The sequence below is a fragment of the Glycomyces sp. NPDC046736 genome, from assembly GCF_040645615.1.
Classification (GTDB): domain Bacteria; phylum Actinomycetota; class Actinomycetes; order Mycobacteriales; family Micromonosporaceae; genus Glycomyces.
Genome location: NZ_JBEYYO010000017.1, coordinates 1 through 56,252 on the forward strand (window position 1 = coordinate 1; position 56,252 = coordinate 56,252).

At 71.0% G+C, this 56,252-nt stretch carries 52 protein-coding genes (1 of these 52 running past the window's edge); 32 read left to right on the forward strand and 20 right to left on the reverse strand.

Going from position 1 to position 56,252, the window contains the following annotated elements; translation table 11 throughout:
• From AB0B28_RS16745 to AB0B28_RS16775, 7 genes are all read right to left on the reverse strand, one after another.
• The coding region (locus AB0B28_RS16745; RefSeq protein ID WP_360121723.1) for an LLM class flavin-dependent oxidoreductase at positions 1-1,440 on the reverse strand (1,440 nt) is incomplete at its 3' end.
• The gene (locus AB0B28_RS16750) at positions 1,437-2,195 is read right to left on the reverse strand and encodes an ABC transporter ATP-binding protein (RefSeq protein WP_360121725.1); all 759 of its coding nucleotides are present in this window, start codon (positions 2,193-2,195) and stop codon (positions 1,437-1,439) included. The genes AB0B28_RS16745 and AB0B28_RS16750, both read right to left, overlap by 4 nt.
• Positions 2,171-3,034 (reverse strand): ABC transporter permease, encoded by an 864-nt coding sequence (locus tag AB0B28_RS16755; RefSeq protein ID WP_360121727.1) that lies wholly within the window; start codon positions 3,032-3,034, stop codon positions 2,171-2,173. Before AB0B28_RS16755 ends, AB0B28_RS16750 begins: the two co-directional genes overlap by 25 nt.
• Entirely contained in the window at positions 3,031-4,098 is a 1,068-nt protein-coding gene (locus AB0B28_RS16760) for an ABC transporter substrate-binding protein (protein WP_360121729.1), read from the reverse strand. The genes AB0B28_RS16755 and AB0B28_RS16760 overlap by 4 nt, the downstream gene beginning before the upstream one ends.
• Positions 4,099-4,127: 29 nt before the next feature.
• Positions 4,128-4,637 carry a flavin reductase family protein gene (locus tag AB0B28_RS16765; RefSeq protein ID WP_360121731.1) on the reverse strand — a complete coding sequence of 170 codons (510 nt, stop codon included), beginning with the start codon at positions 4,635-4,637 and terminating at the stop codon, positions 4,128-4,130.
• Complete coding sequence (locus tag AB0B28_RS16770) at positions 4,634-5,173, reverse strand: NAD(P)H-dependent oxidoreductase (protein ID WP_360121733.1); 540 nt, start codon at positions 5,171-5,173, stop codon at positions 4,634-4,636. The genes AB0B28_RS16765 and AB0B28_RS16770 overlap by 4 nt, the downstream gene beginning before the upstream one ends.
• A gap of 309 nt (positions 5,174-5,482) precedes the next feature.
• Entirely contained in the window at positions 5,483-6,043 is a 561-nt protein-coding gene (locus tag AB0B28_RS16775; RefSeq protein ID WP_360121735.1) for a winged helix-turn-helix domain-containing protein, read from the reverse strand.
• A gap of 276 nt (positions 6,044-6,319) precedes the next feature.
• Between AB0B28_RS16775 and AB0B28_RS16780 the strand changes: the two genes are divergently transcribed.
• Together AB0B28_RS16780 and AB0B28_RS16785 are read left to right on the forward strand one after the other, a co-directional pair.
• Entirely contained in the window at positions 6,320-6,775 is a 456-nt protein-coding gene (locus AB0B28_RS16780; RefSeq protein WP_360121737.1) for an Rrf2 family transcriptional regulator, read from the forward strand.
• 79 nt (positions 6,776-6,854) lie between these two features.
• Positions 6,855-8,045, forward strand: coding sequence for a glutamate-cysteine ligase family protein (locus AB0B28_RS16785; protein ID WP_360121739.1), 1,191 nt, complete (start codon positions 6,855-6,857; stop codon positions 8,043-8,045).
• A gap of 148 nt (positions 8,046-8,193) precedes the next feature.
• Here AB0B28_RS16785 and AB0B28_RS16790 read toward each other — a convergent pair whose 3' ends face one another.
• The gene (locus AB0B28_RS16790; RefSeq protein ID WP_360121741.1) at positions 8,194-9,381 is read right to left on the reverse strand and encodes an ROK family transcriptional regulator; all 1,188 of its coding nucleotides are present in this window, start codon (positions 9,379-9,381) and stop codon (positions 8,194-8,196) included.
• A 281-nt stretch (positions 9,382-9,662) separates the two neighbouring features.
• Here AB0B28_RS16790 and AB0B28_RS16795 point away from each other — a divergent pair, with 281 nt between their 5' ends.
• From AB0B28_RS16795 to AB0B28_RS16820, 6 genes are all read left to right on the forward strand, one after another.
• Positions 9,663-11,072: an extracellular solute-binding protein gene (locus tag AB0B28_RS16795; RefSeq protein ID WP_360121743.1), complete on the forward strand. Its 1,410-nt coding sequence runs from the start codon at positions 9,663-9,665 to the stop codon at positions 11,070-11,072.
• 118 nt (positions 11,073-11,190) lie between these two features.
• Positions 11,191-12,174: a sugar ABC transporter permease gene (locus AB0B28_RS16800; RefSeq protein ID WP_360121745.1), complete on the forward strand. Its 984-nt coding sequence runs from the start codon at positions 11,191-11,193 to the stop codon at positions 12,172-12,174.
• A complete protein-coding gene (locus tag AB0B28_RS16805) occupies positions 12,171-13,256 on the forward strand; it encodes a carbohydrate ABC transporter permease (protein WP_360121747.1) in 1,086 nt (361 codons plus the stop codon). The genes AB0B28_RS16800 and AB0B28_RS16805 overlap by 4 nt, the downstream gene beginning before the upstream one ends.
• Positions 13,257-13,328: 72 nt before the next feature.
• Complete coding sequence (locus AB0B28_RS16810; RefSeq protein WP_360121749.1) at positions 13,329-14,678, forward strand: GH1 family beta-glucosidase; 1,350 nt, start codon at positions 13,329-13,331, stop codon at positions 14,676-14,678.
• A gap of 237 nt (positions 14,679-14,915) precedes the next feature.
• Positions 14,916-16,034 (forward strand): SPFH domain-containing protein, encoded by a 1,119-nt coding sequence (locus AB0B28_RS16815; protein ID WP_360121751.1) that lies wholly within the window; start codon positions 14,916-14,918, stop codon positions 16,032-16,034.
• Positions 16,035-16,059: 25 nt separating this feature from the next.
• Positions 16,060-17,121: a hypothetical protein gene (locus AB0B28_RS16820; protein ID WP_360121753.1), complete on the forward strand. Its 1,062-nt coding sequence runs from the start codon at positions 16,060-16,062 to the stop codon at positions 17,119-17,121.
• Positions 17,122-17,143: 22 nt separating this feature from the next.
• Here the strand turns inward: AB0B28_RS16820 and AB0B28_RS16825 are convergent, their stop codons facing one another.
• Positions 17,144-18,169 carry a LacI family DNA-binding transcriptional regulator gene (locus tag AB0B28_RS16825; protein ID WP_360121755.1) on the reverse strand — a complete coding sequence of 342 codons (1,026 nt, stop codon included), beginning with the start codon at positions 18,167-18,169 and terminating at the stop codon, positions 17,144-17,146.
• Between the two features lie 199 nt (positions 18,170-18,368).
• Here AB0B28_RS16825 and AB0B28_RS16830 point away from each other — a divergent pair, with 199 nt between their 5' ends.
• The 8 genes from AB0B28_RS16830 (at position 18,369) to AB0B28_RS16865 (ending at position 28,283) form a co-directional block, all read left to right on the forward strand.
• Positions 18,369-20,012 carry a glycoside hydrolase family 13 protein gene (locus AB0B28_RS16830; protein ID WP_360121960.1) on the forward strand — a complete coding sequence of 548 codons (1,644 nt, stop codon included), beginning with the start codon at positions 18,369-18,371 and terminating at the stop codon, positions 20,010-20,012.
• A gap of 47 nt (positions 20,013-20,059) precedes the next feature.
• Positions 20,060-21,409, forward strand: a complete 1,350-nt coding sequence (locus AB0B28_RS16835; RefSeq protein WP_360121757.1) for an extracellular solute-binding protein — start codon at positions 20,060-20,062, stop codon at positions 21,407-21,409.
• A gap of 148 nt (positions 21,410-21,557) precedes the next feature.
• Entirely contained in the window at positions 21,558-22,388 is an 831-nt protein-coding gene (locus AB0B28_RS16840) for a sugar ABC transporter permease (RefSeq protein ID WP_360121963.1), read from the forward strand.
• Positions 22,388-23,278 (forward strand): carbohydrate ABC transporter permease, encoded by an 891-nt coding sequence (locus AB0B28_RS16845; RefSeq protein ID WP_360121759.1) that lies wholly within the window; start codon positions 22,388-22,390, stop codon positions 23,276-23,278. Before AB0B28_RS16840 ends, AB0B28_RS16845 begins: the two co-directional genes overlap by 1 nt.
• Before the next feature lie 170 nt (positions 23,279-23,448).
• On the forward strand, positions 23,449-24,726 hold the full coding sequence (locus AB0B28_RS16850) for a family 16 glycosylhydrolase (RefSeq protein WP_360121761.1): 1,278 nt from the start codon (positions 23,449-23,451) through the stop codon (positions 24,724-24,726).
• Between the two features lie 106 nt (positions 24,727-24,832).
• The gene (locus AB0B28_RS16855) at positions 24,833-26,020 is read left to right on the forward strand and encodes a glycosyltransferase (RefSeq protein ID WP_360121763.1); all 1,188 of its coding nucleotides are present in this window, start codon (positions 24,833-24,835) and stop codon (positions 26,018-26,020) included.
• Positions 26,017-27,009, forward strand: a complete 993-nt coding sequence (locus tag AB0B28_RS16860) for a glycosyltransferase (RefSeq protein WP_360121765.1) — start codon at positions 26,017-26,019, stop codon at positions 27,007-27,009. Before AB0B28_RS16855 ends, AB0B28_RS16860 begins: the two co-directional genes overlap by 4 nt.
• 440 nt (positions 27,010-27,449) lie before the next feature.
• Positions 27,450-28,283 (forward strand): undecaprenyl-diphosphate phosphatase, encoded by an 834-nt coding sequence (locus tag AB0B28_RS16865; protein ID WP_360121965.1) that lies wholly within the window; start codon positions 27,450-27,452, stop codon positions 28,281-28,283.
• 42 nt (positions 28,284-28,325) lie between these two features.
• On the opposite strand, the gene AB0B28_RS16870 is transcribed toward AB0B28_RS16865, so the two are convergent.
• Positions 28,326-28,874 (reverse strand): N-acetyltransferase, encoded by a 549-nt coding sequence (locus tag AB0B28_RS16870; RefSeq protein ID WP_360121767.1) that lies wholly within the window; start codon positions 28,872-28,874, stop codon positions 28,326-28,328.
• Positions 28,875-28,980: 106 nt separating this feature from the next.
• On the opposite strand from AB0B28_RS16870, the gene AB0B28_RS16875 reads away from it, so the two are divergent.
• Positions 28,981-29,835, forward strand: coding sequence for an ATP-grasp domain-containing protein (locus AB0B28_RS16875; RefSeq protein WP_360121769.1), 855 nt, complete (start codon positions 28,981-28,983; stop codon positions 29,833-29,835).
• 78 nt (positions 29,836-29,913) lie between these two features.
• Positions 29,914-30,603 carry an alpha/beta hydrolase gene (locus AB0B28_RS16880; RefSeq protein ID WP_360121771.1) on the forward strand — a complete coding sequence of 230 codons (690 nt, stop codon included), beginning with the start codon at positions 29,914-29,916 and terminating at the stop codon, positions 30,601-30,603.
• Positions 30,604-30,732: 129 nt separating this feature from the next.
• Here the strand turns inward: AB0B28_RS16880 and AB0B28_RS16885 are convergent, their stop codons facing one another.
• Positions 30,733-31,713, reverse strand: coding sequence for an EamA family transporter (locus AB0B28_RS16885; RefSeq protein ID WP_360121773.1), 981 nt, complete (start codon positions 31,711-31,713; stop codon positions 30,733-30,735).
• A 137-nt stretch (positions 31,714-31,850) separates the two neighbouring features.
• A complete protein-coding gene (locus AB0B28_RS16890) occupies positions 31,851-32,999 on the reverse strand; it encodes an aminotransferase class I/II-fold pyridoxal phosphate-dependent enzyme (protein ID WP_360121775.1) in 1,149 nt (382 codons plus the stop codon).
• 134 nt (positions 33,000-33,133) lie between these two features.
• On the opposite strand from AB0B28_RS16890, the gene AB0B28_RS16895 reads away from it, so the two are divergent.
• Positions 33,134-33,979, forward strand: a complete 846-nt coding sequence (locus AB0B28_RS16895) for an NmrA family NAD(P)-binding protein (protein WP_360121777.1) — start codon at positions 33,134-33,136, stop codon at positions 33,977-33,979.
• 38 nt (positions 33,980-34,017) lie between these two features.
• On the opposite strand, the gene AB0B28_RS16900 is transcribed toward AB0B28_RS16895, so the two are convergent.
• On the reverse strand, positions 34,018-34,413 hold the full coding sequence (locus tag AB0B28_RS16900; protein ID WP_360121779.1) for a VOC family protein: 396 nt from the start codon (positions 34,411-34,413) through the stop codon (positions 34,018-34,020).
• An 83-nt stretch (positions 34,414-34,496) separates the two neighbouring features.
• On the opposite strand from AB0B28_RS16900, the gene AB0B28_RS16905 reads away from it, so the two are divergent.
• Positions 34,497-35,459, forward strand: a complete 963-nt coding sequence (locus AB0B28_RS16905) for a transcriptional regulator (protein ID WP_360121781.1) — start codon at positions 34,497-34,499, stop codon at positions 35,457-35,459.
• 273 nt (positions 35,460-35,732) lie between these two features.
• Here the strand turns inward: AB0B28_RS16905 and AB0B28_RS16910 are convergent, their stop codons facing one another.
• Positions 35,733-37,223, reverse strand: coding sequence for a DUF222 domain-containing protein (locus AB0B28_RS16910; RefSeq protein ID WP_360121783.1), 1,491 nt, complete (start codon positions 37,221-37,223; stop codon positions 35,733-35,735).
• 374 nt (positions 37,224-37,597) lie between these two features.
• Complete coding sequence (locus AB0B28_RS16915; protein ID WP_360121785.1) at positions 37,598-40,732, reverse strand: BTAD domain-containing putative transcriptional regulator; 3,135 nt, start codon at positions 40,730-40,732, stop codon at positions 37,598-37,600.
• A gap of 108 nt (positions 40,733-40,840) precedes the next feature.
• Between AB0B28_RS16915 and AB0B28_RS16920 the strand changes: the two genes are divergently transcribed.
• Entirely contained in the window at positions 40,841-42,364 is a 1,524-nt protein-coding gene (locus AB0B28_RS16920) for an MFS transporter (protein ID WP_360121787.1), read from the forward strand.
• Between the two features lie 3 nt (positions 42,365-42,367).
• Here AB0B28_RS16920 and AB0B28_RS16925 read toward each other — a convergent pair whose 3' ends face one another.
• Positions 42,368-42,856 (reverse strand): MarR family transcriptional regulator, encoded by a 489-nt coding sequence (locus tag AB0B28_RS16925; protein ID WP_360121789.1) that lies wholly within the window; start codon positions 42,854-42,856, stop codon positions 42,368-42,370.
• A gap of 30 nt (positions 42,857-42,886) precedes the next feature.
• Here AB0B28_RS16925 and AB0B28_RS16930 point away from each other — a divergent pair, with 30 nt between their 5' ends.
• From AB0B28_RS16930 to AB0B28_RS16940, 3 genes are all read left to right on the forward strand, one after another.
• Positions 42,887-43,504, forward strand: a complete 618-nt coding sequence (locus tag AB0B28_RS16930) for a DsbA family protein (RefSeq protein WP_360121791.1) — start codon at positions 42,887-42,889, stop codon at positions 43,502-43,504.
• Positions 43,488-44,912 carry an MFS transporter gene (locus AB0B28_RS16935; protein ID WP_360121793.1) on the forward strand — a complete coding sequence of 475 codons (1,425 nt, stop codon included), beginning with the start codon at positions 43,488-43,490 and terminating at the stop codon, positions 44,910-44,912. The genes AB0B28_RS16930 and AB0B28_RS16935 overlap by 17 nt, the downstream gene beginning before the upstream one ends.
• 65 nt (positions 44,913-44,977) lie before the next feature.
• Positions 44,978-47,413 carry a S8 family serine peptidase gene (locus tag AB0B28_RS16940; RefSeq protein WP_360121795.1) on the forward strand — a complete coding sequence of 812 codons (2,436 nt, stop codon included), beginning with the start codon at positions 44,978-44,980 and terminating at the stop codon, positions 47,411-47,413.
• A gap of 23 nt (positions 47,414-47,436) precedes the next feature.
• Here AB0B28_RS16940 and AB0B28_RS16945 read toward each other — a convergent pair whose 3' ends face one another.
• Positions 47,437-47,760, reverse strand: a complete 324-nt coding sequence (locus AB0B28_RS16945) for a hypothetical protein (protein ID WP_360121797.1) — start codon at positions 47,758-47,760, stop codon at positions 47,437-47,439.
• Between the two features lie 152 nt (positions 47,761-47,912).
• On the opposite strand from AB0B28_RS16945, the gene AB0B28_RS16950 reads away from it, so the two are divergent.
• Both AB0B28_RS16950 and AB0B28_RS16955 read left to right on the forward strand, forming a co-directional pair.
• Positions 47,913-48,386, forward strand: a complete 474-nt coding sequence (locus tag AB0B28_RS16950; protein WP_360121799.1) for a hypothetical protein — start codon at positions 47,913-47,915, stop codon at positions 48,384-48,386.
• A complete protein-coding gene (locus AB0B28_RS16955) occupies positions 48,383-49,234 on the forward strand; it encodes a serine hydrolase (protein ID WP_360121801.1) in 852 nt (283 codons plus the stop codon). Before AB0B28_RS16950 ends, AB0B28_RS16955 begins: the two co-directional genes overlap by 4 nt.
• Here the strand turns inward: AB0B28_RS16955 and AB0B28_RS16960 are convergent.
• The gene (locus AB0B28_RS16960) at positions 49,228-49,527 is read right to left on the reverse strand and encodes a LysR family transcriptional regulator (RefSeq protein ID WP_360121968.1); all 300 of its coding nucleotides are present in this window, start codon (positions 49,525-49,527) and stop codon (positions 49,228-49,230) included. The two genes, AB0B28_RS16955 and AB0B28_RS16960, sit on opposite strands and share 7 nt — an antisense overlap.
• Positions 49,528-49,619: 92 nt before the next feature.
• Between AB0B28_RS16960 and AB0B28_RS16965 the strand changes: the two genes are divergently transcribed.
• Together AB0B28_RS16965 and AB0B28_RS16970 are read left to right on the forward strand one after the other, a co-directional pair.
• Entirely contained in the window at positions 49,620-50,564 is a 945-nt protein-coding gene (locus tag AB0B28_RS16965) for an MBL fold metallo-hydrolase (RefSeq protein WP_360121803.1), read from the forward strand.
• Entirely contained in the window at positions 50,554-51,387 is an 834-nt protein-coding gene (locus AB0B28_RS16970) for an MBL fold metallo-hydrolase (protein ID WP_360121805.1), read from the forward strand. The genes AB0B28_RS16965 and AB0B28_RS16970 overlap by 11 nt, the downstream gene beginning before the upstream one ends.
• A 1-nt stretch (position 51,388) precedes the next feature.
• On the opposite strand, the gene AB0B28_RS16975 is transcribed toward AB0B28_RS16970, so the two are convergent.
• Complete coding sequence (locus AB0B28_RS16975) at positions 51,389-51,994, reverse strand: response regulator transcription factor (RefSeq protein WP_360121807.1); 606 nt, start codon at positions 51,992-51,994, stop codon at positions 51,389-51,391.
• The gene (locus AB0B28_RS16980; RefSeq protein ID WP_360121808.1) at positions 51,991-53,202 is read right to left on the reverse strand and encodes a histidine kinase; all 1,212 of its coding nucleotides are present in this window, start codon (positions 53,200-53,202) and stop codon (positions 51,991-51,993) included. The genes AB0B28_RS16975 and AB0B28_RS16980 overlap by 4 nt, the downstream gene beginning before the upstream one ends.
• 122 nt (positions 53,203-53,324) lie before the next feature.
• Here AB0B28_RS16980 and AB0B28_RS16985 point away from each other — a divergent pair, with 122 nt between their 5' ends.
• The 4 genes from AB0B28_RS16985 to AB0B28_RS17000 form a co-directional block, all read left to right on the forward strand.
• Entirely contained in the window at positions 53,325-54,239 is a 915-nt protein-coding gene (locus AB0B28_RS16985) for an ABC transporter ATP-binding protein (protein WP_360121810.1), read from the forward strand.
• On the forward strand, positions 54,236-54,964 hold the full coding sequence (locus tag AB0B28_RS16990; protein WP_360121812.1) for an ABC transporter permease: 729 nt from the start codon (positions 54,236-54,238) through the stop codon (positions 54,962-54,964). The genes AB0B28_RS16985 and AB0B28_RS16990 overlap by 4 nt, the downstream gene beginning before the upstream one ends.
• A gap of 243 nt (positions 54,965-55,207) precedes the next feature.
• Positions 55,208-55,756, forward strand: coding sequence for a DinB family protein (locus AB0B28_RS16995; protein WP_360121814.1), 549 nt, complete (start codon positions 55,208-55,210; stop codon positions 55,754-55,756).
• Between the two features lie 198 nt (positions 55,757-55,954).
• Positions 55,955-56,252, forward strand: partial view of a sulfotransferase gene (locus AB0B28_RS17000; RefSeq protein ID WP_360121816.1) — the 5' end (the start) only. It continues 926 nt past the right edge of the window; the window shows 298 of its 1,224 coding nt (coding positions 1-298); the start codon lies at positions 55,955-55,957; its stop codon lies beyond the right edge, outside the window.

Genomic DNA, 56,252 nt, shown 5'->3' on the forward strand with positions numbered 1-56,252 from the left:
CTCAGCGCACCCGCCGGGAGTAGAAGTTCTGGGCACTGACCATGGCCTCGTAGTCGGCGAACGCGCGGTGCACCATGTCGTCGTCGAGGCCGTAGTCACCGCTGCCTGCACCGCTTCGGCTCGCCTCGGGTTCTCGGGGCGGGAGAGGCCGTAGTGGTCCCTGAGCGTGGTGCCGGTGTACTCGGTGCGGAATCTGCCCCGGTCCTGGAGGATCGGGACCACTCGGTCCACGAAGGACTCCAGGCCCGCCGGGAGCACCGGAGGCATGATGTTGAAGCCGTCCGCAGCGCCGTCGTCGAACCAGTCGAGGATCGCGTCCGCCACCTGCTCGGGCGTGCCGGTGAAGGTCCGGTGGCCTCGGCCGCCGCCGAGACGGCCGATGAGTTGGCGCACCGTCAGGCGCTCGCGCCGGGCCAGGTCCACGATCAGCGTGTAGCGGCTCTTCGCGCCCTCGATCTCGTCCTCGCCCGGCAGGTGCTCGGGCAGCTCGCGATCCAGATGCAGCTCAGAGGGATCGAGCTTGAGCTGCTTCGCGATGTTGTTGAGCGCGTACTCGGGCACGATGAGTCGGTCGAGTTCGGCCTCCAGTTCCCGCGCCTCGGCCTCGGTGTCGCCGAGCACCGGGACGATGCCCGGCAGCACCAGCACCGCCTCCGGGTCGCGCCCGGCCGCCTTCGCGCGGGCCTTGATGTCGGCGTAGAACGCCTGCGCCTCTTCCAAGGTCTGCTGCGCGGTGAAGATCGCCTCCGCGTGGTTGGCCGCGAACGCCCGCCCGTCCTCAGAGGACCCCGCCTGCACGAGCAGCGGGTGCCCCTGCGGCGAGCGGGGCACGTTCAGCGCCCCGGCGACCTGGAAGTGCTCGCCCTCGTGTCCGGCCGGGTACAGCAGCCGGTCGTCGCCCCACAGCCCGGACTCCTTGTCCGCCAGGACGGCCGAGTCGTCCCACGAGTCCCACAGCTTCTTCGCGACTTGGAGGAACTCCTCGGCCCGCGCGTATCGCGACGCGTGCGAAGGCAGTTCGTCCAGGTTGAAGTTCCGTGCCGCGTCCAATGTGGCCGTAGTGACGATGTTCCACCCGGCCCGGCCGCCCGAGAGGTGGTCGACCGACGCGAAGCGCCGCGCCAGGTTGTACGGCTCGTTGTACGTGGTCGAGGCCGTGGCGATGAGCCCGATCCGCTCGGTCTGCGCCGCGATCGCCGCGAGCACCACCGTCGGCTCCAGCGACCCCGAAGGCCTGCGGCCGATCGTGCCCCACAGCGAGGGCGAGTCGGCGAAGAAGATCGAGTCGAGCTTCCCGCGCTCGGCGATCTGCGCGAGCCGCGTGTAGTGGCGGATCGAGGTCGACGAGTACGGGTCCGATTCGGGCAGCCGCCACGAGGCCTCGTGGTGGCCGGTGCTCATCAGGAACGCGTTGAGGTGCAACTGCCTCTGATCGCTCATGCTTCCTCCTGTGTGATCTCGGCCCCGCCGGAGAGGCCGAGCGCTTGCAGCAGTTCGGTGCGGATCTGCGCGAACCGCGGATCGGACGGGTCGCGCTGCCCGTCGAGGTCGATGCGCACCTCGGTGCGCACATGGCCCTCGTCGAGCACCAGCACCCGGTCGGCGAGGACGATCGCCTCGTCCACGTCGTGGGTCACCAGCAGCACCGCGGGCCGGTGCCGCTCGTACAGCGCCCGCAGCAGGCCGTGCATCTTGATGCGAGTGAGCGCGTCCAGGGCCCCGAACGGCTCGTCGGCCAAGAGCAGTTCGGGTTCGCGCACGAGCGACCTCGCCAGCGCCACGCGCTGCTGCTCGCCCCCGGACAGCTCGCGGGGCCAGGCCCGCTCCCTTCCGGCCAGGCCGACCTCGGCCAGCGCGACCTTGCCGCGGGCCTTCGCTCCCGGCCCGCCCAGGCCCAGGACCACGTTCCCCAGCACCCGCTGCCACGGCAGCAGCCGCGAGTCCTGGAACACCACCGAGACCTGTTCGGGCACGACCACGTCGCCGGTCCCCGACGCGTCCTGGTCGAGCCCGGCGAGGGCCCGCAGGAGCGTCGACTTGCCCGAGCCCGAGCGCCCCAGGAGCGCCACGAACTCGCCGGACTCGATCGTCAGGTCGAGCCCCGAGAGCACCGGCCGGTCGTCGGTGAAGGAGCGGTGCAGGTCGCGGATCTGGACCGCCGCGGTGGCGGTCAGTCCTCCAGCGTGCGTCGCCATGACAGGACCCTCCTTTGGATGACGCGGACGATGGTGTCGGAGACGAGGCCGAGCAGCGCGTAGAGCACCAGCCCGACGATGATGATGTCGGTCTGACCGTAGGTCCCGGCCAGCAGCATCATGTAGCCGATGCCGCTGGTGGCGTTGACCTGTTCGACCACGACCAGCGACAGCCACGACGAGGTCACCGCGAAGCGCATGCCCAGGAAGAACCCCGGGAGCGCGCCGGGCAGGACCACGCGGCCCAGGAACGCCGAGTGCCGCAGCCGCAGCGTCTCCGACAGCTCGGCGTACCGGCCGTCGATCGAGCGCAGCCCGTTGTGGGTGTGGATGTAGATCGGGATGAGCACCCCGAGCGCGATCGTGATGATCTTCATCCGCTCGTCGATGCCGAACCACAACAGCAGCAGTGGCAGCAGCGCGAGGTTGGGGATGGACCGCTTGATCTGCACCGGCCCGTCCACGACCGCCTCGCCCCACCGGCTCAGCCCCGACACGATCGCCAGCACGAGCCCGGCGAGCACCCCGAAGGCCAGGCCGAGCGCGAAGCGCCGGGCCGAGACGAGCAGGTCGGGGCCGAGCCGCCCCGACTCCCACAGGTCCCACCCGGTCTCCACGACAGTCCAAGGGGCCGTGAGGATCCGCGGGTCGATCCAGCCCTGCGCCGAACCCCACAGCCACACCCCGAGCAGGAGCAGCGGACCGATGAGGTACCCGAGCGGAATCGGCTTGCCCGGCCCCAGGCGCCGCTTCCCGCGCGGCTTCGAGGCCCGCCCGCTGGCGGCCTCGTCATGCGGCGGCGCGCTTTCGCGCACCGGTTTGGCCTCTACGGCGGTCATGACGCGCCTCCGTCGCCGTACTCGGCGATGCCCTCGTTGACCAGCTGCTCGAACCGGCGGTCGTAGATGTCCTCGGCGTCCAGCACCGGGTTCCCGGTGCCCTCGGCCACGACCTCGATGGTCTCCTGGTGGCGCTGGATGGTCTCGTCCCAGTTCTCGGGGAAGTCCGGCTCGCCCTCGCGGTCGAACAGGTACTCGCCGTCCTCGAAGGGCAGGCCCTCGTGGTCGACGTACCAGGCCTGGATCCACTCGTCGCGGTTGGCGCGGGTCCACAGCTTCGCCGCGCCCCACAACCTGACGTACTGCGCGATCGCGGCGGCCTTGTCGGCGTCCTCGAGGACCTCGACGGGCGCGTACAGCGTCCACGGGTCGTCGCGCAGGCCGTGCGGGATCGTGGTCGCCCCGTCCACGCCGTACTTGTTCAGATAGGACTTCACCTGCGTGCCGCCGATCGGGGCCACGTCGACCTCCCCGCCCGCCAGCGCGTTCGAGTAGGTGTCGGCGGTGCTCGGCAGCTCCACCAGTTCCACGTCGTCCTGGGCCAGCCCGGCCGCGTCCAGCACCCGCAGGATCAAAGCGCCCTGCGCCTGCCCCGGGGAGTACGCGATCCGCTTGCCGCGCAGGTCCTCCAAGCTGGTGACGTCGACCCCGGGGGTGATCCCGAGCTCGTAGATCGGGTGGTCGATCGGGTCGATGCGCCCGGCCGCGGCCACGATCTTGGTCGGCAGGCCGGTCCAGTTGGTGTGGATCGGGGGGATGTCGGCCACCGAGCTCAGGTCGAGCGACTTGGCGCGGAACGCCTCGGCCGACTTCGGGCCGCCGGAGATGTTGGCCCATTCGACCTCGAAGTCCAGCAGGGTCACCAGGCCCGAGAGCTCGAAGGCGAGTTGCTGCGCGGGGTCGCCGATCACGATCTTGGTCCCGTCCGGCACCGCGGTCGGGAGGTCGGCGTCGGCCGAGAGGAGGGGGCCCTCGGGCTCGTCGGAGCAGGCCGCGAGCGCCGCCAGAGCGGCGACGGCGGGCGTGCCCGCGAGCAGGGTGCGTCGAGTGGTCTTGGATGACATGGGGACTGGCCTTTCGGATGGGTGGGGGTTCATGCGAGGGGAGCGGCGGCGCAGTAGCCGCCCGCGTGGTAGACGAGCGGATCGTGGGACCCGCCGGTTTCGGCGTCGACCACGAGCGCGAGCACCACGTGGTGGTCGCCGGCCTCGATGCGGTCGGTGACCACCGCGCGCAGGAACGCGGGGGCGTTGTCGAGCACCGGCTCGCCCGACTCCAGCCGCGACCACAATGTCGCGCCGCCGAACCGGTCGATCCCGCTGGTGGCGAACCGGGTCGCGATCTCGTGCTGGTCGGCGGACAGGAAGTTCACCGTGAGGCTCCCGGCCTCGCGGATCGTCGGCCACGCCGATGAAGTCGAGGCGATCGCGAACGAGACCAGCGGCGGGTCGAGCGAGACCGAGGTCAGCGAGGTGGCGGTGAACCCGGCCGGACCCTGACCGGCGTCGGCGCAGATCACGGTGACCCCGGCGGGGTGGCCGCGGAACAGGGCCCGGAACACGCCGGCCCCCACCCGCTCCTCGACGTGCGCTCCGGCGCTCATGCCGCCGCCCCGATCGGCTCGCGGCCGAGCACCCCGGCCACGACCGGCAGGTGGGCCTCGGCCCACGCGGCGATCTTCTCGTCCAGTTGCGGCAGTTCGGATTCGCGCAGCGTCAGCGACGGCACCGGCAGGCTCGCACCGAGTTCGGCGAGCACCGGGCGCAGCTGGAGGTCGGCGAGGAACCGGTGCTCGGCCGAGGCCGCCACGGTCACCGGGACGACCACGGTGCCGCTGAGCGCCTGCGGCGGCAGCTGGTCGAGGAACAGTTTGAGCAGGCCGGTGTAGCTGGCCTTGTATACCGGGGTGCCCACCACGAGCACCCGGCCCGAGCGGACCTGGCCGAGCGCGTGCTCGAAGCCCTCGTGCGGCGGCTCGATCCCGTCGAGGTACAGCTCGGCGAGGTCGATCGAGGTGTTGCGCGGCTCGGCCCCGAGCCCGGCCGCGATCGCCGCGGCCAGGGCCTCGGCGGTGGTGAGGGTGCGCGAGAGGCGCTTGGGGTTGCCGACCACAGTGGTCACGGCGGAGGTGGAGGTCACGATGCAGTCCTTCCAATGGGTAGCGTGCAGAGGCGCGCCCGATCGGGGCACGCTGAATCCTGGGGCGGACCCTGAACGGGCCCTTCGGGATCGGTGCTTTGCAGAAGCGTCCGGCTATGCGATTGCGGCGTCGGGGACGCAGGGGGGACCTGCGCGCCCGACTAGCGCATTCGGCGGGACCGCTGGAGGATGCGGAGACAGAGGGCGCTGGCGGCGCGCATCTGATCGATCTCGCGCCGCCGCGTCAGAAGGCTGGCGGACGTCATGACCACAACGTTAGCAGTATTCCTATAGAAATACTAGGAATTCTTAGATGTTGAGAAGCCGGTCTTCGGCGGGGGAGATGCCCGCGGCCGCGCGGTACTCCACGTCCTTGCTGCGGGTGAACCGGTAGCCCACGCCGCGCACGGTGGCCACGAGCTCGTCGAACTCGGCGAGCTTGGCCCGCAGGCGCCGCACGTGGACGTCCACGGTGCGCCCGGGCAGGCCCGTGTCCGGGGTGTCCCAGACGTACTGGAGCAGTTCGGGTCGGGTGTGGACCATCCCGGGGTAGCGCGCCAGGAACGCCAGGAGCGCGAACTCCAGGCGCGTGAGGGCCACCGGCTCGCCGTGGATGCGGACCTCGCGGCCCGGCACGTCGATCACAAGTGCCGCGGTCCGCTCGGCCTCGACCGGGAGCTCGATCGCGGAAGGGAGCTCGTCGGCGGTCATCGCGACGCGGCCCCCGCCCTGGGCGAGGACCCCGAGGGCCGCGGTGAGCCGCCGCGCCAGACGCGGGTCGTCGGCCGGGATCTCGACGGTGACGGTGATGGTGGCGAGTCCGCCTCGGCGGTGGACCGGGGGACGGGTGCGGGTCTGGACGGGAGTCATGGCGGCGCCTTCGCGTTCGAGTGTTCGGTGGAGTTCCCGGGGCGGGCAGCGTCGGCGGCGGTGCGCTTTCGTCGGATCAGTGGAGCGCGGCGCCGGTGCTGCCCGGGCGACACAGGTCCGATTCGGCGTGGGCGTAGTCGATGTGGCGCCTGCGCGTCCATATCGGCCGCGCCGGTTCGCTGATGCGGTTCACCCCACGACTATATCCTATCTATCAAGTAGGATTCAAGAGTACGAGTTCGATATGCCCCAGATCTCACGAAGGAGTCGATCGCGATGCAAGTATCGGCACGCGGCGAATATGCCGTCCGCATCTCCGTCACGCTCGCAGGCGGCCATCCGCGCACCATCTCCGCCAATTCGCTCGCCGCGGCCCAGGAGCTGCCGCGCAAGTTCGCCGAGGTCATCCTCGGCGACCTGCGCCGGGCCGGCCTGGTCGACTCGGTCCGCGGCGTCGAGGGCGGCTACCGCCTCTCCCGTGCGCCCGAGGACATCTCGGTGGGGGAGGTCCTGCGCGCCGTCGACGGCCCGCTCTCGGAGATCCGCGGCCGCCGTCCGGAGGAGACCAGTTACGAAGGGGACGCGGTGAACCTGCCGCGGCTGTGGGTCGCCGCGCGCGCGGCGGTGCGCTCGGTCTTCGACGGCGTCTCGCTCGCGCAGGCGGCGACCGGCGAGTTCCCTTTGCGTGTAGCGGAACTGACGGCGGAGGACGACGCCTGGATGCCCCGCTGAGGTTGCGCGCCGGGCTCGCGGGCCGTAATATCCATATATCCTATTGAGAAGATAGGAATACCTGGCCTTGGAGGTCCGCATGTCCGACGCCCCGCCGCTCTCCATCGAGGCCGCCTTCGAACACGCGGCGTCCCAAGGGTTCGGGCCCAACGCACGCGGCCGCGTCGGCGCCGAGGTCGAATGGCTGGTCTCCAGCCCGACCGACCGGCGCCGCCGGCCCGACCCCGAGTCGGTGCGGGCGCTGCTCGCGGCCAAGGACGCCTTGCCGCGATGTACCCGGCTCAGCTTCGAGCCCGGTGGCGCGCTCGAACTGAGCACCGAACCCGAAGCGAGCGTGCGGGAGGCCTTCGACGCGCTGGAGACCGACCGCACCCGCATCGTCCGGGCGCTCGCCTCCGCCGGGCTCGAACTGCTCGGCCTGGGCCTCGACCCGGTCCGCCTGCCCCGCAGGGTGCTCCGCACCGAGCGCTACCAGGCGATGGAGGAGTTGTTCGACCAGGACGGCCGCGCCGGGCGCTGGATGATGGCCAACACCGCCTCCGTCCAGGTCTGCCTCGACACCGGTCCCGACGAGGCCGCGATCGCCGAGCGCTGGACCCTCGCCCACCGCCTCGCGCCCGTGCTCGTCGCGGCCTTCGCGAACTCCCCGCTGCGCCGCGGCGAACCGAGCCAGTGGCGCTCGACCCGCCAGCACGTATGGGCCGCAATCGATCCCAGCCGATCCCTGCCCGTGGGCGGCGACCCGCGCGAGGCCTGGGCCCGGTACGCGCTCGACGCCCGCGTGATGGCCCTGCGGGGTCCCGGCCGCTGGACCGTCCCGCGCGGACTGACCTTCCGCGACTGGATCGCCTCCGGGACCCTGCGGCCGCCCACACTCGACGACCTCGACTTCCACCTCACGACGCTGTTCCCACCGGTGCGACCGCGCGGCTCCTACCTCGAACTGCGCATGATCGACTCCCAGCCCGGCCGCGACTGGATCGTGCCCCTCGCGCTCGCCGCCGCGATCTTCGACGACCCGCACGCGCGCGAGATGGCCCGCGAGGCACTCGAAGCGCTGTGGCACCGCGCATCCGAACGCGAGCTCTACCGCCGCGCCGCCACCGTCGCCCTCGGCGACGAAGCGCTGGCCCGGGCCACGAAGGCCTGCTTCGACGCCGCCCTCGACGTCCAGACCGACCCCGCCCTCGAAGCCTTGCTCGAACGCTTCACGGCCGCATTCATCACCAGGTCCCGGACAAGGGCCGACGACCTGGTCACCGCCCGCTAGCGGCGGTCGAGCCGTTCGTGTGGGCGAACGAGCGCACGCAGGCGACGCTCCCGAGCGCGGTCGCGGTCCACATGCGATGCTCGTGCCCGTAGTGGTCGAGCGGCCGACGCGTCCAGTCCTTGCGGCAGTCGGGTGCGCTGGCCCTGAGTCAGGCTCGGCCGTCGAGGAATCTCTCGATCACCGGGGTGGCCGCCCCCTTGGCCACCGCATCGGGTCCCAGGCGCCCGGGAACTATGCGGGCTGTCGCGAAGGGCTGGCCCAGCGCGTACGACTCGGCGGCGGCCTGGATGTCGGTCAGGCGCCTGCCCGCGAGCATGAGGCCGGCCCAGCCGCCGATCACGATGAGTTCGGGATTGAACAGGTTGAGCAGGTCGGCCAGGCCCGCGCCGAGGTACTCGATCGTCTCGTCCACGACCGCCACAGCGGCGGGGGAGTCGTCGTCGAGGAGCCGTTCGAGCGCGGCCTCCTCGCCGCCCTCGGGCAGCGCGACCACGCCCGTGGCCGTCAGGTACCGGTCGAGAATCCCCTCAGCCCCCACATATGCCTCCAGGCACCCGCGCCCGCCGCAGCGGCAGTGGCGCCCCGCGACCTGCATCGTGGTGTGCCCCCACTCCCCGGCGCTGGAACCGGCCCCGCGGTAGAGCGCGCCCCCCGCCACGATGCACGAGCCGACCCCCGATCCGATCAAGGCGATCACCGCGTTGTCGGCCCCGTTGCCCGCGCCGAACCACAGTTCGGCCTGGCCGAGCGTCATCGCGCCGTTCTCGATGTGGACCGGCAGCGGGTCGAGCCGCTCCATGAGCATGCGGCCCAACGGGACCGCGTCCCAACCGAAGGTCTTGGCGTGGATCACGCCCTCGGGCCCGTACTCGATGATCCCGGGCATCCCCACGCCCACGCCGAGCACCGGCACCCCGTTCGCGGCCGTCAACACCTCCTTGACGCCCGAGACGATGTGCTCCACGACCGTGGCCGGGTCGTGGCGGCCCGGGTCGAGCGCGTAGCGGGCCTCGGCGTGCTCGTTGAGTTTGAGGTCGAGCAGCTCGACCCGCACCTGGGTCTCGCCGACGTCGACGCCCACCACCCGGGCGTGAGCGGGGTCGACCTCCAAGAGGATTTGCGGCCTGCCGCCGTCGGACTCGACCTTCCCCGCCTCGCGCAGGACCCCGTCGGACAGGAGCTCGGCGGTCACGTTGCTGATGGTGGCGATGCTCAGATTGGTGAGCGGGGCCAGGTCGCGGCGGGTCAGCGGTCCGTCGAAGTACAGGCGGCGCAGCAGGCGCATGCGGTTGCCGAGCTTGAGGTCCCGCGTGGTCTTGTGCCGGGGGCGTTCCATCTGTTCACCAGTCCGTGTCGTTATCGGTCCGCGTCCATGCCGTTATGTCGGGGAGATTGACGGCATGAGTCCAACTACTTAATCTAAGTCTTAGTGTTAAGTCGTGTACGACTCAGCAAGCGTACCTCCGGTGCGCTGGCCGGTCGCACCGAACCACACGTCCCGCGGTCTCGATGGGAGCCGCGGGGCCCCGAAACTCGTTGCCACACCACAAAGGAACCTTCCAGAAAATCCCTCCCGAGCTGCCGAAGTGCCGGTCCGCTCGTAACAAGGAGCATCCTATGAGGATCACACCTCCCCTCCGCGGTCGCGGCATCGCCGCCGCCCGCGCCCTCGCGGTGGGCGCAGCCGCCGCGCTGCTCGCCACCGCGTGTCTCGACGGAGGCGGTTCCACCGCGTCCGACCGTGTAGAGATCCGCTGGTTCGTCGGAATGGGAGCGGGCTCGGACGCCCCGACCATCCCCGCCCAGGAAGCGATCGTCGAGGAGTTCAACGCGAGCCAGGACGAGATCAAACTGGTCCTGGAGATCGTGGACGCCGACCAGGCCCCGAACATCCTCTCCACCCAGATCGCCACCGGCGACGCCCCGGACATCGTGGGCCCCATGGGCATCCGCGGACGCTCCACCTTCCCCGGCGCGTGGCTCGACCTGACGCCGTACATCGAGAAGAACGACTACGACCTCACCGACTTCGACCCGGCGCTGGTCGACTTCTACCGCATCGAGGAAGAGGGCCAGATCGGTCTGCCGTTCGCGGTCTTCCCCTCGTTCATGTACGTCAACCTCGACCTCTTCGACGAGGCCGGGCTCGCCTATCCGCCCCAGGAGTACGGCGCCCCCTACGTCGACGCCGAAGGCACCGAGCGGCCCTGGGACATCGAGACCATGACCGACCTGGCCAAGCAGCTCACCGTGGACGCCGAGGGCAACGACGCGACCAGCCCCGACTTCGACGCGAGCAACATCGTCCAGTTCGGCTTCGGCAACATCTTCGCCGACATCCGCGCCCAGTCCACCCTGTTCGGCGCGGGCAGCTTCGTCGACGCCGAGGGCAACGCGCAGATCCCCGAGGCCTGGGCCGAGGCCCAGCAGTGGTACTACGACGGCATGTGGAAGGACCACTTCATCCCGAACGGTCCTTACGGCGACTCCGACATGCTCAACGCCGGTTCCTGGTTCGAGTCGGGCAACCTCGCGATGGGCAACACCCACCTGTGGTACGCGACCTGCTGCATGGCCGGGTTCGAAGGCAACTGGGACATGGCCGCGGTGCCCTCCTACAACGGCACCACGACCGCGAAGCTCCACGCCGACACGTTCTCGATCACCAAGAACACCGCGCACCCCGACGAGGCGTTCGACGTGCTCACCTACCTCATCGGCGACGCCGCGCAGGAGCTGACCACCACGTACGGCGGCATGCCGGCGCGCATCAGCCTCCAGGACGGCTACTTCGACCTCGTGGGCGAGGCCAACTTCGCGGGCCAGGACATCAACTGGGACACCGCCGTCGAGGGCATGAGCCACGTGGACAACCCCTCGCACGAGGGCGGCATGCCGAACTTCCTCGAATCGGAGGCCGTGCTCGCCGAGTACGCCACCCGCTTCACCCAAGAGGACGGACTCGACATCGCGGCCGAACTGACCGCGCTGCAAGCGGACCTCCAAGCGGTATTCGACGCCGCCTGAGCCCCAGGGCTCAACGATGCGGACCCGCCTTGACCCGGGTCCGCGCGCCGGGCGGGACTCCCGATCCCGCCCGGCGCCCCTCAGCGTCGAATCCGCCTCGAAAGGAACGCCTACTCCCATGACCGACTTCACCGATGCGGTGCTCGCCACCGGTCGGAAGCGACGCGGGAAGTCCTCCCGCCCCGCCAGTCCGATGCAGCGCCGCGAAGCCCGCTGGGGCTACGCCTTCATCAGCCCCTGGATCATCGGCTTCGTCCTGTTCTGGGCCATCCCGATCGGCGCCTCGCTGGTCTTCTCCGTCCTTGACTTCCAGCTCACCGACCCGGGGGCCACGACCTTCGCGGGCGGCTCCAACTGGGAGCGGGCCCTGTCCGACCCCGACACCTGGACCTCCCTGGCCGCCACGTTCCGCTTCACGGTGCTCTTCTTGCCCCTGAGCCTCGTGGTCGCGCTCGGCCTGGCCCTGCTCCTGAACTCCAGGCACCTGCGCATGGTCGGCCTGTTCCGGCTCCTGTTCTACATGCCCTCGATGATCCCGCTGGTCGCGGGCATCCTCATCTGGCAGCAGGTCCTCAACCCCCAGACCGGCTGGGTCAACAAGCTCATCGGCCTGACCGGCGTCAACGCCACCGGCGCGGACGGCATCCGCTGGTTCGACAACCCGGTGCTCGTGCTCTTCGCGTTCAGCTTCATCGGCCTGTGGGGCATCGGCAACGCGATGGTCATCAACCTCGCCGGGCTCCAGGGCATCCCCACCGAGCTGTACGAGGCCGCCGAGATCGACGGCGCGGGCTGGTGGCGCCGCCTCCGCAGCATCACGCTGCCGCTCTTGTCCCCGGTCATGTTCTACAACCTGGTGATCGGCTCGGTGCTGATCCTCCAGTACTTCGTGGTCCCGTGGGTCCTCTTCGGCGCCACCGGACGCCCGCAGGGCGCGAGCCGCTTCATGCTCATCCACTTCTACCAAGAGGCCTTCGTGTTCGGGAACATGGGTTACGGCGCCGCGCTCGCCTGGTTCATCTTCGTCGTCGTCGCGGTCTTCACGGTGCTCTTGTTCGGCACCTCCCGCTACTGGGTCCACTACGGAACGGAACGCTCGTGAACGCGACTCAAGCGAACCCCGAGAAGCCCGCGCTCACCGAGGCCGCCGTGCGGCGCAAGCGCCGCAACATCCTCCTGGCCGGGTGCACCACCCTGGGCGCGCTCCTGCTCGCGCTCATCTTCCTCATGCCGCTGGGCTACGGCGTGGCCACCGCCCTCAAGGACAAGAACGGGGTCTCCGACCCCAACTCGGGCGTGCTGCCGGTGTCGTCCCTGACCTTCGAGTACGAAGGCAAGGAACTCGACATCTACACCGTCCCGATGCCCGACGGCGAGACCCGCGAGCTCGCGCTCGTCTCTCCCGGACGCGAGTCGAGCGTCTTCGTCGACCCCGAGAACCCCGGCGCGGGGACCATCGACTGGGAGGGCCGCTGGCGGACCCTCACGCCGGTCCAGGGACTCGACCCGCAGTGGGGCAACTTCGAGGAGGCCTGGAACGCGATCTCGTTCCTGCGCATGACCGGCTGGACCATGCTGTACGCCGTCAGCACGGTGATCCTCACGGTGGTCTCGTCGGCGATCGTGGCCTACGGCTTCGCCCGCTTCAGGTTCCCCGGCCGCGGCGTCCTGTTCGGCGTGCTCATGGTCACGATCCTGCTGCCGCCGGCGGTGACCCTGGTGCCGAAGTACGCGGTGTTCCTCCAGATGGGCTGGGTCGGCACGTACCTGCCGCTCATCGTCCCGCACCTGTTCGCGAACGCGTTCAACGTGTTCCTGCTCAGGCAGTACTTCCTCACGATCCCCAGGGAGCTGGAGGAGGCCGCCCGCATCGACGGGGCCGGTCCGATCCGGACCTTCATCCGGGTCATCGTGCCGCAGGCGTTCCCGGCCCTGACCGCGGTGAGCCTGTTCCACTTCTTCTACGCCTGGAACGACTTCTTCGAGCCCCTGCTGTACCTGGCCGGGAACCGCGAGATCGTGCCCATCGGCGTGGGCCTGAGCTACTTCAGCGGCGTGTACAACTCCGAGCCGCACCTCATCCTCGCCGCCGCCCTCCTGGCGCTGGTCCTGCCGGTCGCGATCTTCCTCGCGGCGCAGCGGGTCTTCGTCAGAGGCATCGTCGTCACCGGCGTGGACAAGTAGCGGCGTCGCAAGACCACCGACCGGCACGTGGCCGCACCCCGGCCGCACAACCACCTCAGCAAGGAGCACACCATGACCACGTCCCCCTTCCCCGAAGGCTTCCTCTGGGGCGCCTCGACCGCGGCGTACCAGATCGAGGGCGCGGCCGACGAGGGCGGCCGCGGGCCGTCCATCTGGGACACCTTCTCGGCCACCCCCGGGAAGACCCGCGACGGCGACACCGGCGAGGTCGCCTGCGACCACTACCACCGCTGGCGCGAGGACTTCGCGATCGCCGAGGACCTGGGCCTGAAGGCCTACCGCATGTCGGTGTCCTGGGCCCGCCTCCAGCCGACCGGCCGCGGCGACCTCAACCCCGAGGCCGTGGCGTTCTACCGCGAGCTCCTGGCCGACCTGCGCGACAAGGGCATCCGCTCGGCGGTGACCCTCTACCACTGGGACCTGCCGCAGGTCCTGGAGGACGAGGGCGGGTGGCCGGTGCGCTCGACCGCGGAGTGCTTCGGCGACTACGCCGCCCGCACCGCCGCGGCGCTGGGCGACCTGGTGGACGAGTGGATCCCGATCAACGAGGCCTGGTGCGCGGCCTTCCTCGGCTACCACGCGGGCGTCCACGCCCCCGGCCGCCAGGACCGCGTGGCCGCGCTGCGAGCCGCGCACCACCTCAACGTGGGCCACGGCCTCGCCGTCGCCGCGATCCGGAACGCGGTGCCGGGAGCCAAGATCGGCTCGGCGGTCATCATGACCGACATCGAGGCCGCCAGCGACGAGCCCGCCGACGTGGAGGCCGCGCGCCTGTCCGACGGCTGCGGCAACCGCCTGTTCCTCGACCCGCTGTTCCGCGGCGAGTACCCCGAGGACATGCTGCACCACTTCGCCCCGACCGGCGCGTTCGACACCGTGCTGCCCGGCGACATGGAGCTGATCGCCTCGCCGCTGGACTTCGTGGGCGTCAACCACTACCACCGCTTCACCGTGGAGGCCGACCCGTCCGACGAGCACCTCGGGGGCCGCAACCTCCCCCCGCGGGGCCCGGTGACCGGGTTCGACTGGGAGATCAACCCCGACAGCCTCCGCCGGGTCCTGGAGCGGCTCTCGGCCGACTACACCGACCTGCCGGTGTACATCACCGAGAGCGGCGCCTCCTTCGAGGACGAGGTCAGCGCGGACGGCTCGGTGAACGACGCCGACCGCGTCGACTACCTCGACGGCTACTTCCGCGCCGCCGGGCGCGCGATCGAGAAGGGCGTCAACCTCCGCGGCTACTTCGTGTGGTCCCTGCTCGACAACTTCGAATGGGGCGAGGGCTACTCCAAGCGCTTCGGCCTGGTCCACATCGACTACCGGACCCAGCGGCGCACCCCCAAGTCCAGCGCCCACTGGTACAAGAACATCATCGCCACCAACGGCGCGGCATTGGGCTGAAACCGAGCGCGGGGGCGGGTCCGGACACCGGTCCGGGCCCGCCCCCGCGCGGTGCGCGTACCCCGTCCATGGCAGCACTCTTGTAACGTGGGTGCACCGGCCCGATCACCGATACGCCCGCTGACCTGGCTCTCAATCCGTGCAATGCCCGCAAAGGCCCCGAAGGCCGACGGATCGAGCAGGCGGCCCAGGCGCAGCGGCGGCCGGAAACGTACCCGACGACAGACAGGACCGCGCATGGGATTCTTCGACGGCATCCGCGGGGAGTTCATCGACATCATCGAGTGGACCGATGATTCCCGCGACACGATGGTCTGGCGATTCCCCCGCCACGACAACGAGATCAAGATGGGCGCGCAGCTGGTGGTGCGCGAGTCCCAGTCCGCGGTGTTCATCAACGAGGGCAAGCTCGCCGACGTGTTCGGCCCCGGCATGTACACCTTGGAGACGCGCAACCTCCCCATCCTCTCGACCCTCAAGGGCTGGAGGCACGGCTTCGACTCCCCGTTCAAAGCCGAGGTCTACTTCGTCAACACCCGCCAGTTCACCGACTTCAAATGGGGCACGAAGAACCCCGTGCTGGTTCGCGACCCCGAGTTCGGGGCCGTGCGCATCCGCGCGTTCGGCGCCTATGCGATCCGCGTGACCGACCCGGCGCTGCTGCTGCGCGAGTCCGCGGGCACCGACGCCCACTTCCGCACCGACGAGATCGAGTCGTGGCTGCGCGAGAAGGTCGTCTCGGCCTTCGCCCCCGCGATCGCCTCGGCCCGAATCCCGGTGCTGGACATGGCGATCCACCAGGACCAGATCGGCCAGCAGCTCAAGTCGTCGATCTCCGAGCAGCTGGCCCCGCTCGGCATCGAGGTCTCCTCGTTCACCATCTCCAACATCTCCCTCCCCCCGGAGGTCGAGGAGGCGATCGACAAGCGCGCCTCCATCGGCGTGATCGGCGACCTGGGCGCGTACACCCAGTTCCAGGCCGCGAACGCGCTGGAGGACGCGGCCAAGAACGGCGGTGGCGCCGCCGATGCGATGAGCCTTGGCGCGGGCATGGCCGTGGGCAACCAGATGGCCGCGAACATGGCCGCGCAGCAGCAGGCCCCGCAGCAGCCCGCCCAGGCCGCGGGCCCGCCGCCGCTCCCGGGGACGGCCGCTCCCCAGTGGTACCTCGGTCTCGGCGGCCAGCAGGCCGGGCCGTTCGACGTGCCGGCCCTCCAGCAGAAGGTCGCCTCAGGCGAGCTCACCCGCGACGTCCTGGCCTGGAAGCAGGGGCAGGCCGCCTGGGCGCCGGCCGGGGAGGTCCCCGAGCTGTCGGGCCTGTTCGCCATGCTCCCGCCGCCCCTGCCCCCGCAGTAAGCCACCCCTCGAACTGGAGACGCCCGTGTCCAATCCGGCCCCTGTCAGCCATCAGACCTATCCGTGCGCCGACTGCGGGGCGCAGCTTCAGTTCGCGCCCGGGACGACCGCGCTGAGCTGTCCCTACTGCGGCGCCCAGCAGCAGATCGCGCCGCAGCAGCGCAAGGTCGTCGAGCACGCCTACAGCGAGTTGGGGGAGAAGACCCGCCGCGATCCCGCAGACGCTGCGCCGAACCTGTTCGTGTGCACCGGTTGCCGTGCGCACACCGAATCCGACGCCTGGTCGGACGTGTGCCAGTTCTGCAGCGCGCCGGTCGTCGCCGACCAGTTCGACCCCGACCTGGTCGCCCCCGAGGCCGTCGTCCCGTTCAAACTGGACAAGAGCGGCGCCCGCGAGGCGCTCAAGGCCTGGGTGGCGAGCCGCTGGTTCGCTCCCAACGCGTTCAAGAAGGTCAGCGAGGCCGAGTCGCTGAAGAGCACGTACCTGCCGCACTGGACCTGGGACGCCGACACCACGAGCACGTACCGCGGCGAGCGGGGCGAGCACTACTACGTCGAGCGCGACGGCAAGCGCGAGCGCAGGACCCGCTGGCACCGCGCGCACGGCACGGTCAGGCGCAGCTTCGACGACGTGGTCGTGCCCGCGACCTCCCACGTCGCCGGGGACCACCTGGACGACCTGGCGAAGGACTGGGACACCTCGGCGGCCCAGGCCTTCCAGCCGCAGTACCTCTCGGGGCACTTCACCCAGCGCTACGAGGTCGGGCCCGAGCAGGGCCTCGAAGCCGCGAAGCAGAAGATGGCCCCGGTCATCCGAAGCGACGTCAAGCGCGACATCGGCGGCGACGCGCAGCGCATCCACCAGGTGGACACCGTGTACGGGAACCTCACTTACAAGCTCCTGCTGCTGCCGGTCTGGCTCCTGGCCTACCTGTTCAACGGCAAGACCTGGCAGGTCCTCGTCAGCGGCCAGACCGGCCGGATCGAGGGCGAGCGGCCCTGGAGCGCCTGGAAGATCACCTTCGCGGTCCTCGCCGCGCTCATCGTCCTCGCGGGCGTCGTCTACCTGCTCTACACCAACCAGTAGTCCGGGATCGCCGCCGCGCCGATCAGGTCGCGGGCGGCGGCGCTGCCGTGTCCCTTTCGATGAGCTTGACGCTCAGGGAGGTCGACTGGGCGGGGCGGGGGTGGCCCGCCAGGTGGTTCATCATCAGGCGCACGGCTTCGGCGGCCTTGCCGGGGAGGTCCTGGGCGATCGTGGTGAGCTTCGGGGTGACGTGGGCGGCGATGTCGGCGTTGTCGTAGCCGACGACCGAGACGTCGCCGGGGACCGAGCGCCCGGCCGCGGCGAGGCCTTCGACCAGGCCGATCGCGAGGAGGTCGGCGGTGGTGAAGACCGCGGTGACGTCGGGGCGCTCGGCCGCGAGGCGGCGGCCGTGGGCCGCGCCGTCGGCGTAGGAGATCTCGACAGTGGACACGAGCTCGGGGTCGAACTCGATGCCGCTCTCGGCCAGCACCTTCCGGTAGCCCTCGAAGCGCTCGCGGACCACGCCGGTGTCGGAGAACCCGGGCCCGGCGAACGCGATGCGCCTGTGGCCCAAGGACACCAAGTGCCGCACGGCCAGCTCGGCACCGCCGAAGTCGTCCGAGCGCACCTCGAGCGCGAGCGGGTTGGCCGAATAGGAGTCCATCGCGACCAGCGCCACGTCGCCGATGGCTCCGGCGTCGAGGCGGTCGATCTCGGCGTCCTGGAAGCCCAGCAGGATCGCCCCGTCGAGGTTCCAGGACTTGAGCGCCTCGGTGATCTCGGCGCGGTGGGCGATGCCGCGCAGCATCAGGTGGTAGTCCAGGCGCCGCAGCTCGCGCTCCAGCATGCCCACGACCTCCACGGTGTGCGGGTCGATCGTCAGGCTCGCCTCGCCGGCGGCGGGCACGAGCAGGCCCACCAGGCGCGAGGAGCGGGCCGCGAGGCTGCGGGCCGAGGCGCTGGGCACGTAGCCGCGGTCCTTGACGATGCGCATGATCCGCTCGCGCGTCGCCGCCGACACCCTGGCCTGCTTGCCGTTGACGACATTGGACACGGTCATGAGGCTGACGCCGGCCTCTGCGGCGATGTCCTTCAGCGTGACGGCCAACGGGGCTCCTCTCGGGTCGCTTGCCTGGGGCGGCGCGAACGGCAAACGTTCTCGGTTCAAGTGTTCGACATCCGCCGTTGACAAGTGTGACATCAAAGGTCTAAGCTTCCGACCTAGGTATAGCGCTAAACCTATCATGCGCTGGGGATAGACCATGCCCCAGAGCCCGATTTGCGGCGCGTCGACGACGAACGGAGCCATCTTGCATTCGGCACAGCGACCCGGCCGGGCCACCGACGAGTGGTGGCGGAACGCGGTGATCTACCAGGTCTACCCGCGCAGTTTCGCGGACGCCGACGGCGACGGCACCGGCGACCTCGCGGGAGTCCGCGCCCGCCTGCCCCACCTCGCCGAACTCGGCGTCGACGCCCTCTGGTTCACCCCCTGGTACCGCTCGCCGCAGGCCGACGGCGGCTACGACGTGGCCGACTACCGCCAGATCGACCCGGCCTTCGGCACCCTCGCCGACGCCGAGGCGCTCATCGCCGACGCGCTGGCCCTCGGCATCCGCACCATCGTGGACGTGGTCCCCAACCACGTCTCCGACCAGCACGCCTGGTTCCAGGAAGCGCTGGCCGCCGCCCCCGGCGACCCGGCTCGCGAGCGCTTCTGGTTCCGCGACGGCAAGGGCCCCGGCGGCGACGAGATGCCCACGCAGTGGACCTCCAGCTTCGCGGGGAACACCTGGACCCGCACCGAGGGCCCCGACGGGAAGCCCGGCCAGTGGTATCTGCACCTGTTCGCCCCCGAGCAGCCCGACCTCAACTGGAACCACCCCGACGTGGTCGCCGAGCACGAAGCGGTGCTGCGCTTCTGGTACGACCGCGGCGTGGCGGGCATCCGCATCGACTCCGCGGCGCTCATCGCGAAGGACCCCGAGCTCCCCGAAGTCCAGGAGCACCACGAACCCGGCACCCACCCGCACCTCGACCGCGACGAGCTCCACGAGGTCTACCGCGGCTGGCGCAAGGTCGCCGACTCCTACGAGGACTCCCGGTTCCTGGTGGGGGAGGTGTGGCTCGCCGACATCGACCGCTTCATGATGTACCTGCGCGACGACGAGATGCACATGGCGTTCAACTTCGACTTCATGACCCGTCCGTGGGACAAGGCGGCGCTGGAGGAGTCGATCCGCGCCACGATCGCCTCGCACTCGGGGGTGAGCGCCCCGCCGAGCTGGGTGCTCTCCAACCACGACGTGACCCGCCCGGTGACCCGCTACGGCCGCGAGAACTCCTCGTTCGCGTTCGCCGACAAGCGCTTCGGGACCCCCACCGACCTCTCACTGGGGGCCCGCCGCGCCCGCGCCGCGGCGCTGCTGACCGCCGCGCTGCCCGGCGTCCTCTACGTCTACCAGGGCGACGAGCTCGGTCTGCCCGAGGTCGAGGACCTGCCCGACGGGGTCCGCGAGGACCCGATGCACTTCCGCTCCGGCGGCGTCGACCCCGGCCGCGACGGCTGCCGCGTCCCGCTGCCGTGGACGGCCGCGGGCACCACCTACGGCTTCAACGACACCGGCGCCGCTCCCTGGCTGCCCCAGCCCGAGGGCTGGGGCGAGCACGCCGTCGAGGTCCAGGCCGCCGACCCCGGCTCCTTCCTGACCCTCTACCGCGAGGCGATCCGCTTGCGCCGCAGCGAGTCCGCGCTGCGCGGCGACGCCCTCGAATGGACCGAGACCGCCCCCGAGGTGCTCGCCTTCCGGCGAGGCGAGGACCTCACCTGCGTCGTCAACTTCGGCGACGTCCCGGCGGCGCTGCCCGCGCATTCGGCAGTGCTCCTCGCCAGCGGCCCCCTGGAGGGGGACCGCCTGCCGAAGGACACCGCGGCATGGCTGCGCACGTGACCGCCGTTCATCCCTCAACCGAACACCGCAACCACAAGGAGCAACCAATGAAAACCTCTCGCATCGCCGCCGCGGTCGCCGCCGCCGCGCTCGCCGCGGGCGGCCTCGCCGCGTGCGGGGACGACGAACCCGACGACGGCCGCACCCACATCACCGTCACCATCGACGCCGGGCTGGAGCAGGCCGCGATCGACGCGTTCAACAAGCGCATCGAGCAGTTCGAGGACGCCAACCCCGACATCGCCGTGGAGACTCAGGAGTACACCTGGACGGCGGGGACCTTCACCGCCCAGCTCGCGGGCGGGACCCTGCCGGACGTGTTCACCGTGCCGTTCACCGACGGCCGCGGCCTCATCGAGCGCGGCCAGATCGCCGACATCGGCGACCTGACCGCCGAGCTGCCCTACCGCGAGGACTACAACCCGAACATCGCGGCGGCCGGCGAGGACGCCGAGGGCGACCTGTGGGCCGTCCCGATCGCGGCCTACGGCCAGGGCCTGCACTACAACCGGACCCTGTTCACCGCGGCCGGGCTCGACCCCGACGCCCCGCCGACCACATGGGACGAGGTCCGCGCCGCGGCCAAGACCATCGCCGAGGAGACCGGCGAATCGGGCTACTCGGTGATGACCAACGACAACACCGGCGGCTGGATCCTCACCACCGTGGTCAACGCCCTCGGCGGCCGCACCGAGGCCGACGGCGCCGCGACCATCGACACTCCGCAGATGCGCGAGGCGCTCGGGCTCCTCCAGGACATGCGCTGGACCGACGACTCCATGGGCGACAACTTCCTGTACGACTGGGGCACCATCAACCAGGACTTCGCCTCGGGCCGCATCGGCATGTACGTCTCCGGCGGCGGCAACTACGGCAACCTGTTCACCCAGAACGCGCTCAACCCCGACGACTACGGCCTGACCGTGCTCCCGCTCGCCGACAGCCCCGACGCGGGCGTCCTCGGCGGCGGCACCCTCGCCGTGGTCAGCCCGAACGCCGAGGCCGAGGAGCAGGCCGCCGCGGTCAAATGGATCGACTTCTACTACATGGAGAAGCTCACCGTCCAGGAGGCCGCCGTGGCCAACGCCGAGATCAGCGCCGAGACCGGGCAGCCCGTGGGCGCCCCCGAGCTCCCGGTGTTCGACAAGGCCACCTACGACGAGGTCCAGACCTGGATCGCCGAGTACGTGAACGTGCCCGTGGACCAGATGGCCCCCTACACCGACCAGGTCTTCGAGCAGCCGCTGCTCAACGAGCCGGTCACCGCCACCCAGGAGGTCTACGGCGTCCTCGACACCGTGGTCCAGTCCATCCTGACCGACGAGAACGCCGACATCGACGCGCTCCTGGAGACGGCGCAGGCCGAAGCCCAGGCCGCAATCGACGCCGCCGCCTAACCGAAAGACGGACATGTCCTCGATCGACACCCGACCCGCCGGTGTCGCCGGCACCCGGGCCGAGCCGCGCCAAGCGGCCCGGCCCGGGCGCCGCGGGCCTCTCGCCCGCGCCCGCGGCGGCCTTCACACGCTGGTCTTCCTGGCGCCCATGCTGCTCATCTTCGGCGTCTTCTCGTGGCTGCCCATCGGGCGCGCCGTGGTGATGAGCTTCCAGCGCACCAACCTGGTCACCGACCCCGTGTGGGTCGGGTTCGCGAACTTCCAGCAGGTCTTCGCCGACCCGCAGCTGTGGACCGCGGTCCAGAACACCGGCTACTTCGCGATCCTCGCGCTGCTCTTCGGCTACCCGATCCCGCTCGTGGCCGCGATCCTCATGAGCGAGGTCCGCAAGATGCGCGGCCTGTTCTCGGCCCTGGCCTACCTCCCGGTGGTCGTCCCGCCGGTGGTCGCGGTCCTGCTGTGGAAGCTGTTCTACAACGCCGGCGACGACGGGGTCTTCAACACCATCCTCGGCTGGTTCGGCATCGGACCGGTCGCGTGGCTCCAGGACGCGAACATCGTGATGCCCTCGCTGGTCCTGGAAGCGACCTGGGCCGCGGCGGGCGGCACCGTCATCATCTACCTCGCCGCCCTCACCGGCGTCGACCCGAGCCTCTACGAGGCCGCCGAGATCGACGGCGGCGGCGTGTGGCGCAAGCTCTGGCACATCACGCTCCCGCAGATCCGCGGCATCCTCCTCATCACGTTCATCCTCCAGATCATCGGCACCGCGCAGGTCTTCCTCGAACCGTTCCTGTTCACCGACGGCGGGCCCGCGAACCGGACCCTGACGCTGCTGCTGCTCATCTACCGGTACGCGTTCACCAACTCGCTCGGCGGGGACTACGGGGCCGCCGCCGCGCTGAGCCTCTTGCTGGCGATCGTGCTGACCGGGTTCTCGATCCTGTACTTCCGCCTCACCCGACACTGGAGCAGCTGATGGCCGCACCGAGGAACGACCGCGGCCTGCTCGCCCCCACCGACCGGGCCCGCACCAGCGTCCGCTGGTCCATCCGCCTCTCCCACGGGCTGCTGCTGGCCCTGCTCGCCCTCACCGGGCTGGGCCCGATGCTGTGGCTCGCCAAGGCCGCCATCACCCCCACACAGGACACGCTGCGCACCCCGATGGCCCTGTGGCCCAACGGCTTCGACTTCGCGAACCTGGCCGAGGCCTGGACCCGGGTCGAGATCGACAAGTACTTCTTCAACACGATCGCCCTCGCGGGCGGGTCCTGGGCCGTGCAACTGCTGGTGGCCGCCACCGGCGGCTACGCGCTCGCGGTGCTGCGCCCCAGGATCGGCAAGGTCATCTCCGGCGCCGTGCTGGCCACCCTGTTCGTCCCCAGCGTGGTCCTGCTCGTGCCGCTGTACTTGACCGTGCTCGACCCGCCCCTGGTGGGGACCTCGATGCTCAACACGTTCTGGGCCGTGTGGCTCCCCGCGGGGGCCAGCGCCTTCAACGTGCTGCTCATGCAGCGGTTCTTCGCGAACCTGCCGCGCGAGATCTTCGAGGCCGCCCGCGTGGACGGGGCCGGGCCCTACCGGCTGTTCTGGTCGATCGTGCTGCCGATGTCGCGCCCGATCATCGGGGTCGTCTCGGTGTTCGCCGTGATCGCCTCCTGGAAGGACTTCCTGTGGCCGATGCTGGTGCTGCCCGACCCGAACCTCCAGCCGCTCTCGGTGCGGCTGCCGGTGCTCCAGCAGTTCGTGGAGCTTGACGTGTTCCTTGCGGCGCTAGCGATCTCGTCGCTCATTCCGATCGCGCTGTTCCTGGTGTTCCAGCGCATGTTCCTCAGTGGAGCGAGTCTCGGCGGGGCCGTCAAGGGCTGAATCGCGGCGAAGGGCCGGGGGCGACCCCGGCCCTTTGTCCGACTCGCCCTATTGACAAGGATCTATGACACTGATAGAAAGATAGGAATATTTAGAGAGAGCGCTCTCTCGGTTCTCCCATCGGGCCGATGGTAGCGCTCCCTCTATCCACGGAACGAGAGGACGACTCCGTGAGACCATTCCGAAATTCGGACCAGACCCGGCCGCGCCGCGGCCGGACCTACCGCGCGCTGGCGGTGGCGGTCGCCGCCGTCGCGGCCGCGGCCACGATCACGGCCACCATCGACCGCCCGGCCGACGCCGAGGAGTTCGAGGCCCAAGACGTCCAGGCGCTCCAGCTGACGTGGAGCGACGAGTTCAACGCCGGGGCCGGGACGGGCCCCGATTCCTCCAAGTGGCGCTTCGACATCGGCGGTGGCGGCTGGGGCAACAACGAGCACCAGTACTACACCAACAGCACCTCCAACGCCGCGCACGACGGCGCGGGCAACATGGTGATCACCGCCCGCCGCGAGAACCCCAACAATTACCAGTGCTGGTACGGCACCTGCGAGTACACCTCGGCGCGGCTGCTCACCCAGGGCACGTTCACCCAGGAGTACGGCCGGTTCGAGGCCCGCATCCAGATCCCGCGCGGCCAGGGCATCTGGCCCGCGTTCTGGATGCTCGGCGACAACTTCGGCGACGTCGGCTGGCCGCAGAGCGGCGAGATCGACATCATGGAGAACGTCGGCTTCGAGCCCAACACCGTCCACGGCACCCTCCACGGCCCCGGATACTCCGGCGGCGGCGGGGTCGGCGGCGGGTACACCATCGGCGAGCCCTTCGCGAACGGCTTCCACGAGTTCGCGGTCGACTGGAGCCCCGGCTCCATCACCTGGTCGGTGGACGGCAACGCGTACATGACCAAGACCGCCGCCGACGTCGGCGGGCAGTGGGTCTTCGACCACCCGTTCTTCATGCTCCTGAACGTCGCGGTCGGCGGCGACTGGCCCGGTTACCCGGACGGTTCGACGCAGTTCCCGCAGACGATGAAGATCGACTACGTGCGCGCCTACTCCGGTACCGCCGCCGGGGGCGGGACCATCACCGGCCTGGGCGGCAAGTGCCTCGACGTCGAGGGCGCGGGCACCGCCGACGGCACCCCGGTGCAGGTCTACACCTGCAACGGCACGAACGCGCAGCAGTGGAGCACCCCGGGCGACGGCACCCTGCGCGCCCTGGGCAAGTGCCTCGACGTCTCGGGGACGGGTGACGGCTCGCCGGTGCGGCTGTGGGGCTGCAACGGATCGGCGGCGCAGCAATGGGCCTTCTCGGGCGCGAACGACATCGTGAACCCGCAGGCCGACAAGTGCCTGGACATCCCCTGGGCCGACGCGTCCGACGGGATGAACCTCCAGATCGCCACCTGTAGCGGCAACAACGCGCAGAAGTGGTTCAGGACTTGATCTTGTGATCGAGGGATGAGCGGGGCCGGGGGGGCGCACCACCCTCCGGTCCCGCTTCTTCGTATGGTCGTACGAGCCCCGTCTCGACCATGTTGGAGGGAAACGCATGCGCGTGCTGTTCGCGGCGTTCAGCCGTTCCAGTCTCGGCCACGTCACCCGGATGCGCACGGCCGCGGCCCGCTTCGCCGCCGCCGGGCACGACGTGGCCGTGGCCGTCCACGAGCAGGCCCGGCCCCTCGTCGAACGCGCCGGTCTGGAGTGGATCGGCATCGAGGAGATCGGCCCGGCCCCGGCCTGGCGCGGCATGGCCGACGAGGCGGGCCTGCGGGCCTTCGCGCGCACCCGCCTGGCGAGCCCGGCCTACATCGAGCAGAGCATCGCCGACGAGCTGCGCGCGATCGACGCCTTCGCACCCGACGCGGTCGTCAGCGACATGCGCAACACCGCTTCGGTGGCCGCCTCCATGCGCGGCCTGCCCGCGTTCACCGTCCACAACCTGCGCCTGTTCCGCCATCCGATGCACGCGGTGCTCCCGGAGATCCTCGCGGCCCTCGACGGCCTCGGCCTCCCCCTCGCCCACGCCCGCAAGGTCCTCGGTGACGCGGTCCTCGTGCCCGACCTGCCCGTGCTCGACCCGATCACCGACATCCCGCCCGCCACCGCCACGCTCGTGGCCGGTCTCGCGCCCGAGATCCGCCACATCGGACCGCTCGTGCCCGACGCCCTGCGCGAAGGGCCCGCCGACCGCCCGCCGCTGCTCAACATCACCCTCGGCGGCTCCGGCGTGGGCGAGGACGACCTGGTGCGGATCGTCGCGGCCGCTTCGGGTCTCGGCGCGCCCATCGCGGTCACCCTCGGCACCGAAGGCCCCGGCACCGAAGACCTCGCCGCCCGCCTCAAGGCCGCCGCCGCGGGAGCCGACATCGACGTGGCCGCGTTCCGCCACGACGCCGCCGACCTCATGGCCCGCGCCACCGCCGCCGTCGTCCACGGCGGACACGCCTCGATGCTCGAAGGCCTCCTCACCGCCACCCCGCTGGTGTTCGTACCCCACTCCGAAGAGCAGCGCGGCAACGCCGCCCGGGTGGCCGCGCTCGGCCTCGGCGAGACCGCCGACCCCTCCGATCCCGAAACCCTCACCGCCGCAATGCGAAACGCCCTCGACGCGCCGCGAATCGCCCACCGCGACTTCGCCGCGATCCTCCACGCCGCCGACGGCGCGGCGGCCATGATCGAGGTCGTGACCCGAGCCGTGGCCCTCGCCCGGCTCACCCGGACGGCACCCAAGGCGTGACCACCGTCAGCCTCGTCATGGCGACCTGCGACAAACGCGAATACCTCGCCCTGACCCTCGCCTCGCTCACCGTCCAGACCCACCCCGACTTCGAAGTGGTCCTCTGCGACGACGGCACCCGAGGCGGCGTGGCCGACCTCGTCGACCAGTACCGCGACCGCCTCGACCTCCACCTCGTAATCCAGGAGAACCGAGGCCGCGCCGCCGCCCGCAACGCCGCTCTCGCGCAGGCCGGTGGCGACCTCGTCGTGTTCATCGACGACGACCGCATGGCCGACCCCGGCTTCGTCGCCGCCCACGTCCGCGCCGCCGCCGCGGGCACCGGCGTCATCGGCTGGAAACGACGCGCCCTCACCTGGTGGCGGCCCGGGCGACTCCTCTTGGGGGAGCAGGACCTCATCCGCACCGTGGTCCGCGCAGGCGGCCGAGACCGCCTCGCCGAACCACTCCACCTCCTCACCCCCGAAGCCCTCACCGCGGCCCCCGAGGCCGCCCTCGCCGGCGTCGACCTCGGCGAGGAACCCGACAACCACCACGCCGTCGTCGACGAATACGGCCCCGAACTCGAAGGCTTCCGCTTCGCCTGGGCCCTCGCCACCACCGCCAACCTCGCCGTGCCCCGCGCCGCCGTCGAGGACGCCGGAGGCTTCGACGAGGCCTACACCGGCTGGGGCCTGGAGGACACCGACCTCTCCTACCGCCTCCACCGCGCTGGCCTGCGCTTCCGCCTCGAACCCGCCGCCGTCAACCACCACCAGATCCACCCCCTCGCGGGCCCCGACCCCCAAGCGGCCCACCGCGTCATGCGCGCTCAGCTCATGCAGAACCTCGACCGTTTCTGCGACCGCCACCGCACCCTCGCCGCCTACCTCTACCGCCGCCGCTGGCAAGGCGCCCTCACCCTGCCCGAAGCCGACCGGCTCCTCGCGACCGCCGAAACCGACCCCCTCCTCACCAGGGAACTCACCGCCCTCTACGCCGAAGCGTGACACGATCCGGTATTCGGTGCCCGAATCACCCACATAACGGAGCTTCCGGACGTAGAGTGCCTACATCACCGGGCGAGCATCAGCCCGCCCGGCGGAGCGGAGCCGCAGGCGGCACGCACGCAGCCGCGGCCCGCTCACCGCCAGTTCTGTTCCTGCCATCGACGAGAGCTGGTCGCAGTCGGCGGCCCCGGACCACACCGGGGCCGCCGCACTCATGCCCGGCACCGTTCCCGAACCGCCGCCTGGAAACGGGAACGTCCCGGCTCACTCCCGCGTGTGTATGCCGGACGGTCACGCCGACGGGTCTGGCAAGATGTCCCAGTCGCGCCGGGCGCCAGACGGCGGAAGCGACTCCTGACCGTCGATGAGACGAAAGAAGCGCAAATGCACACTTCACCCTGCCCGCCCCCAGCGCACCCGGAGGCGGCCCGATGGTGAACATGACCTGGCTCGAAGCCATCGTGCTCGGCGTGGTCCAAGGCCTCACCGAGATGCTGCCGATCTCCTCCTCGGCGCACCTGCGGCTGACCTCGGCGCTCTTCTTCGAAGAGGACGCCGGCGCGTCCTTCACCGCGGTCACCCAGCTCGGCACCGAAGCCGCCGTCCTCCTCTACTTCTGGAAGGACATCGTCCGCATCCTCGTGGCCTGGTGGAAAGGCCTGTTCAACAAGGAACTGCGCGGCGAGACCGACTACCGACTCGGCTGGTACGTGATCATCGGCACCATGCCGATCGTCTTCTTCGGACTGATCTTCAAGGACGCCATCCGCGACGGCGCCCGCAACCTCTGGCTCGTGGCCTTCAGCCTCATCTTCTTCGGCCTCCTGCTCGCGCTGGCCGAACTCGCGGGCCGCAAGACCCGCACCTGGGAGGACTTCCGCCTCAAGGACGGCCTCATCCTCGGCTTCGCGCAGGCGGGCGCGCTCATCCCCGGCGTGTCGCGCTCGGGCGCGACCATCACCGCGGGCCTGTTCCTCGGCCTCGACCGCGCCGTCGCGGCCAGATACTCGTTCCTCCTGGCGATTCCGGCGGTGCTCGGCGCGGGCGTCCTCAGCCTCGGCGACGTGTTCGAACCGGCCTCCGAAGGCTCGGTCCCCTCAGGGGCCCAGATGCTCGTGGCCACGATCGTGGCGTTCTTCGTGGGCCTGGCCGCGGTCCACTGGATGCTCAAGTGGGTCGCCAAGCACAGCGTGTTCATCTTCGTCTGGTACCGCTGCATCCTCGGCGTCCTGGTCATCATCATGCTGGAGACGGGCTTCCTCTCCGCCACCTGAGCCGCAAGCGAAGGGCCGGTCCCCCGACCGGCCCTTTCGTCGTCACACGGACGGATCACGCAGCCCCACCGAGTCGCGGTCCCAGAACAGGTGCGGGTAGACCAGGGTCCCGGTCATCCACGGCTCGTACCCCGCGAGCGGGTACACCTGGAACGCGGCGTCGGGGATGCGCAGGGACGGCTTGCGGAACCCGAAGTCGCCGCCCGCCTCGAATCCCAGCCGCGCGTAGTAGCCCGGGTCGCCTTCGAGGAACACCAGCGGCGCGCCGCGCGCTTCGAGGACCGCCAGACCGCGCTCGACGAGCGCGGTGGCGATCCCGCGCCCTTGCAGCTCCGGCAGCACCCCGAGCGGGCTGAGCAACGCGACCTCCACGAGCCGCTTCGGCGCGTCCAGCAGCGCGGTACCGAACCGCACGTGCCCGGCCACCGCGCCCTCCACCTCTGCCACCAGCGACAGCCCCCAAGTGCCGCCGTCGGCCTCCCGCAGCGCGTCGTCGAGACCCGCGACCTTCTCGCCCTCGGCCCCGAACGCCGACTCGTGCACTCGCCGCACCGCCGCCTGGTCGGCAGCGGTCTCCTCACGTATCTCCATGCCAGGCACCCTAACCCCGCAACCCTGGCCGGGCGTGACCCCGTTCGACCGGACACCGCATCCTTGCAGTGGACCCCGACTGGGGAACGCGGACCGAGGAGAACCCATGACCGCACTGCTGCTGTGCGCCGACCCGCTCGCCCCCGCCCGCTCGCATCGCGCCGACCCCCACTTCGCGCGCGAAGCCGAGGCCGCCGACGAGGTCGCCGTCATCGACCACGACGCCCTCGACCACGGCGACGCCACAGCGGCGGTGCGACACGTCCCCAGGGGCCTCGGCCCGGCCTGGTACCGCGGCTGGATGGTCACGGCGAGCCGCTACGCGTCCCTGGAACGGGCCCTCGCCGACCGCGGCTGCCGACTGCTCGCCGACGCGGACGCCTACCGGCGCGCCCACGAGCTCCCCGGCTGGTACGACGCGTTCAAGAGCCGCACCCCGGCGAGCGTGTGGACCGCAGTGCCCGACGACCCCTGGCTGAACTGGGCCGTAACCCAACTCGGATCGACGGCCGCGATCGTCAAGGACTTCGTCAAGTCCCGCAAGCACGAATGGGCGACCGCCTGCCACATCCCCGACCTCGCCGACGCGGCCGGACTGCGACGGGTCGTCACCGCCTTCCGCGACCGCCAAGGCGAAGACCTGTACGGCGGCGTCGTGCTGCGCGCCTTCGAGGACTTCACCGACACCGACGGCGCCACCGACCAGGCCCGGGCGTGGTGGCTCGACGGCGAACCGATCGCCCTCACCGCCCACCCCGACACGCCCGCGAACCGCGTCGAACCGGACCTGACCGGGATTCACGACGCCGTCACGGCACTGGGCTGCCGGTTCGTCACCACCGACCTCGCCCGCCGCTCCGACGGCGTCTGGCGGGTCATCGAGGTGGGCGACGGCCAGGTCAGCGACTACCCGGCCGACACCGACGCGCGCCCACTGATCGAAGCGCTCCTGCGCGCGTGACGAGGTGCGTCGCGATGCGGCGTGGATGTCGGGGACCCGCGATAGCGTCGCAGTCATCCGACTCGCAGAGGAGCGCGCATGCGACCCGACACGGCCACCTTCGTCCTCATCCACGGCGGCGGCAGCAGCTCGTGGGACTGGCACCTGGTCGCCCCGCTGCTGCGCGAAAGGGGCCACGAGGTGATCGCGGTCGACCTCCCCATCGAGGACGACGCGAACGGCCTCCCCGAACACGCCGACGCCGTCGCCGATGCGATCGGCGACCGCGAACACGTCGTGCTCGTCGCCCACTCGCTCGGCGGCTTCACCGCCCCGCTGGTGTGCGAGCGGGTCCATGTCGACCTCATGGTCCTGCTGACCGCGATGATCCCGCTGCCGGGCGAGTCCATGGGCGGCTGGTGGGCGGCGGCCGAATACGAGAAGGTCGGCGTCAGCATCGACACCGAAGACGAGATGATCGCGGCCTTCATCCACGACGTGCCCCTCGCGTTCGCGAAAGAGGCGCTGGCTCACGGCCGCGAGCAGTCCGGCGCCAGGTGGGACGAGCCCACGCCGATGCAGGCCTGGCCCGACGTGCCGACCCGCTTCCTGCTGTGCCGCGACGACCGGTTCTTCCCGCCCGAGTTCATGCGGCCGCTCGTGCGCGAGCGGCTCGGCATCGAACCCGACGAGATCGACGGCAGCCACAGCGTGATGCTCAGCCGCCCAACCGAACTCGCCGACCGACTCCACCGGTACTGGGTAGAGCCGGACGGCGAGACGGCTTGAGGCGAGGCGGGAGCGCTGGCGTCATCGTCGGCGACGGCGGCCTTCGCGACCGAACGCCGCCGCTGACCGCTCGACCGGATTCGATTGAGCGCCTTGGCCACCACGCACCCGGTCCAGCGACTGAGCCGGTCAGCGCCGCGACTCGGCCGCCGCGAGGGTGGCTATCGAGCCGAGCAGGACCAGCGAACCGGCGACCGTGGCGAGCGTGAGCGGTTCGCCGAGGAACGCCACGGCCAGCATCGCGGCCGTGGCCGGTTCGATCAGCATCATCACCGACGCGGTCGTGGCCCGGACCCTGGCCGCGCCCGCGAAGTACAGCGGGTACGCCAGCGCCGTGGTGAACGCCGCCAGGTACGCCACCAGGGCGAACGCCTTGATCACGTCGCCCTCGGTCGGGACTAGGCCTTCGAGCAGCGCGGGCACGAACAGAGCTGCCGCGCCGATGCCGAAGGACCACATGGTGAGCGTGAACGGCTCCTCGCCGTCGCCGCGGCGGCCGGTGGCCCGGCCCAGCAGCGTCACGGTCGCGTAGCCGGCGGCCGAGAGCAGCGAGAGCGCCGCTCCGGCGGGCGCGATCACGCCGGGTTCGTTGGTGCCCACCAGGACCGCGAGTCCGGCGAGGGCCCCGGCCACGGCGAGCGCACCGCCGCGTCCGAGGCGTTCGCCCAGGAGCATCCGGCCTCCGATCGCGGTGAGGATCGGCCCGGAGCCGAGGGTCAGCAAGGTCGCGGCGGCGACGCCGGTCGATTCGACGGCCGCGAAGTACGCGGTCTGGAACACGGCCATGCCCAGGCCGGTCCCGACCAACAGCGGCACCCGCCGCCGCAGTGGCCGTGTGGAGCGCGGTGCCCGGGTTTTGGCTCGGAGCGGGTTTCGGCGGTTCCCGAAGGCCCGCAACGCTCCCGTGAACGCCAGGAGCAGCACCAGGCCGCCGAGGTGGCGCCAGAACGAGACGGCCGCGGGGCCGAGGTCGCTCCAGCGGTAGACGAGGTCGGCGGCGGCGCCGGTGGTGCCCCAGGTGAGGCCGGTGACGGTGAGGAAGGCGAGGCCGCGTCGTGCGGACGCGGGGTCCCCGGCGCGCGGGGGCGCGGGGGTGAGGACGGACGACATGCGTTCTCCAGCTGAGAGTCGCGAACAGGTGCGCTCGTCTGCGGGCACGCGCCATCGCCGCGCGCCTCGGCGCGCGATCGTGGGGCCCGCCTTAGCGGACCGGCGGGGAGAGTCGTCCGAGGTGCATGGCGGCCACCTTACGCGAGGCCTTCGCGCAATCGCTTGAGTCCCGCTTCGATCACCTCGACCGGCTTGCAGAACGTGAACCGCACTTCGGGGCGGGTCGCGGTCGGGTCGGCGTAGAACACCTGGTTGGGGATCGCGACCACGCCGCACCGTTCGGGCAGGTCGAGGCAGAACGCCATCCCGTCGGTGTACCCGAAGCCCTCGATGCCGCAGGTCACGAAGTAGGTGCCCTCAGGTTCGCGCACGCTGAACCCGAGGTCGGCCAGTCCGGCCGTCACCAGGTCGCGCCGCTCGCGGTAGCTCTCCAGATAGTCGCGGTAGTAGTCCTCGCCCGATTCGAGGGCTGCGGCGATCCCGTACTGGAACGGCGTGCCCGACGCGAACGAGAGGTACTGCTTGACGCCTTTGACGCGGTCGATGAGCTCGGCCGGGCCGGTGGCCCACCCGATCTTCCAGCCGGTCACCGAGAAGGTCTTGCCCGCGGAGCTGATGGTCACGGTCCGGTCGGCCATGCCCTCGAACCCGGCGAGCGGGAGGTGCTCGCGGCCGTCGAAGACCAGGTGCTCGTAGACCTCGTCGGTGACCGCGTACAGGTCGTGCTCGACGGCGACGCGGGCGACGGCCGCGAGCTCGCCGTGGTCGAACACGGTCCCGGTGGGGTTGTGCGGGGAGTTCAGCAGGATCAGTCTGGTCCGTGAGGTGACGGCGGCCCGGAGTCGGCCCAGGTCCGGCCGGTAGTCGGGCGCTTCGAGTCGCACCGGCACGAGCGTGCCCCCGGCCATCTCGATGCAGGCCTTGTAGGAGTCGTAGCACGGTTCGAACGCGATGACCTCGTCGCCGGGCTGGACCAGCGCGAGCATCGCGGCCGCGATGGCCTCCGAGGCCCCGGCGGTGACCACCACGCCGTCGTCGGGGTCGGGGGCGAGGCCGTACCAGTGCCGCTGGTGGGCCGCGATCGCCTGGCGCAGTTCGGGAACGCCCTGCATCGGCGGGTACTGGTTGCGGCCCTCCCGCATCGCGGCCGCGGCGGCGTCGATGATCCGGGCGGGCCCGGACTCGTCGGGGAAGCCCTGGCCGAGGTTCACCGCGCCGTACTGCTGCGCCAGCGCGGACATCACCGTGAAGATCGTGGTCTGGGGTTTGCGGACCGGTCCGGTCATGACGCCTCCTCTGCGAACCCGGACATCATCGCCCGTGCCCGCCGCGCCCGTGCGCGCGGTCCGTAGACGAACGCGCATTCATCGTGGAGTCCTGCGGATGGGATCGGGCCCCGAGGTGGGATTGACTAGGGGACATGCAGAACGAAACCATTCTCGTCACCGGCGCCACCGGCAAGGTCGGCCGCCGACTCACCGCCAAACTCCAAGCCGAGGGCCGCGCCTTCCGGGCCGTGTCGCGCAGCACCGAGATCCCCTTCGACTGGCACAAGCCCGAGACCTGGGACGCCGCCTTCGCCGGGATCACGGCCGCCTACCTGATCCCGCCGGACGAGCCGGTCCCGGCCGAAGCCGTGGTCGCGGCTGCCGTCAAGGCCGGGGTGCGCCGCCTGGTCTCGCAGTCGGGCCGCCGCATCGAGGTGCTCACGGCCGCCGCCGGGGTCAGCCCCGACGAGGTCGCGATGCACGCGGTCCAGAACGCCGTCCAGGCCTCGGGTCTGGAATGGACGGTGTTGCAGGCCAACAACTTCAACCAGAACTTCGACGAAGGCGACAACCGCGAGTCGATCCTGGCCGGGGAGCTGTCGCTGCCGCTGGACAACGTGCCCGAGCCGTTCATCGACGTCGAGGACATCGCGGAGGTCGCTGCGGCGGTCCTGACCCGGGACGGCCACACCGGCCGGGTCTACGAGCTGAGTGGGCCCGAGGCGGTCACGCACGAGGACGCGATCGCGATCATCGCGAAGGCCACCGGCCGCGAGATCGCCTTCCGGGCCGCGACTCCCGAGGGCTTCGTGGCCGACCTGCGCGGATACGGCGTGCCCGAACCGCTGGTGGCGTTCCTGGACGTGATGTACGCGATCATGCGTGACGGCGCGCTCGCCGTCCCGGCCGACGGGGTCCAGGAGGTCCTGGGCCGCGAACCGGTGGCCTTCGCCGACTGGGCGGCCCGCGCCGCGGCCGCGGGCGCCTGGGACGAGTAGACGGAAGGGGACCGAGCGATCGGTCCCTTTCTGCGCGTTCACTTCCCGGCGAGCACGTCGAGGTAGTGCTGGTTGAACATGACGCCGAGGACGTTCCCGAACGGGTCGACCACCGAAGCGGTCTCGAATCCGGGGCCGCGCACGGTCTTCGGCTCGTACTCTTTGGCTCCCATGGCGATCAGGCGCTCGAGGGTCGCGTCGAGGTCGTCGACGTGCCAGTACACGAACTGGCGGCCCGGCGCCCCGGCCAGGTCGTGGGTGGCCCAGTCGCCCTGGACGATGCCGAGTTCGTGCCGGTAGTCGCCGATGCGGAACTCGATGTACCCGCCGGGCACCTCGAAGTAGGGCGGTTCGCCCACGAGCGCTGAGTACCAGGCCTTGGCGGCCTCCAGGTCCTGGGCGTAATAGCTGACGGTGGCGAATCCTCGCAACATGATGTCTCCTCGTTCGTCGATGAACCCCACGCTATGACCCATTGCGGAAGATCGGCTTCCGCAATGCGTGGGAGTATCGAGAAATGTTGGAGACCTCCGCGCGCCTGCTTCGCGTGCTTACGCTGCTTCAAGCGCAACGCGACTGGACCGGCGCGGATCTGGCCGAGCGCTTGGACGTGAGCACGCGGACCGTCCGCAGCGACATCGACCGGCTCCGCCGCCTCGGCTACCGCGTGCGGTCGACGACCGGTAGCGCCGGCGGGTATCGCTTGGAGGCCGGGAACGAGCTGCCGCCACTGCTTCTGGACGACGACGAGGCGGTGGCCGTGGCGGTGGGCCTGCGCGCCGCGGCTTCCGGTTCGGTGTCCGGCATCGAGGAGACCTCGTTGCGGGCCTTGCTGAAACTGGAGCAGACGATGCCTTCTCGCCTGCGTCGCCGCATCGACGTGCTCCGCACGGCCACGGTCGCCGCGGCCGCCACCGGGCCCACGGTCGACTCCGCGCTCCTGACCGCGATCGCCGACGCGGTGCACCGCAACGAGCAACTGCGGTTTGACTACCGCGACCGGACCGGCGACCCTTCGCGCCGCCGTGCCGACCCGCACCGCCTCGTCTACGTCGGCCGCCGCTGGTACCTCCTCGCGTGGGACGCCGACCGAGCAGACTGGCGCACCTTCCGCGCCGACCGCATTGACCTCCGCACCCCGAACGGCCCCAGGTTCACCCCACGCGAGCCCCCGGAAACTGCGGTCGACCACGTCCTCCGCGGCCTGGGCCAAGCGGCCTGGAAACACCAGGCCCGCATCCACTTCGCCGCCCCGGCCGAACGCGTGGCCGAACTCCTGCCGCCGGGCAGCGGCTCGGTCGAGTCCTCCGGACCGGACTCGTGTGTATTCGACACCGGTACCGATTCCCTGGCCGATCTGGCGTTCTACGTGGCCAGGCTCGACCTGCCGTTCACGGTCGAACACCCGCCCGAACTGCGCCGAGAACTCCGCGCCCTGGCCGAGCGCTTCAACGCAGCCGGAACGGACCCGGCGACCTGACTCCACTTGTCGGCGGCGACAACGGGGTGAGTGGATGGGTGGGTGGGATCTGCGGCTGTCCGGCGCGACTGGGCGCGGGTCTTTGGCGGCGACAACAAGGTAAGTGACCGGGCGGGGTGGGATCTGTGGCTTTCCGGTCTGGTTGGGTGCGGGTCTTTTTGGCGGCGACAACGAGGTGTGAGGTCGGGCGGGGCTGGGTTTGCGGCTTCCCTGCCCGGGTTGGGCCCGGGCCCCGGGGTGGGTTGGTTTTGGGCATGCTGGTGCCCCAGGCTGTTAGGCCTGTTGTTTGGTGGTGGGGGTGGTGAAGCGTTCGCGACATCGCGCTTTCGCTTTCTTGAGAGCAGCATGTGCTCGTTCCCTTGAGACCGCTTCAGCTCTGGCGTCCAGGTCGGGTTTCATGGTCTGCGGCCATTCGGTTCGGTAGAGGCCAGTCGGGAACACATCCCAGTCGGAGTCTTGGTTCTCCGCGTCGATGTCACGATCGGTGCGCCAATCCTCGCAACCACAATCGCTCTGACCGGTCGCGCCTTGCTTGGCGGCGGTGCCGGTGTCGTGGTCGTGGTGGGTGATGAGTGCTTGGCCGGGGCCGGTTTTCTCGACCGTCCAGCCTTGGGTGTGGATCCGCCCGTGATGGAACCGGCATAGCAGGATCAGGTTGTCGGCGGTGGTGTCGCCGCCGTCGGCCCAGTGTTGGATGTGGTGGGCTTCGGTCCAGGCGATCGGCCGGTTGCAGCCGTACCAAGCACAGCCACCCTGTTGTTCAAGCTCGAGCTTGCGGCGCAACGCAACATTGGGGAGGCGGGCGGCCCTGCCGAGTTCGATCGCTTCACCAGTCTGGTAGTTGAACACCGAGGGAATGACCCCGGCTTCGCACGCCAACAGGCGGGCCTGAGCGACCGAGACCGGCTTCCCTTCCAAGGTCGGCACCCGGTCAGTGTCCTTGCCCTGCAACGTCTCAATATCGACCGCGAGGTCGAGGGTCGCGGTGTGGCCGTGGCGCTTCGCTGCTTCGGGGCTGGTGCCGTAGCCGGACAGGAGTTGGTGCAAGGCCTCGGCATCCCGGTTCGCCTTCGCCGGCAGCACACCCTCGGCATCGGTCTCATCCTGCCTCGGGGGCGGGCAGGCGGTCTTCAAGTACTTGTCGAGCAGCCGCCCGGTCTCATCGGCGAGCTCTCCTGAGAGCGACCACATGCCGTTGCCCTGCTCAGTGAGTTCGATCCATTGCAGGGACTGCTCCCCAAGGGTTTCGAGCAGCTCGGTCTCCTCTGCCAGGTGCGCGGCCAATTCATCGAGATGCCGCTGGAGGTCCTTGAACGGGGCGTGCGCGCAGTACTGGGCGATGAGGTGTTCAGGGGTGGCGCACTGGACCTCAGCGTTGAAGGGGGAGGTGACCGGGGCGCGGAAGGGGGTGCGGGCGAACAAGCGCATGGCAGGGGTCCGGTCGAGTTGGCGGACTGCGAACGCCACTTGATCAATCCTCGCCCTGCCAGCAGTGGCTGTCTCAGACAAGACTGCGAACTTCCGCGACAGCCGGGCGATCGCGGCAATGTCGGCGGCAGTGCGGGTGTGGAAGTCGAACTTCGCGCAGAGCCAATCCCGCAGCCCGGAGTATCCGTCGACATCGCGGTGGATTTTCCAGGCTTGGGCTTCGATCACCGCCGACAAGACACGGGCATGGGAATCGTTGATCAGCGAAGCGGCGTCATCGAGGAGCGTGTGGATGGCAGTGGACTTCTCCGTGCGGGTCACAGTATCGGTTGCCATCGGGAACACCTCCTCAAACAAGATCGTGGTTTTCGCTTCCTTGTACTGGTTCAATGATAGAACCACCCAGACGCACTGTCATCACCCACAAGGGGAAAGATTATTCATATTCCCAGGTCACAGCCCCCGCCGCGCCGCGAACGGGCCCGGCAACGCAAACCAACCCCAGGCCCCGCCCACCCTTTTGTCGCCGCCGCCTGAACCTCAACCCAAACGAACCCGGCCACGAAAACCAACCCCAGCCGCCGCCCACCTCGTTGTCGCCGCCAAAAACCCGCACCCACCCGCCGCAGAAAGCCGAGCACCAACCAGAACCGGCCCCACGCCCCGTTGTCGCCGCCGTCTGAACCCCGACCCGATCCGGCCCGGCAGGTCTAGACGGTGTGTTCGGCTCTTGCTTCGGCTGCCAGGGCGGCGATGCCCTCTTCTTTGAGGAGTTTCCTGCCCTGTTCCTGGCCGGCTTCGAGGGCCTCTGTGCCGATTGCTTCGGCGATGCTTTCGCTGATGCGGTCGACGTCGAAGCGTTCGCCTTGGGGGAGTGGGACTCCGGCCCTGATGCGGATTGCGGCCGCGCCTCCGATGAGGCGGGCTGCCGATTCCGGTTCGGTGCGCATTCTCGCGCCCGCGATGCCTTCAAGCGCCAGCGCCACCGCTCGATCATCAAGGTGCGCGTCGAGTGCGGCCGCGAGTGCTCGCAGGTGGTGCTGGTACGCGGCCGCGTCGTCACCCCTCAGTTCGGCCACGAAGCCGAGCTCGTCTTCGATCATCGCCACCGCCACTTGGAGGACCTGCGGTCCCGTGACCCATTCGAGCCAGTAGCGGCCCGCGCGCTCGGCCTCGTCGAGGCGGCCGAGGCGGCGGTTCACGAGCATGAGGCCCAGCGCGGCGAACATCTCGCAGAAGCCGACCGACAGCTCCTTGGCCATCGCGTACGCCCTGGTGTGGAGTTCGACGGAGGCTTCGAGGTCCCCGCGCAGCATCTCGACCCGGCCGAGCCTGGAGAGCCGGTAGGACAGCTCCATGCGCAGCCCCAGACCCTCGGCCAGCGCGAGCCCTTCGAGGTTCTGCCTGCGGGCCTCCTCGTAGTCGCCGGTGCTCTCGGCGTGCACCGCGAGGCATTCGATCGCTTGGAGCTCGCCCCAGGCGTCGCCGAGTTCGGCGAAGGCCGCGCGGCCCCTTTCGGCGCTGACCTTCGCTTCGGCGAGGTCGCCGCGGATGATCGCGAACCAGGCCATGGAGCTGTCGGCCGCGGCGGTGCCCCACGCGTCGCCCACGGATGCGAAGTATTCGCCGCTGGAGGCCGCGTACCGCTCGGCTTCGCGGTCGTTGTGGACGCCGATCTGGGTGAGCGAGAGGAACAGTTCGCCGAGGGCCCGGTCCTCGGGGTCGGTGATCTCCTCCAGGTGTTTGGGGGCCTCTTCGAGGTTGCGGCCGGTCATCGAGGTGCCCATCGCCTTGAAGCAGGCCCGCCAGAACCGGCCGCTGGCGCGCAGCTCGTCGGGGGCGGGTCCGTCGACGGCGAGCGCGGTGTCCAGGGCCCGGACGGCTTCGAGGGGGCTGCCGCGTAGGAACCGGAACCAGGTGAGCTGCAACGCCAGTTCCAGCGCCAGGACGGCGTCGCCGCAGCGGGCGGCGGTGCTGAGGGCGATCTGGAAGTTCGCGGCGTCGGCTTCGAGGCGGCGGAGCCAGCGCCGCTGGTCGGGGCCGCGCAGCCCGTCGGCGGAGGCGGTGGCGATCGCGGTGAAGTGGCGGCGGTGGCGTTCGGTGATCTCGTCGAGTTCCCCGCCGTCGTCCAGGTGTTCGCGACTGTAGGCCGCGACGGAGTCCAGGAGCCGGTAGCGGCGCTCAGGTTCCTCGGTGACCTGCACGAGCGAGCGGTCGACGAGGTTGGCGAGCGCTTCGATCGCGTCGGTCTCGGCGATGTCGCCTTCGCACAGGGCCAGGACGGTGTCGAGTGATGCCGAGGCGGCCACCGAGAGGCGGCCGAGCACGAGCTGCTCGTCGGGGCCCAGGAGCCGCCAGCTCCAGTCGATGACGGCCCGCAGGGTGCGCTGCCTGGGTGGCAGGCCGCGGGCCTCGACGTTGAGGAGCCGGTCGGCGAGTTGGCGTTCCAATGCCTCCACGCCGAGGGCGGGGACCCGGGTGGCGGCGAGTTCCAGGGCCAGCGGGAGGCCGTCGAGGCGGTCGCACAGGGCGGCGACGCTGGCCGCGTTCGCTTCGGTGACCGCGAATCCGGGCTGCGCGGCGGCGACGCGGGTCGCGAAGAGCCGCACGGCGTCTGGGGCGTCGAGCGGTTCGACCGGGACGACCTGCTCGCCGAGGACGCGGAGCGGTTCGCGGCTGGTGGCGAGGACCCGCACTTCGGGCGCGTCGGCGAGGATGCGGGCGCACAGGTCGGCGGCTCCGGCGATGAGGTGCTCGCAGTTGTCGACGACCAGGAGCACGCGCTTGTCGGCGAGTGCGGCGCGCAGGACCGCGAACGGGTCGCCCGCGGGTCTGGCGGCGTGCGGGCCCACGCTGTGCAGGCCCATGGTCTCGGCGGCGACGGCCGCGAGTCTGGTGGCGTCGGCGTCCGCGTCGAACCCGGCGAGCTCGACGATCCAGGCCCCGTCGTCGGCCCAGGCGGTGGCCGCGGCGGTCGCCAGGCGGGTCTTGCCGACGCCGCCGGGCCCGGTGAGGGTCACCAACCGGTTGCGGTCCAACAGGTCGCACACTCTGGACGCGGCGCCGTCGCGGCCGATGAGCGGGGTGAGCCGGGCCGGGAGGTTCCCGCGCACGGGGGCGGGCGGGGTGAGCGACTCGTCTTGGCGGAGCATCGCCTGGTGGAGTTCGCGCAGGGCGCGGCCGGGTTCGAGCCCGGATTCGGCGAGGCGGTCGCGCAGTTCCCGGTAGCTCGCGAGGGCCTCGCCTTGGCGCCCGGCGTGGTAGAGCGCCTTCATGTGGATCGCGCGCAGGCCTTCGCGCAGCGGATGCGCCTCCAGCAGCGCGGCCGCTTCGGCGAGTGCGCTGTGGCAGCGCCCCAACGCGAGGTGCGCTTCGAGCAGGTCTTCGGACGCGGCCAGTCGCAGCGTCTCCAGCCGCGCGGCCTCGGCCGCGAGAACGTCGTACTCGGCCAGTGCCGGGCCGCGCCACAGTTCCAGGGCCGCTTGGAGCAGCCCGACCCGCTCGGCCGCCTCGGTGCCTTCCGCCCGGGCCACGAGCGCCTCGAACCGTCCCGCGTCCACTTGGGACGCAGTGGCGTCCAACCGGTATCGGTCGTCTTCTCTGACGACGAGCGCGCCGTCGCCCAGGGCCCGCCGCAGCTGCGAGACCTTGGTCTGGAGCGCCGCGCGGGGATCGGCCGGGGCCTTCTCGCCCCACAGGTCCTCGACCAGCCGGTCGACCGGCACCGCCCGGCCGGGCTCGACCAGGAGCCGCGCCAGCAGCGCCCGGACCTTCCGCTCCGGCACCGGGCGTACCTCGCCGTCCCCCGCCCGCACTTCCAGCGGCCCCAGAATCCCGTAGCGCACCGGACAACTCTATCCGCGCCCACCGACAGGACCCGAAGCGTTCCGTGAGCGAACCGAAAGCGCGGCGCGGATGCTGGGCACCGCAAGGAGAATGGAACGGAGACCCACATGACCGCCATCGATGCGGACGCCCCGGCCAAGGCCGGCCCCAAGGAATGGGCCGGCCTGGCCGTACTCGCCCTACCGGTGCTGCTGCTCGCGCTCGACTTGAACGTGCTGCACCTCGCCGCCCCGGCGCTCAGCGCCGACCTTCAGCCCTCCAGCACCCAGCTGCTGTGGATCCTCGACGTCTACGGCTTCATGGTCGCCGGGTTCCTGGTCACCATGGGCACGCTCGGCGACCGGATCGGCCGCCGCAAACTGCTCCTGATCGGAGCGTCGGCCTTCGCCGCCGCCTCCGTGATCGCCGCCTACGCGCCCACGGCCGAGGCGCTCATCGCCGCCCGCGCGCTCCTGGGCGTCGCCGGAGCCACCCTCATGCCCTCCACGCTGGGGCTCATCAGCAACATGTTCCCCGACCCGAAGCAGCGCGCCACCGCGATCGGGGTGTGGATCATGTCGTTCGTGGTGGGCTCGGCGATCGGCCCGATCGTCGGCGGCCTGCTCCTGGAGCACTTCTGGTGGGGCTCGGTGTTCCTCATGGCCGTGCCGGTCATGGCCCTGCTCCTGGCCACCGGCCCGGTCCTGCTGCCCGAGCACCGCGACGCCGCGGCCGGGCGCCTGGACTTCCTCAGCGCCCTCCAGGCGCTGGTCGCGATGCTCCTGGTCGTCTACGCGGTCAAGGAGTTCGCGAAGGACGGCGTCGAGGTCCTCACCGGGGCCGCGCTCGTGGTCGGCCTCGCGGTCGGCGCGCTGTTCCTGCGCCGCCAGAAGCGCCTGAAGGACCCGCTGGTCGACCTCAAGCTGTTCCGCAACCGCGGCTTCGGCGCGGCCCTGGCCGTGCTCCTGCTGGTCATGGCTGGCATGGGCGGCACCATGATGCTGTTCGTGCAGTACCTCCAGCTTGTCGAGGGCCTCACTGCGTTCGAGAGCGGCCTGTGGATGCTCCCGGCCGTGGCCGCGAGCATCCTCGCCTCGATCCTGGCCCCGATCCTGGCGCATAAGATCAAGCCTGCGACGCTCATCGGCGGCGGGCTCCTGGTCTCAGGCGTCGGCCTGGCCTGCTTCACGCAGGTCGAGGCCACCGGCAGTGTCGTCCTGCTCATGGTGGGGTCGGTCTTCCTGTTCATCGGCCTGACCCCGGTGGCGGTGCTCGGCACCGACCTCGTGGTCGGCTCGGCACCCAAGGAGCGCTCCTCGTCGGCCGCGTCGCTCTCGGAGACCTCCTCCGAACTCGGCTCGGCCCTGTCGATCGCGCTCATCGGCTCGGTGGTCACCGCCGTCTACACCGGACAGATGGCCGAGGCGGCGCTGGCCGACTCGGTGCCCGAAGCGGCCCGCGACAACCTGGCCGCGGCCGTGACGGTGGCCGAGCACCTGCCCGAAGGCGACGCGGCCGCGATGCTGGACGCGGGCCGCGAGGCCTTCACCTCCGCGCTGAACATCGGCGCCCTGGCCGCGGCAGGGGTCCTGGCGGTGGCGTTCGCGCTCACCGTGGTCGGCCTGCGCCGCGTCCCCAAACTGGGGGACTAGCCCTCAGTCCTCTTGTGCCGCAGTGAGTTTCGCGAGCAGCTCCCCGAGCTGCTCGCGTTCCTCTTTGCCCAGCGGTTCGAGGAGCCGCCGCTGGTTCTCCAGGTGGGCGGCGATGAGCCGGTCGGTGAGGGCCGCGCCTTCGGCGGTGAGGGCGATGCGGCGGCCGCGGGCGTCCTCATCGGCGACCGTGCGCTCGACCAGGCCGCGTTCTTCGAGGCGGTCGACGCGCTTGGTGATCGCTCCGGTGGTCACGAGCACGGTGCGGCTGAGCTCCCCGGCCGACAGCGACGCTTCGCCGCAGCGGCGCAGGGCCGCGAGGACGTCGAAGTCCCCGTTCCCCAGCCCCGCCTCGGCGAACGGCGCGCGCAGCTTTCGGTCGAAGGCGTCGGTGAGGCGGAACATCCGGCCCACCACGAGCATCGGGGAGGCGTCGAGGTCGGGGCGCTGGCGGCCCCACTGCTGGACCATCGCGGCGACGGCGTCTGTCTGCATACTTGCATTATAGCTTCCGTGGAAGGTAATATGTCTTCCATGGAAGATAAAACTGCGCCAGTCGTCGACTGCTACTTCGACCCGTCCTGCCCGTTCGCGTGGATCACCTCCCGCTGGCTCCTCGAAGTCGAGCGCCAGTACCAGATCGACCTGCGCTTCAAGCTCATGAGCCTCTCGGTGCTCAACGAGGACCGCGAACTCGAACCCTGGTACCGCGAGTTCAACGACCGCGCCTGGGGCCCCGCCCGCGTCTGCGCCGCGGCCGCCGAAGCGCACGGCCCCGGCGTCCTCCGCGACCTCTACACCGCCCTCGGCACCCGCCTCCACACTGAGAGGAACAAGGACCACCCGGCCGTCATCGCCGCGGCCCTCGCCGAGACCGGCCTCCCCGCGAGCCTCGCCGCCGCCGCGGACGCGAGCGCCCACGACGCCGCGCTGCGCGCCTCCCACGCCGAAAGCCAAGCCGCCGTAGGCGAGGAGACCGGCACCCCGGTCGTGGTCATCGACGGCACCGGCTTCTTCGGCCCCGTGCTCACCTCGACGCCCCGAGGCGAGGACGCGGTGCGCCTCTTCGCGTCCGTGCGGACCCTCGCCGGGCTCGGCGCGTTCGCCGAACTGAAGCGGAGCCGCGGTGCACTCGACTACTAGGGCCCGCCGCCGCTTCATCGCCGCGAGCCTCGTGGACGCCGTCGGCGACGGCATCTACGTGCCCCTGACGATGCTGTTCGTCCACTCCCTCACCGGGCAGTCCCTCACCGCGATCGGCACCGGCCTCACCGTGGCCGGGCTCGGCGCGCTCGCGTCCATGCCCGCCGTCGGGGTCCTCATCGACCGCCACGGCGGCCGCCGCGTCTACATCGGCGCGCTCGCATTGCGAGCCGGCGGATTCGCGCTCTACCCGCTCGCCACCGGCTACCCGGCCTTCCTCGGGGTCGCGCTCATGGTCGCCGTCGCGATGTGGGCCTCGGCCCCCAGCCAGCAGTCCCTCATCGGCGACCTCGCCGCAGGCCCCGAACGCGAACGGCTCCTCGCCTGGAACCGCAGCCTCCGCAACGGCGGCATGGGCTTCGGCGCCGTGGCCGCCGCCGCGATGCTCGCCATCGACGGCCAGACCGGCTACCTCGCGGCCGCGTTCGCGCTGGCCGCGGCCTTCGGCGCCGCGGCGGTCCTGGTGGCCCTCGTCCCGGTCCCGCCTCCGGACGCCGCAGCGCGCTCCGATGCCGCGGGCGGCCCGCGCGACATTGAGCGCCACCGAGGCTTCGAGTCAACCGACGAGCGCGCGTCGCGGGGCCCGCGCGAGGTTGAGGGCCACCGAGGCCTCGAACCGGCCGACTCTCGCGCATCGCGCGGCCCGCGCCGCTCGCTCGGCGGGTCTCGCCCCGCCCCGCGCGGCGGCTATCGCCTCGTCCTCGCCGACCGGCCCTACCTGCGCATCACCGCGGCGAACTTCCTCATCTGCTTCGGGTACGTCACCCAGGCGATCGCGCTGCCGGTGTTCCTCACCCGCGACGCGGGCATCCCGGGCCCGATGGCGGGCGTGGTGTTCGCCGTCAACACCGTCCTGATCGCCGCGCTCGGGGTCCCGGTCGCGCGCCGCATGGCCCGCGCCAGGCGCGGCCGCGGCGCGGCTCTGGGCACGGTCGTGTTCGCGTTCTCGTTCGCGGCCTTCGGGTTCGTGCCCGCCCTCGGCGGCGGCACGGTCGCCGTGGTCGCGGTCCTGGCCTGCGCGGTCGTCTACACCGCGGCGGAGCTCATCCACTCCGCGCCCGCGCAGAGCCTCTCGATCGCCGCGGCCCCCGACGAGGCGCGCGGGCGCTACCTCTCGGTCTACCAGCTGTCCTGGGCCCTGTGCCGCACCGTCGCGCCCCTGGTCCTGGGACTGCTCCTCGACGCCGGGACGTGGCAGCTGTGGACCGTCCTCAGCGTCTCGGTCCTCACCGGCGGCCTCATCCTCCTGCGGACCGAACGGCACCTTCCCGCACACGTCGTCACCGTCTCTCGTCCGTCCACGGAGCGTGCCGAGTCGTGTACCCAGCCCGCCGCGAATCGGGCGTAGCCTGAGCAGAGGGCCGCCTCACCGCCCTGAGGGGACGGCGGCCACCTCTCCGGAAGAAGGCGGCCATGTCCAAAGTCCTCGTCACCCTCCGGCGCGCCGACGAGCGCGACGCCGTTCGCGACCTCATCGAAGACACCGGCGCCGAAGTCCTCGCCGAATACCCCGACACGCTCCTGGTCTCGGGGACCGCGAACCAGACCGGCGAGCTCGCCGCCGCGGGCCTGGAGACCGCCGCGCTGCCCGAGCAGCCCGTCCAGACCGCGGGCGCGTCCTTCGCGTTCGCCGCCGCGCTCACCGCGCAAGAGCGCGTGGCCCTCGCGCCCGAACCCGGCCGCACCGCCTACTACCTCGTCAAGCTCGTCGGCCCGCCCACCGCGGCCTGGCTCGACGAGGTCAGCGAAGCGGGCGGCGACATCCACGGCAGTCTCTCGGGGTTCACACTGCTCGTCGGCGCGTTTCCCGAACGCGTGCAGGCGATCCGCGACCTGCCGCGCGTCGAGGACGTGACCCCCTACCGGCCCGCCATGAAGGTCTCCCCGAAGCTCCACCCCGCGCCCCGCCGCGACCTCGACGCGGCCTCCCTCGCCGCCGTCGACGCCGACGCGTTCACCGACGACGGCCTGGTCATGGTCGAAGTCGCCGTCTTCCCCGGCGAGGACACCGAGGCGCTCGCCGCGCACCTGCGCGATAACGGCGGCACCGTCCTCACCCTCCTGCCGCGCACGCTCGTGGCCAGCGTGCCCCGCAACCGCATCACCGACCTCGCCGACCTCCAAGGCGTGCAGGCGATCGTGCCGTACGCGTTCTCGCAGCCGAGCAACGACCGCGCCGCCGAGATCATGGGCGTGCCCGCCGACCACCGCTTCGAGGGCCTCACGCTCACCGGCGCGGGCCAGATCGTGGCCGTGGCCGACTCGGGCCTGGACAACGGCGACCCCGAGACCGTGCACCCCGACGTGCGCGGCCGCGTCGCCGGGATCTCGTCATGGCCCACTCGCAGCGTCCTGGGGCCCTTCACCAACGACGGGCCCGGCCACGACGACGGCCCCGCCGACGTCGAGTCCGGGCACGGCACCCACGTCACCGGCTCGGTCCTCGGCGACGGCGCCGCCGCCCGTGCCGCAGGAGCCGAACCCGTCCCCTCCGGCATCGCGCCCGGCGCCGAGGTGTTCTTCCAGGCCATCGCCCAGAAGGTCCGCTGGAAATCCCTCGCCGAGCTCGCCGCCGCGGGCCTCCAGCCGTTCACGTTCCCCTGGCCGCCACCGGCGTCGGGCCTGTACGGCATCCCCGGCGACATCGTCGAGCTGTTCGCCGAGGCCTACGCCGCCGGGGCCCGCGTCCACACCAACTCCTGGGGCGCGCCGCTCGCGGGGGAGTACAGCCAGAACGCCCGCGCCGTCGACGAGTTCGCGTGGAGCCACCCCGACATGCTCGTGCTGTTCGCGGCGGGCAACGACGGCGAGGACGCCGACGCCGACGGCCAGATCGACCCCGACTCGATGGGCTCGCCCGGCACCGCCAAGAACTGCCTCACCGTGGGCGCCACCGAGAACCGCCGCCCCTCCGGCTCCGACCCCGCGCCCGGCCTGGACCGCAACTGGAGCCAGTGGAGCGCCTACCCCAAGCTCGCCGAGGCCGGGCACGTCTCCGACGACCCCGACGGCATGGCCGCGTTCTCCTCGCGCGGCCCCACCGACGACCTGCGGATCAAACCCGACGTGGTCGCCCCCGGAACCAACGTCCTCTCGATGCTCACCTCCGTCTACTCCGGCGGCGGCGAACCGCTCTGGGGTCGCCTGGCCGAAGGCCACCCGCTGCGCGAGCACTACTGCTGGAGCGGCGGCACGAGCATGGCCACCCCGCTCGTGGCCGGAGCGGCCGCGCTGGTGCGCCAGCACCTCGCCGAGCACGGGCACCTGGAGGACGGAAGGCGCCCATCCGGGGCGCTCCTCAAGGCGCTCTTGGTCAACGGCTCGGTCGCCATCCCCGGCCAGTACCCCGGCGAGGTCCCCGAGGGCCCGAACCCGGTGAGCGGCTTCGGCCGCGTCGACGTGGCCCGCACGGTCGGCCCCGCGCACCGCACCCGCTTCGCCGACGCCCCCGGCCACGCCGTCGCCACCGGCGAGATCCGCGCCTTCCGCATCGAGGCCGCCGACCCCGAACAGCCGCTGAAGATCACGCTCGCCTGGACCGACGCGCCCGCGCTCGAAGGCCTCGGCGGCATCGTCAACGGCCTGTACCTGCAATTGGAGACGCCCTCGGGCGACGTCCTCGACTGGGACGGCGGCACGCCCACGAGGGTCACCAACAACGTCCAGCAGATTACCGTTCCCCAGCCCGAGGACGGCGTCTACACGATCCGCGTGCGCGGCGTCTCGATCACCCAGCACTCCCCGGGCGCGGCCGAAGGCCTGCGCCAGGACTTCGCGCTGGCCGCCGCGAACGCGATCGCGGAGGGCGTCGAGAACGGCCCGCTGGCCCCGATGGACCCGGTCGCCTGACGCTGAATCCTATAGGATATATCCTATATGGTCGTTTCGGGTACGAGCGGCGCTCGGTCGAGCACTTCGACGTACACGATCCGCTCGTACACCACGTCGAGGATGAGCTCGCCCTCAGCGGGGGCGAGCACCACGTTCCGGTGGCCCGGCCCGTACGGGGTCCCCGGCGGGTGGGCCGAGGTCCGGAAGGACTGGCAGAAGTCGTCCCCGCACTCGCACGACGCGAACAGCCGCAGGTCCGGCACCTCCCGCGCGAGCGTCCGCTCGCCCGCCTCGGCGAGCAGGCGCGCCAGCTCCGCGACCAGGTCCGGGTAGACCTCGCGCACCAGCGGCGGTTCCTCATCCATAAGGGCCGAGCTTACTGAGCCCGCCACCGCCCCGCACTCCCCATTTCAGCTACCGTTGCGAGCCCCGACCGAAGGAGCCCGCCATCACCGCACCGATCCCGCCCTGCGAAGTCCTGCTCATCGGCGGCCGCTCGGGCGTCGGCAAGTCCTCCGTGGCCTACGAAGTCGCGAACCTCCTGCGCCAGAGCGAGATCGCTCACGCGTTCATCGAAGGGGACTTCCTCGACCACGTGCACCCCGCCCCCGAGGGCGACCCGCACCGGACGCAGATCACCGCCCGGAACCTCGCCGCCGTCTGGGCCAACTACCGCGAGGTCGGGCAGCGCCGCCTCGTGTACTGCAACACCGTCGCCGTCCTCGAAGCCGACATGATCACCGGCGCGATGGGCGGCCCCGTGACCGCGGTCGGGGCCCTGCTCACCGCCACCGACGCCACCGCCACGGCGCGCCTGGGCGCCCGCGAGACCGGGTCCGAACTCGAATCGCACCTCGAGCGCAGCGCCAGAGCCGCCGAGTTCCTCGACCGGAAGACCCCCGACTGGGTCCACCGGGTCGCCACCGACGACCGCACCGTCCGCGAGGTCGCCGAGGACGTCCTCGCCCGCACCACTTGGACCGGGGCATGATCGAGGAGTACTTCGAACCGCTCGGGGCCAGAGGATTCGCGCACATCCGGGACCTCTCGGACGGGCGCGGCATCGGCGTCGGAGCGGACGAGGCGGTCATCCTCGTCTCCGTCGTCAAGCTGTTCATCGCATGGGAGTTCCGGACGCAGGTCGAGGAAGGCCTCATCGACCCGCGCACGCCCGTCAAGGTCACCGCCGCCGACCGGCTCGGCGGGACCGGGACCGCCGGGTTCAGGTACGACGCCGAAGTGGCCGTGTGGGACCTCGCGCGCCTGATGATGGAGGTCTCCGACAGCACCGCCGCCGACCTCGTCGCCTCGCGGATCGGCATCGGGGCGCTGCGGAGCCTGCCGAGTCGGCTGGGCCTGGAGCGGACCCGGCTCTTCGGGCCGCCGCGCACCGTCCTCGAAGCGGTCGCCCGCGACCTCGACGTCTCCGACCTCGAAGCCCTCGCCCACGTGCTCGCCTCCGGCTCGGTCTCCAACGCCGAACTGCGCGCCACCTCCGCGTGGGACCCCATGCGCACCAACGTGTCCACACCCGCCGACCTCACCGCGTTCCTGCGCCACGCGTGGCACGGGCCCGCCCCGGTCGCCGCCGACCTCCGCGAATGGATGTCCCGCCAGCTCACCGGCAGGCTCTCGCGCCTGGCCCCCAGCGAAGTCGAGGTCTTCGGGCGCACCGCCTCCCTGCCCGGCTGGCGGGGCGAGGTCGCGGTCTGGGAGTGGCCCGACGGGCGCAGGCACGCGATCGCCGTGTTCGCGCAGTTCACCCGCGACAACGCGCGCGAAGTCGAACTCGCGATGAGCCGCGCCGCACTCGCGCTGACCGAGCGGCTCGGTCAGTAGATCTCGGTCCACGGTCGCGGCGGGTCGACCGGGTCGGCCGCCGCCGCGCGCAGCACCAGGGTCCGCATCCTTTGATGCTGCTTGAGCAGACCCGGGGCCTCCCGCATGAGCACGTGCCCGGCGGGCGTGAGCTGCACCTGGCCGCCGGTGCGGTCGAACAGGTCCGCGCCGAGTTCCTTCTCCAGGCGGCGGATGCGCTGGCTCAGCGGCGGCTGCTCCATGCCGAGGCGCTCGGCGGCCCGGCCGAAGTGACGTTCTTCACCTACCGCCAGGAAACACTCCAAGTGCCGCATGATGTCCACGCGGCAACGATATCAACGCCCGTATCACCCGATGCGCGTGTTGATATTGGACAGCCCGGCCCGGCCGGGCTTGACTGTGCCGCATGACCAGAACCGACGACTCCACACCCGCCGTGCGCCGCCGCGGCCTGCTCAAGGGCACCGGCGTGGCCGCCGTGGCCGCAGCCGCCACCGGCGGCGGCATCGTGGCCGCGCAGGCCGCAGGATCGACCGTGTCGCTGCGCTGGCTCGGCACGAACGCGTGGGAGTTCACCACCGAGACCGCCACAGTGCTCATCGACCCGTGGGTGAGCCGCTTCCCGACCGGCGCCTACACCGAGGACGGCTTCGACCCCGAGACCCGGATCGAGGTGTACGAGGACGTCATCGACGAGCACCTGCCGAAGGCCGACACGATCCTGGTGACGCACGGACACTGGGACCACATCGCCGACGTGCCCTACCTCGCCGAGAAGACCGGCGCGACGGTGCTCGGCACCGAGACCCACCTGAACCTGCTGCGCGCCATGGGCGCCCCTGAAGGCCAGCTCTCGCAGGTCGTGGGCGGCGAGAAGTACCAGTTCGACGGCTACACCGTCGAGGTCTTCCGCTCCTCGCATTCGGCCAGCGGCGAGCACAAGACCATCCTGTTCGGCGGCACCCGCCCCGGAAGCGTCCCCAAGCGCCCCAAGAAGATCAAGGACCTCGTGGAAGGCGGCAGCCTCACGTTCCTGCTCGACTTCGGCGGCGTCTCGTTCTTCAACATCGGTTCGGCGAGCTTCCACGAGCGCGAGATCGCTGGGCTGCGGCCCACGGTCCTGTTCATGCAGCCCGGCGGCGGCTACACGCCCGACTACGTCGAGCGCCTGCTGGAGGCCACCGGCTTCCCGCCGTACGTGGTCGCGACCCACTGGGACGACTTCGACCAGCCCCTGACCGAACCGGCCGTGGTCGGCGCGGACTGGGCCCCGATCCGCGACCGGGTCGCCGCCGCGAGTCCCGACTCCGAATTCCTCGTCATCGACCACCTGGAGCGCCATGACTTCTGAGGTCACCGTCCGCTGGCTGGGCACGAACGCTTGGGAGCTGACCGGGAACGGGGCCACCGTCCTGATCGACCCGTACGTCTCCCGCACCTACACCGGGGCCACGAAGGAGGGCCAGTTCAACCCGGACACGCCGATCACCGTGGACGAGAGCGCGATCGACGAGCACATCGGCGCGGCCGACTCGATCCTCATCACCCACGCGCACTTCGACCACATCGCCGACGTCCCGTACGTCGCCGAGAAGACCGGCGCGACCGTCCTGGGCACCGAGACGCACCTGAACCTCCTGCGCGCCTTGGACACTCCCGAAGGCCAGCTCTCGCAGGTCGGCGGCGGCGAGCTCTACTCGTTCGACGGCTACACCGTGGAGGTCTTCCGCTCCTCGCACGGCGTCTCCGGCAAGCACAAGAACCTGCTGTTCCCGGGCACGCTCCCCGGGCCGGTCCCGGGGCGCCCCAAGACGATCAGGGACCTGGTGGAAGGCGGCAGCCTCGCCTACCTGGTGACCTTCGGGTCGGTGTCGCTGTTCTTCAACGGCACCCCGGCGTTCCACGAGCGCGAGATCGCCGGGCTGCGGCCCACGGTCCTGTTCATGCAGGGCCCCAACCCGCACTACCCGGACTACGAGCCGCGCATGATGGCCGCGACCGGCTACCCGCCGTACGTCATCCCGACGCACTGGGACGACTACGAGGAGCCGCTGACCGACCCGGCGATCGACATGTTCGGCGCCGAGGCGCTCGGGCGGACGCTCGCCGAGGTCAGCCCGGACTCGCAGTACGTGATGCTCGACCATCTGGAGTCGTTCACGATCGAGGCGTGAGTCAGATCCAGCCCTGCTCCCAGGCGTGCTGCGCCGCGGCGTGCCGGGTCTTCTTGTCCAGCTTGCGCATCGCGGTCGACAGGTAGTTGCGCACGGTCCCCGGCGCGAGGTTCAGCTCGGCGGCGAGTTCCTCGACGGTCCCGCCGCGCCGGGCCGCCCGGAGCAGTTCGAGCTCGCGTTCGGTCAGCGGCGACCGGTCCTCGGTGAGGGCCGTCGCCGCGATCTCGGGGTCGATGTAGCGCTTCCCGGCGGCGATGTCGCGGATGATCTGCGCGAGGCGCTCGGCCGGGGTGGTCTTCGGGACGAACCCGGAGACGCCCGCGGCCAGCGCGCGGCGCAGCACCCCGGGCCGGGCGTGCCGGGTGACCAGCATCAGCTTGACGCCGGGGGTGCGCTCGCGGATGCGCTCGGCCGCCCACAGGCCGTCGTGCGGGGGCATCTCCAGGTCGAGCACCGCGATGTCGGGGAGCCGCGAGGCGGCCAGGTCGACCGCGTCGGCCCCGTTGTCGGCCTGCGCGATCACGGTGAGGTCGGCTTCGAGGCCGAGCAGGACCGCGAGCGCTTCGCGCACCAGCGTCTCGTCGTCGGCGACCAGGAGCCGGATCATCGGCGCACCGCCCGCCTGGGCCGGGGCCCGATCCGCAGGGGCCGCAGCGGCTGCATCGGCGCCGGTGCCTTCGGCAGTGTTCCCTTGAGGACGAACCGGTCGCCGTCGTGCTCGTGCTCGACCTTCCCGCCCGCCTCGCCGAAGCGCTCGACGAGCATCGAGAGGCCGTGCCCGCCGTCGGTCGGCTCGGGCGCGCCGTTGTTGGTGACCGTGACGGTGATCTGGGCGTCGACCTCCACGATGGACACGTTCGCGGCGGTCGGCTCGGCGTGCCGGATCAGGTTCGTGGTGGCCTCGCGCACGAGCAGTCCGAGGAGCTTCTCGGTGTCGGCGTCGAGCGTCGGGGCCTCGTCCGGGACGGTCGCCTGCACCCCGGCGGACTTGAGAATCCTCGCCGCGGAGTCGATCTCGTCGGTCAGCGCGACCTTGCGGTACCCGCCCACGACCTCCCGCGTGTCCTTCAGCGCGGTGCGGGCGAGCTCTTCGACCGCGTGGATCTCCTCGGCGGCGCGTCCCGGGTCCCGGTCGAGCAGCCGCCTGGCGACCTGCGCCTTCAACGTGATCGCCTGGAGGTTCCCGCCCTGGATGTCGTGCAGCTCGCCCGCGAACCGCAGCCGCTCCTCGGCCACGGCGAGTTTCGCGGCCAGGCCGCGGGCCTCCTCGAGGTCAAGGGCCACTTGGTAGTGCCACAACTGGCACACCGGGGTGGCCGCGACCACCGCCACTAGGACCATCGCCATGAGCACCGATTCGCGCGCCATCAGCCCGGCCGAGGCCAGCACCGCCACGAGCGCGACGGCGCACGCCGACCCGGTCATCAGGGCCCGCGCCCGTTTTCCGCGCGGCGCCCACAGGGTGACCTCGGCGACCAGGAGTCCGGCCGGAGCCGCCCACGCGTCGCCGATCTGGTGCGTGCTCGCTTCGACGGCCGCTCCGGCCACCAGCAGCGCCGCGCCCAGGCCCCAGAAGATCCGCCGCCGCCACATCCCCTCCCCGTGCCAGTGCAGCGCCAGCGCCGAGGTGCAGAACACCACCGACCCGACCACCGCTCCGGCCGCGAGCGGCAGCACCGTGGGGTCCATGTCCGACGACGCGAGAAACGAAGCAGACATGAACAGCGACAACGGGCCCGAGCCGATCAACGTGAAGAACGTATAGCGGCGCAGTCGGCGCAGACCCCGCGCATGGGACTCATCGTCAGAGGACACCCCGAGATTCAATCACCTTCCCTCGATGTGACAACTGTCAGATCGCCCGCACACACCCGTCACCTGGACCGATGCGGTTCCGGCACTACCGGGCGACCCCCGCTGGGCCGCAAGCTGGAGCCATGACCAGCACCGGATTCCCCGCCGTCGACGTCCGCGGCATCACCTGCCGCTACGGTCCCTTCACCGCCGTCGACGACGTCTCCTTCGCCGTCATGCCAGGCGAGCTCTTCGCGCTCTTGGGCACCAACGGCGCCGGGAAGACCACCACCATCGAGACCGCGGTGGGCCTGCGTCGGCCCGCCGCGGGCACCGTCGCCGTCCTCGACCGCGACCCGCACCGCCACCGCCGCGACCTCGCCGGGACCGTGGCCGTCATCGGCCAGGAGACCGGCTTCGCCGAGGACCTCACCGCCGCCGAGACCGTGCGACTGTGGACCGACCTGCACCGCCGCCCCTCCCGCACCGAGGCGCTCCTCGAACGCGTCGAACTCGCCCACCGAGGCGCCACCCGCGTCGGGGCGCTCTCCGGCGGCGAGAAGCGCCGCCTCGACCTGGCCCTCGCGCTGGCCACCGAACCGGCCGTGCTCTTCGCCGACGAACCCACCGCAGGATTGGACCCCACCTCGCGCCGCCACACCTGGACGCTCCTGCGCGAGCTCACCGAACGCGGCACCGCCGTCGTCCTCACCACCCACTACCTCGACGAGGCCGCCGAACTGGCCGACCACGTGGCCATCATGGACCGCGGCCGCATCGCCCGCTTCGGCACCGTGGCCGAGATCGCGGCCGGGCACGAAGCGCGCATCACCGCCCGCCCCGAGCCCTTCGACCCGCTCGACCTCCCCGCGCTCACCGGCACCGCGACCACCGCCGACGGGCGGGTCACCGTGCGCACCACCGAACTCCAAGCCGACCTCCACCGCCTCCTCGACTGGGCCGCCGAACGCGGCGTCACGCTCGCCGACCTGCACGCCGGACCCGCCACCCTCGACGAGGTCTTCGCCGAACTCGACCGCCAAGGAGCCCTCCGATGACCGCGTTCACCCTCGCCGCCGCCGAGACCCGGCTGATCCTGCGCGACCGCACCGTCCTGGTCACGGCCGCGGCCCTCCCGCTCGTGTTCGCGATCCTCCTCTCCCGCAGCGGCATGGTCGACCTCGCCGCCTCCACCGGCGCGCTGGCCGCCCTGCAACTGGCGACGCTCCAGATGTTCGGCCTGTTCACCACCGTGACGATGACGCTCACGGCCCGTCGCCAGCAGCGCTACCTCCAGCGGCTGCGCACCTCCCCGGCCTCGACGGCCTCGATCGTGGCGGGGCTGTCGGGCCCGCTGGTCCTGATCGTGCTGGCGCAGACCGCGATCGTGTTCGCCTACCTCGCCTGGGAGAGCGGCGCGGCTCCGGCGCGCGTCGAACTGCTGGTCCTCGCGTTCGCGATCGGCGCCGTCGCGTCCGTGGCGCTCGGCTTCCTCACCGCCTCGTTCACCCGCAGCCCCGAGGCCGCGCAGATCACCGTGCTCCCCGGGCTCCTCGTGCTCATCCTCGGCGCGACCATGGCGATGCTCCCCGAAGGCGGCCCGATGTCGCTGCTGCGCAACGCGATCCCCGGAGCGGGCGCGGCCGCGCTGACGCGGGCGGGTTGGGACGGCGTCGGTGCCGATGCGTTCGGTGCCCTCGTCGCGCCGCTGCTGGGCGCGATCGCGGTCGCCGCCGTCTCGGCCCTGGTGGCCGCGAAGCGGTTCCGTTGGCAGCCGCGCTGACCGATGGTGGGACAGGACCTCGGCTGAACAGGTGAAAAACCCCGTCCGGGCCCGCGTTCCTTGACCGGCCGAAGGCCCCGGTCATAGACTGCAATCGTCTCGGCCGACCGCGAACAATCGTCCTTTCAGGACGAATACTCGCCGAACCGCGCGTCGACTTCGGTGCCCGCTCCCCAGATCCGGGGGAGCGGGCACCGGCCGTTCTCGGTGGATCTTGTGGTGTGCCTTCGATAGGGTGCGGGCATGAACGACGCAGCATTCGTAGACGAGCAGGGCCGCACCGAACCGCCGGTGGCCGCAGGCGAAGCCGACACCCTCATCGGCTTCCTCGACTTCCAGCGCGCGACCTTCGCGTGGAAGACCGCCGGGCTCGACGCCGACGGCCTCGACCGGACCGTCGCCGCCTCCACCATGACCCTCGGCGGCATGATGAAGCACCTCGCGCTCGTCGAGATCAACTGGTTCGCCCACTGGCTCTTCGACCGCCCCGAAGGCGAGCCGTGGGAATCGGTCGACTGGGACGCCGACCGCGACTGGGACTGGAACTCCGCCGCCGACGATACCCCCGAAGAGCTCCGCGCCCTGTGGCAGACCAGCGTCGACACCGCCCGCGCCCTCACCGCCGAAGCCCTCGCCGACGGCGGCCTCGACCGCCTCGCCGCCAACGCCTGGAAGGACGGCCGCCGCGTCAACCTCCGCTGGATCCTCACCCACATGATCGAGGAATACGCCCGCCACAACGGCCACGCCGACCTCATCCGAGAAGCGATAGACGGCCAGACCGGCGAGTGACGCGGATACCGGGATATGAGACGTCACTAAGTGGACTAATCCTATGGAATGAGTGGGGAATACTGGTCGGAGTGGGGCGGATCGCCCAGAGGGAATGAAGGCGACTGCGAGGGCTTTTCGGATTGAAACAACTGCGCTACGGTACGTAGGACTTTCGTTCAGATCGGCGTCCATTGCCGACGGTGAGAGGACCCCTTCATGCGCCGCACCACCGCCCGCCTCCGATTCGTGAACATGCTGACCGCGCCCGCGGCGCGGGCCCGGCGCGATCCCGACAAGGTCTTCAACCGGTTCCTCGACGCGCAGACGTCCAACCTGGACGGAGCGGTGCTGACCGAGGAGGACGAGCGCTCGATCGAGCACCTGCGCGTCCTGCTGCACCGCATCGCCTCCGTCGAGACCCTGTCGGGAGTCGGCTGGCTGTCGGCGCACGACATGGTCAAGGTCCGGCTGAACAACCTGTTCCACGTGCGCAGGCTCCAGGCCCGGTACCCGG

What these genes read in the sequence shown, in the direction of transcription:
- AB0B28_RS16855 (WP_360121763.1), top strand. Translation starts at nt 24,833, where the DNA reads ATGCGCGTGCTGTTCGCGGCGTTCAGCCGTTCCAGTCTCGGCCACGTC.
- AB0B28_RS16900 (WP_360121779.1), bottom strand. Translation starts at nt 34,413, where the DNA reads ATGTTGCGAGGATTCGCCACCGTCAGCTATTACGCCCAGGACCTGGAG.
- AB0B28_RS16815 (WP_360121751.1), top strand. Translation starts at nt 14,916, where the DNA reads ATGGGATTCTTCGACGGCATCCGCGGGGAGTTCATCGACATCATCGAG.
- AB0B28_RS16905 (WP_360121781.1), top strand. Translation starts at nt 34,497, where the DNA reads ATGTTGGAGACCTCCGCGCGCCTGCTTCGCGTGCTTACGCTGCTTCAA.
- AB0B28_RS16810 (WP_360121749.1), top strand. Translation starts at nt 13,329, where the DNA reads ATGACCACGTCCCCCTTCCCCGAAGGCTTCCTCTGGGGCGCCTCGACC.
- AB0B28_RS16995 (WP_360121814.1), top strand. Translation starts at nt 55,208, where the DNA reads ATGAACGACGCAGCATTCGTAGACGAGCAGGGCCGCACCGAACCGCCG.
- AB0B28_RS16760 (WP_360121729.1), bottom strand. Translation starts at nt 4,098, where the DNA reads ATGTCATCCAAGACCACTCGACGCACCCTGCTCGCGGGCACGCCCGCC.
- AB0B28_RS16865 (WP_360121965.1), top strand. Translation starts at nt 27,450, where the DNA reads ATGACCTGGCTCGAAGCCATCGTGCTCGGCGTGGTCCAAGGCCTCACC.
- AB0B28_RS16910 (WP_360121783.1), bottom strand. Translation starts at nt 37,223, where the DNA reads ATGGCAACCGATACTGTGACCCGCACGGAGAAGTCCACTGCCATCCAC.
- AB0B28_RS16880 (WP_360121771.1), top strand. Translation starts at nt 29,914, where the DNA reads ATGCGACCCGACACGGCCACCTTCGTCCTCATCCACGGCGGCGGCAGC.
- AB0B28_RS16930 (WP_360121791.1), top strand. Translation starts at nt 42,887, where the DNA reads ATGTCTTCCATGGAAGATAAAACTGCGCCAGTCGTCGACTGCTACTTC.
- AB0B28_RS16890 (WP_360121775.1), bottom strand. Translation starts at nt 32,999, where the DNA reads ATGACCGGACCGGTCCGCAAACCCCAGACCACGATCTTCACGGTGATG.
- AB0B28_RS16970 (WP_360121805.1), top strand. Translation starts at nt 50,554, where the DNA reads ATGACTTCTGAGGTCACCGTCCGCTGGCTGGGCACGAACGCTTGGGAG.
- AB0B28_RS16840 (WP_360121963.1), top strand. Translation starts at nt 21,558, where the DNA reads ATGCTGCTCATCTTCGGCGTCTTCTCGTGGCTGCCCATCGGGCGCGCC.
- AB0B28_RS16775 (WP_360121735.1), bottom strand. Translation starts at nt 6,043, where the DNA reads ATGACTCCCGTCCAGACCCGCACCCGTCCCCCGGTCCACCGCCGAGGC.
- AB0B28_RS16990 (WP_360121812.1), top strand. Translation starts at nt 54,236, where the DNA reads ATGACCGCGTTCACCCTCGCCGCCGCCGAGACCCGGCTGATCCTGCGC.
- AB0B28_RS16755 (WP_360121727.1), bottom strand. Translation starts at nt 3,034, where the DNA reads ATGACCGCCGTAGAGGCCAAACCGGTGCGCGAAAGCGCGCCGCCGCAT.
- AB0B28_RS16780 (WP_360121737.1), top strand. Translation starts at nt 6,320, where the DNA reads ATGCAAGTATCGGCACGCGGCGAATATGCCGTCCGCATCTCCGTCACG.
- AB0B28_RS16750 (WP_360121725.1), bottom strand. Translation starts at nt 2,195, where the DNA reads ATGGCGACGCACGCTGGAGGACTGACCGCCACCGCGGCGGTCCAGATC.
- AB0B28_RS16985 (WP_360121810.1), top strand. Translation starts at nt 53,325, where the DNA reads ATGACCAGCACCGGATTCCCCGCCGTCGACGTCCGCGGCATCACCTGC.
- AB0B28_RS16965 (WP_360121803.1), top strand. Translation starts at nt 49,620, where the DNA reads ATGACCAGAACCGACGACTCCACACCCGCCGTGCGCCGCCGCGGCCTG.
- AB0B28_RS16955 (WP_360121801.1), top strand. Translation starts at nt 48,383, where the DNA reads ATGATCGAGGAGTACTTCGAACCGCTCGGGGCCAGAGGATTCGCGCAC.
- AB0B28_RS16765 (WP_360121731.1), bottom strand. Translation starts at nt 4,637, where the DNA reads ATGAGCGCCGGAGCGCACGTCGAGGAGCGGGTGGGGGCCGGCGTGTTC.
- AB0B28_RS16870 (WP_360121767.1), bottom strand. Translation starts at nt 28,874, where the DNA reads ATGGAGATACGTGAGGAGACCGCTGCCGACCAGGCGGCGGTGCGGCGA.
- AB0B28_RS16795 (WP_360121743.1), top strand. Translation starts at nt 9,663, where the DNA reads ATGAGGATCACACCTCCCCTCCGCGGTCGCGGCATCGCCGCCGCCCGC.
- AB0B28_RS16790 (WP_360121741.1), bottom strand. Translation starts at nt 9,381, where the DNA reads ATGGAACGCCCCCGGCACAAGACCACGCGGGACCTCAAGCTCGGCAAC.
- AB0B28_RS16940 (WP_360121795.1), top strand. Translation starts at nt 44,978, where the DNA reads ATGTCCAAAGTCCTCGTCACCCTCCGGCGCGCCGACGAGCGCGACGCC.
- AB0B28_RS16845 (WP_360121759.1), top strand. Translation starts at nt 22,388, where the DNA reads ATGGCCGCACCGAGGAACGACCGCGGCCTGCTCGCCCCCACCGACCGG.
- AB0B28_RS16920 (WP_360121787.1), top strand. Translation starts at nt 40,841, where the DNA reads ATGACCGCCATCGATGCGGACGCCCCGGCCAAGGCCGGCCCCAAGGAA.
- AB0B28_RS16945 (WP_360121797.1), bottom strand. Translation starts at nt 47,760, where the DNA reads ATGGATGAGGAACCGCCGCTGGTGCGCGAGGTCTACCCGGACCTGGTC.
- AB0B28_RS16800 (WP_360121745.1), top strand. Translation starts at nt 11,191, where the DNA reads ATGACCGACTTCACCGATGCGGTGCTCGCCACCGGTCGGAAGCGACGC.
- AB0B28_RS16885 (WP_360121773.1), bottom strand. Translation starts at nt 31,713, where the DNA reads ATGTCGTCCGTCCTCACCCCCGCGCCCCCGCGCGCCGGGGACCCCGCG.
- AB0B28_RS16895 (WP_360121777.1), top strand. Translation starts at nt 33,134, where the DNA reads ATGCAGAACGAAACCATTCTCGTCACCGGCGCCACCGGCAAGGTCGGC.
- AB0B28_RS16875 (WP_360121769.1), top strand. Translation starts at nt 28,981, where the DNA reads ATGACCGCACTGCTGCTGTGCGCCGACCCGCTCGCCCCCGCCCGCTCG.
- AB0B28_RS16785 (WP_360121739.1), top strand. Translation starts at nt 6,855, where the DNA reads ATGTCCGACGCCCCGCCGCTCTCCATCGAGGCCGCCTTCGAACACGCG.
- AB0B28_RS16835 (WP_360121757.1), top strand. Translation starts at nt 20,060, where the DNA reads ATGAAAACCTCTCGCATCGCCGCCGCGGTCGCCGCCGCCGCGCTCGCC.
- AB0B28_RS16960 (WP_360121968.1), bottom strand. Translation starts at nt 49,527, where the DNA reads ATGCGGCACTTGGAGTGTTTCCTGGCGGTAGGTGAAGAACGTCACTTC.
- AB0B28_RS16925 (WP_360121789.1), bottom strand. Translation starts at nt 42,856, where the DNA reads ATGCAGACAGACGCCGTCGCCGCGATGGTCCAGCAGTGGGGCCGCCAG.
- AB0B28_RS16975 (WP_360121807.1), bottom strand. Translation starts at nt 51,994, where the DNA reads ATGATCCGGCTCCTGGTCGCCGACGACGAGACGCTGGTGCGCGAAGCG.